Genomic DNA, 57,671 nt, shown 5'->3' with positions numbered 1-57,671 from the left:
AACTGATATTCTTTTTTAAAGATATGCAGCAGAAAATGAATCAGGTTAGAAATGAGTAAAAAGAGGGTTGCACCACCAAAAAATATCAGCATTTGAAAGAGCTGAGAAACATTTTCCACTGACTTTGGTACACTATGAATGCCAATCAAAGAAGTACTCACAATTAAACTGGCAACAAAAAATACAGGAATAAGCCCTAACCACTGTTTTTTGCTATAGTGAAATTGATAATAGACGAGTTTAAACATTCGGTATCTCCTATCAGTGGCTAGTAGCAGTTCCTAGAGCCTTATAGAGTGTATCAGAGGAAGGCGCTTTCAATTCTTGATCAATAGAACCATCCTTTAAAATCAAGGCTCTATCAGTACGTGAAGCCAGTTCAATATCATGGGTAACCATGAGGACACATTTCCCTTCTTTAGCTAAGTCGCTCAGTATATCAAAAACAACTTGCCTTGAAAGACTATCCAATGCCCCCGTGGGTTCATCCGCAAAAATAATCTTACTATTGGCTAGAATCGCTCTTGCAATAGCTACCTTCTGCTGTTCACCACCAGATAGGGTCGCAACAGGAGCATTCCTATCGGCTTGAAAATTTAAACGACGGAGAATTTCTTCGATTTTAGACTGATCAATCTTCTTAGAGGCTAAGCGCAAGGGGAGAACAATATTTTCAATGACTGGTAAGGCAGGCACCAAGTTATAAGACTGAAAAATAAAGGAGATGTCTTCACGTCGTAGCTTGGCTAACTTGCCATCACTTAAGTGGTAAGGATCTAAATGATTAATGTCAACATGACCACTGCTTGGTTCTAATAGACTAGACAGACACTTCAAAAGGGTTGATTTTCCTGAACCACTAATTCCTAGAATAGAGATAAATTCCCCGTAATTGGCTTCCAGACAAACATCTTTTAAAACGGAAATGGTTTTTTCTTGTTCTAATTGAAATGTTTTAAAAATATGGGATCCCTTCACTGCAAGCTTTGCCATATTCTATCTCCTTCATAAGATATTATTGTCATCATACAAGGACATTATAGCACATTCTATGCCTGCAAAAAGAAGGATTTCACAGGATACTAAGAAAACCTAGAGTAGATATTTTTGTCATGTATTAGGAACTCTATTGAGGTTCAGCTAAGCATTTAAAATCAAAATTGCTATTAGGATCTGGTCATAAGTTACAAGGAGGACTTCATCCAGGTTTCCTCATCTGGCAGTAAACCTTTTTTTCTGATTTTGGAGACATGCTTATTGCCTAAAACATAGAAACACAAGGGTTCATCCTTCCAAAGATCACTACAGGTGACCCCAATTCTAGCACGACAACCGATATCCCTTGGCTGAGCTCCTGCTCTTAGGGTCAACTGGCTCTTATCAATAGACTGTCCATCAAAGATTCTAGTGATTTCTGCGAGACGCGTCAATTTCCCTGGACCATTGGCATTTGGAATTTGGCTGTCTGTCTCTAGGGCACGAATTAAAACAGCTTCTGCAACATCCTTGTCTCGGGTCACTAGATTTAACATGTTATGGCCATGAATTTGATAGACATACCAATGCCCTGCTTGCAAATACATGGACTCATTTTTTTTAGTCCTTCTGCCCTGTGCACTATGACAAGCACTATCCAAGGCCCCCAGGTAGGCTTCTGTCTCTACTATTCTCCCGATTCTTGAATCACCCATATAGAGTTCCATGCCTAACAAGGCTTTTGCCGTAGCCTCTGTATCACTTAAAAGCAGCTCTTTAAACGCCTCTTTCATCTATTTCCTCTTTCACTTGGTCAAAATCTTATTACTCTTGCTATTCACTATATCCTATTCATCAGAAGAAATGCAAGTATCTTCTGTCTTTTCTCTAAAAACTGACATCTTTTACTGATAAGCTTCTCCTTAAAGGAGGCTTTCTTTTTAATTTATGCTATGATATTAAAGGGAGGATAGATTTGTGACCAGAAAAATTGGAATTGTGGGAATGGGTGTTAGTGGCTTAGCTGTTTTGTTGGCTCTTGCTCATAAAAAACAAGATCAGCTAGACCATATGGAAATCATTTGTTTTGATGATCCTGACCACCTGGGGCGGGGAATCCCTTTTCAAGAAGATGATGACTCGGCCTTGATTAATTCACCCATTGACGACATCTCCTTTGACTATCGGAACATGTCTGATTTTATGGAATGGATGGCAGAAAACCATTATGACACCAGTCTTAACTACGTTGCCAGATCTCTTTATGGACAATACATGACCGAGAAAGCAGAGCAGCTTATGGCTCAGCTTCCCGTTACCATTGTTAAGCATCAGGTTGAAGCCATAAGCTACCTGCCAGACAAAGAACAATGGCAAGTAAAGGTTGAAGGGAAAAAGGATTTAAGCAGCTTTGATGAGATTCATCTTGCCTGTGGGGATCTGCCTCCAATTGATCCTTATCAGCTAGAGGGGGATGCAGCCTATATCTCTGACCCCTATCCTATAAAGAACTTGTCTAAGGAAGATTTAAGCAGAGCCAATGTTGCTGTTATTGGTACCGGCCTAGCTGCTGTAGATGTCATCAAGTGGTTATTAAGCCATACCAAAGCATCTATTAAGGCCTTTTCACGGTCCAACTACTTTCCGACCGTTCGAATCTTAGATGGTACTCCCCTTCACTGGCAATTTTTCACAGAAGAAAACTTGGAAAAATACCTGGCCCAAGCTAGGAAATCCTTTGACTTGTCAACCTTTGAAGAGCTATTGCTGGGGGAATTGTCAGCCCTTGGATTTGCGGACTGGGAAACCACCACAAATGACTACCTTGCAGCTGGCACTGAGGGTATCAAGCTGTCGCTTGAAAAAGCAGAACAGATCTACCACTTACAACAGTTGGCATCTCGTGTGACCAATTGGTTAACAGATTTGTGGCCCCTCATGACCACATCAGACCGTCAAGCTTATCAGAAAAAGTACGGCAGAGCTATTGTCAATCTACGCAATCCCATGCCTGATGTCTCAGCCAAAATCCTTTTAGAAGCAGCCAAGGAAGATCGCCTGACAACTATAGAAGCTGTCACAGACATCATCACAAAGGATCAGGGGTTTTTGCTAAAAACAAAGGAAGGCTCTGACATAGCAGTCCACTATGTCATCAATGCTACTGGCTACCAATTAACCCCAGACAATCTCCATAAAGCCAAGCCCCTCATTCAGTCCATCATTGATCAGCGACTTTGTCAGATTGATGAACAAGGAGGCCTAACCATTCTCCCAGAAACTGCACAGGTCATCTCACCAAAACATGGCCTCATTCCTAGTTTATATGCCCATGGTGCCCTTATTAATGGTGTTATCTACCAGAACAACTCCACCATCACAATACAAAAAATGGCAGAACGGGCAGTTAAAGATTAAAAGAAACAACCCTAGAAATACAAAAATGACTTTTCCTTCAAACTGAGACAAAGAATCTTACTTGATCTTTGTCTTTTTTATCTTCAAATTCCTCTAAACTCCCCCAAAAGCTCTACTTTAAACAAAACTGGTGGCAAAGAAAAAAGATCCTAGCCCAAGCTAAAATCCCTTTTCTCTTTTAAATTTCTATCTTGAATTTATAAGATAGAAATAATAAGACTAATACAAAAAGAATAGATACCGTCCATATAAGAAACCATTGCATTCTTGTAAAGTTATTCTTTCGGCTTACTTCAACAGCCTTTACAATATCTATTATATAGGTGTTAGCCCAAAAGCCGATAGCGGCTGCGAAAAACACAACTAATAAGATAAGAACTAGCCAAAGCTCTAACATTTATATCACCACCATTCAACCCATCCATTGTTTTTTATTTTATCACCTGCATCTAGCCAGAACAAAGAAGCTGTCAATCCATTATAGCTTTCTATAGAGTTAATTCGAAAATCGTGATAACTTTTAAAAAAATTTGGCAAAAATTGGACATTTCTACTAAAAAACGAGCAAATCCCCTAGGAAGTGCACGTTTTTTCATTTTTTATCATATATAGTCAATTAAAAGTCTAGTAAATCCTAAAACCAAGCCTTTTCCCTAGCAATGCGGACAGCCTCTGTTCGGTTACAGGCTCCCAGCTTGGTAAGAATAGAGGTCATATAATTTCTGATTGTTCCATTGGACAAAAACAGCTTTTGGGCAATTTCCTGATTGGAGGCTCCCATGGCCACTAGTTTCATCATCTCCTACTCACGAGGAGTGAGGGGATTCTGCCAAGTGCTTACTTCTTCAATCAGCTCAGGAGAATATTCCTTTTTCCCAGCAAGAACCGTGTGGATGGTGGCCATCAATTCCGAAATAGACCGATCCTTCAAAACATAACCATTAACATTGGCCTCTAGAGCACGCTGAAAATAACCATGACGCTTGAAGGTTGTCACAATAATGACTTTGACCTCTTGATGTTCCCTTATCCACTCCAAAACATCAAGCCCTGATTTCTCTGGCATTTCGACATCCAAAATGGCAACATCAATAGCTTCTTTGGCTAAGATATCAAGAGCCCTTTGTCCATTCTCAGCTTGAAAAACGATTTGAACTTCTTCTTGATAGGCTAAAAGCTGGCATAAAGCATCTCGGAGCATGGATTAATCATCTGCTACTAATAATTTCATTTCTTACTTTCCTTTAAAGGTATGGTAATGTCAATTTGTGTAGGTTGGTGTAAAGAACTAATCGTCAAGCTAGCTTGAATAGGGACTAGACGCTCTTTAATGCTATGCAATTCCTGCTCGGATAGCCCTGAAAAACCCCTACCATCATCCTGGTAGGTCAGTTGAAACTGCCCTCCATCTACCTTAAAGACGAGCTGACAATTTTTAGCCTGGCTATGTTTGAGCAGATTGTTACTCAGTTCCCTGAGAATCATACTCATTCTATTTTGCAGATCCGCTGTCAATTGATTAGCCAAGTTTTCTCCCTTGACCTCAAAGTTAACACCAGCGGCATCTAACATGTTAGTAATAACCAAGAGCTCGTGGTCAATCCTGTGATCCTTAAGAGTTGTGACCATTTGCCGCACATCATGCATGGCATTTTTTAGAAATGTCCTGTAAATCACCAACTTCTTTTTGAGCTTGTTCAATATCCTTCCTATCTAAAAGGGCCTGAATGAGGTCAGCCTTAACAGTAAACATAACAAAAACATGTCCCAGTGTATCATGCAGATCTTGAGCAATGCGATTGCGTTCATTCTCTGCTAATAAAAGGTTGATAGATTTATTTTTTTCATAGAGAGCCTCTTCTGCTTCCGCTTTTTGTCTATCAAAACTTGAAAAAACAATCATGGAAACATTCATAATGGCTCCAACAACTGCCATAATCTGCATATCTACAGAATAAGTCCTAATAAAAACAAAGAGAATAATGAAAAGAAAGCCCAAGACATAAGAGACAAAACGAAAGGACTTAAAGTCATCCTTAAAACCATAAACCAAAATAGAGTTCATGTAGAAAAAGAACCAAATCATGCCACCATTAACAAATAGCGACATGTAAACAATATAAAATAGCATATACAGCCAAAAGAAATTGCTCCATTTTGAAATCTTTTCATGAACCCAAAAGAGATAAGAATAGGTAAGTAAAGAAAGCCGTTAAAAGAAGAGTCCAAACAGGATAAGCAAAGGAAATAACACCCAATATGGGAAAGGCCAAAAAGATCATAGGGCTATAAAATAAAGGGTGCTGCCATTGCCAGTTTTTGATTATGAAGAAACGTCTTTCCTTTCTTGAATCCACAAGGCTATAATCATTACCATTATGGCATAGCCAGCCACAATAAACAAGGACTGCCACTTAATGTCCCCTTTCCCAGCAAATTCTGTTATGACCTGATTGACATGGTAGGTAGGGGTCAGTTTGGAAATCCTTTGCATCCAAGCAGGAAAAGTAGAAACCGGCATCCAAGAGCCACCGATGATAGCCAAAAGAAGAAAGGCAATGTTCCCTACAATAGACATCATTTGTGGCGAAGGAATCTGTGCTATTAACAAGCCAAAGGCCAGAAAGACCACTCCTGTTACAAGAAGAAGGAGGGCTGAGCCAATCCACCTTTCCATAGATAGATCAACACCCCTAAAATAAGCAGCCACTAAAAAGGTAACTAAGATAGAACAGGCAAAATTAATAAAGACACGAAAGATCTTCGACAGGTAGTAATGAAAGATCCTAATATTAGCATGTTCCAAATAGATCAGCCAGTGATTCTTTTGATCTTCAAAAAGCATGGCAGGAAAGGAAAAGAAGCCAAAACTTGACATGGAAAAGGCCGTCATGGTTAACATATAAGATTGGACAAAGGCTTTTTGAGCCTGAGGATCTTCATACATATCCATTCCTGAGTAGAAGAGGAAAAAACCAAGAGGCATTCCAATAGCTAAGATAAAGACTGGCCACTCACGCCAAAGCTTTATCCATTCAACTTTCATCAAAGCTCTCATTTTCTTTCTCCTTCTGTTTGATCAAATAGCGTATCTAGTAGGGATTTATTTTGAATTTGAATATCAGCTATGGTTAAACCCTGACGGCTTAAATGATCCCAAACAGCCTCAATATCCTTGGTTCTAAATTTCAGACTATCTTTTTTGTAATTCACATTAAAAACAGAAGGACAGTCCTTAAGAGCCATCTTATAGCTGATTGACAGGGTTATTTCCTTTTCTTCACTACCTAAGGCAAAAGGCGTTGTATCACGCAATAACTGCCCCTCATGTAAAATCAAAATGCGATCAGCAGTGTGTTCCACTTCTTCAATATAATGGCTGGTGTAAAGGATGGTTTTGCCTTCCTCTTTAAGATGGTCAATAATCTCCCAAAACCGTTTTCGTGTGGACGTATCCATACCAGCAGTCGGCTCATCTAGCAATAAGAGCTCCGCTTGGCCAATCAAAACAAGGACAAAGGACAAGAGCCGTCTTTGCCCACCAGATAATTTCTCTGCCAGTTGATTTTTTTGCTGATCCGTAAAGCGCAAAAGATCATCTATCTTCTGATCAGAAAGGGGATTATCAGCGATGGCTTTAAAGAAAGCTATTAATTCTGTGACCTTAAGATTACTTGGAATAGTATTATCCTGTTGTAAAAGGGCAAGGCTACTTTTTATCTTTTTCTCCTTTGGATGATGCCCCTGGATCAGAATCTGTCCTCTGGTCACTTTTTTATCCCCCAAAAGACAGGAGATAAGGGTAGACTTACCTGCTCCATTTGGGCCAATCAGTGCCAAACATTCTCCTTTTTGGATGCTGACAGTGATGTCCTTGAGGATTTCCTTACCCTTGATGATTTTTGTTAAGCCTTGAACTTCTATCATATCTTTCCTTTCTGACAAAGCTAATCACTTTGATCTTAGATCAAGTTTACTTCTTTTGAGCAAGGCCCACTAGTACAAAATGTCACTAAAGCAGATGACAAAAGTCATAAAAGCTTAAAAAAGTAAATCTTTACAAGTCAATAAGGTGAACCTGGTAGTCCAAGGACTCAATAAAGGCAAGCAAATCCTTGGTATCTATAAATAGGCTCTTCTCATTAGTGTTGGGATGAAAACTCATGCGTTTTTCAGACATGATGGCCTTATCAATATAAAGAGCAATATCATGATCCTTATTATTCAAAAGACCAAAGGGAGACACAACACCAGGTAGTAGAAGCATCTTGTCATACAAACTCTGTGCAGAAGCCATTCTAATCTTATTAGCCCCGACACTTTCCTTAAAGGCCTCCATATCTAACCTTTTTTGGTCGTCCATGATCAGGAGGTAGAACTGTGTCTTCTTTTTATTAGTCAAAAACATGGTCTTAGTCCGAACACCCTCAATTCCCTCAATAAAGGAATCCGCCTGCTCAGTTGTCAGAGCTGGTTCATGTTCAACAATCTCAAAAGTAATCTGCAGCTCATTCAATTTTTCTTCAACTAGATGATACAAGTCCATAAAAACACTCCTTTTAGCTCTTATTCTGCTAGGAATCCCATCTTACCAACTATTATATAGAATGCCAAAGGTCTTATCAAGGCATACTTGACTCTTCATAGCTCCCTTGAAAAGCAGATCTAGGATTCTGCCGTTTCCATTTTAGAAACTAAGGACAGCAAGTGTTTCCTAATAAGAACTTTAATTTCCTATTGAGATATTCTATAATAAGGACATAGGAGGACAAAGCAGATGAACATAGGACAGAATATCCTTTTAAACCGAACAAGAATCCATTTGACCCAGGAACAATTAAGTGCCTACCTCAACCTAACCAAGGCCACCATTTCCAAGTGGGAAAACAATCAAGCTCTGCCTGATATTAATTATCTAATTTTGATGGCCAAGTTATTTGACATTAGCCTGGAAGAGCTAGTCGGCTACAAGAAATGCCTTTCTGCACAAGAAAGAAAAGGCCTCTACCGTGACTTAGAAACTAATAAAGAAGGCTTGACCCCCAAAGAAACATTTGCTCAGGTGGAAAAGCTTTGTAAAAACTATATCAATGACTATCAGACCCTGTTGATCTTGGTTCAGTTTATGCTCAATGCTTTCTTTGAAGATGAAACACTCAGAAAACAAAGCAGTCAGCTGGGACTTGACCTTCTTAATCGCATCATCAGTCATGCCTCGGCTGAAAGCGAACTCCAAGCAGCCATCATGCTAAAGGTTATCATCCTCTTTCAAGATCAAAAATACGACCAGATCATTGAAATCTATGAAAACCGTCCCTATAAACTGGGAGAAGAATTATTTTTGGCAAATAGCTACGCTTTAAAGGGCAATATCAGCAAGTCCAAGCAAGTCCTACAGGTAGAAATTTACCAACAAGTGCTGCTATTGATGGAATACTTTACACAGTTAATCAGCTATGAAGAAGATCAAAAGAAAAAGCTTGAACTGATTAGTCGAGCCCAAGCCCTCATAGAGACCTTTGACTTAGAACAACTCCACCCCAATACCCTGATCAAATATTATTATGGGCTAGCCCTCTACTATCTCAATAGCCATAAGGAAAAGACCTACTACTATTTGGACCAGCTACTCAAGTGCCTAGACAATCTGCTCAGTCAATTCCAACTGCACGGAGACTCCTTTTTCTACGCCATAGATGATTGGCTGAACTCCTTACCAATAGGGATCCTTCCTCCTATCAATAAGGAGCTTCTCATAACTCGCATAGAAGAGATGTTCCAAGCACCCCCTTTATCAGACCTACAGACAGAAAAAACATTTCAAGCTTACCTGACCCACCTAGAAGATTTAAAAATGGAGATAAAAAATGAATCTAAGCATAGCTCATGACTACCTACCCTTTGTCCTACCACTGATCATCTTACAGATCAGCCTCATTGTCATTGCCCTTCTTAAACTAAAAAAAATGACAAGAACCACCTATCTAAATAAAGCCGCTTGGGTCCTTATCATCCTCTTGGTCAATATTGTTGGACCCATAGCCTTTATCACTATTGAAGGAAAAAAACAATGACTGCTATCAGATTTCATCAGCTCAGCAAATCCTTCGCCGACAAAAAGATCCTAGAAAATCTTTCCCTCTCACTAGAAGAAAATAAGATCTACGGCTTTATTGGCCCAAATGGCGCAGGTAAAACGACAACACTCAAAATGCTGCTGGGGCTGCTTAAAATAGACTCTGGCAACATCCAGATCTTTGAAGAAGAGGTCACCTTTGGAAAAACCCCCACTAATAGACACATCGGCTACCTACCAGATGTTCCAGAATTCTATGACTACATGACAGCTAAGGAATATCTGCAGCTCTGTGCTAAGTTTAATCAGCAGAGCCAAAATGTCCAGGAGCTACTGGAAAAGGTAGGTCTTAAGGACAGCAAACAGTTGATTTCCAGCTTTTCCAGGGGCATGAAACAACGACTGGGCCTCGCCCAAGCTCTGATCCATGACCCTAAGATCCTCATCTGTGATGAACCCACCAGTGCCCTTGATCCCAAGGGAAGACAGGATATCCTAGAGATCATCTCAAACCTTCGTGGTAAAAAAACAGTGATTTTCTCAACCCATGTCTTATCAGATGTGGAGAAGATCTGCGATGACATTTTAGTCTTAAGAAAAAAGACCATCCAAAATATAGATGACCTCAAAGACAGCCTGCCAAGAAAGCAGTCACTAAGAATTTCTCTAAAAGCCCAAGAATCAGACTACCTGCTCTTAAAAGAGCATTTCAAACTTGAAAAAGAAGACAATAGGGTCATTCTTCACTTGCCTATAAAGGAAACACAGACAGAAGAAAAGTCTTTAAAGGACTTCTATCAACGCCTTAATAGCTGCAAGATTTACCCAAGAGCTATTGAAGTCCTAGACCAATCCCTAGAAGACATTTACTTAGAGGTTAACTCATGACATACCTAAAACTTATCTTAGAAAAAGAATGGATAGAAAACCTAAGAAGGCACAAAACCTTAGCCATGCTTATTTGCGGCATTATCTTTGGCATCTTAGGCCCCTTCACTGCTCTGATAATGCCACAGATTATGGCTGGCCTCTTACCTAAGGGGCTAAGTCAGTCCCTTCCTCAACCTAGCTATATAGACTCCTACATACAGTATTTCAAAAATATCAATCAACTTGGCTTTATCATTCTGGTCTTCTTATTTAGTAACAGCCTGACCCAGGAATTAGCACAGGGGACACTGATAAACCTGCTCACAAAGGGGCTGCCCAGATCTACTGTGATTCTGGCTAAATTTTCAATTATTGCAGGGATTTGGACACTCAGCTATAGCCTTGGATCAGCAGTGCATTATGCCTATACCTTGTATTATTTTAATAATCAGGGCTCAAACAAGTTGACTGTCTACTTGGGCACTTGGCTCTTCGGTCTTCTCCTTCTCAGTCTGATCTTCTTATTTTCAACCCTTTTGAAGAAAAATAGTGGGGTACTCCTAGGCATGCTGGCTACTATTGTGCTCTTTTTCCTTCTGTCTTTTTTGAAGGCTTTTAGGGAGTGGAACCCCCTTCTTATCATTCAAAAACAAGCAGCAGTCCTTCAAGGAGACTATTCCCCTCAAAGATACCAGATCTTGCTTGTCATCACTTTAGTTTTAATTATTTTCAATTTAAGCCTCTCCATCATCAGATTTGCTAGGATTGAACTTTAAAAAAGAAAAAAGACCTGTGACCAGGCTCATCAAGAGCTCATCACAGGCTTTCTTTTTTCAATAAAAGTGTAAATTGACTACCCTTGCCATAGTGGCTTTGAACCTTAATATCGCCTCCCATTTGGTGAGCCAATTGTTTAGCAATGTAAAGTCCTAGTCCGTAGCCGCCAGTGCTCATATTGCGGGACCTTTCAACACGGTATAGTCTTTTGAAGATAGCCTCAAGTTCCTCTTCCTTAATACCCTGCCCATGATCAATGATATCAATATGTAAATAATCATCCTGGTAATAACTCTTAATGTCTAGAGCTGTACCTTCTTGTGAATATTTAAAGGCATTGCTGACCAGGTTTAAGATAATCCGAGAAAGCTTATTGTAGTCAGCCTTAATCTTAGAAGCTTCAGGACTAACATCAATATGGATAGGACGTTTCTCCTTTTCAATCATCAACTGAAATTCTGACAAGATTTCAATAAAGAGCTTGTCCAAATAAATAGTTTCTTCTTTCTGAGAATGGCTCGTCTCTGTCACTGAATTCAGTGTTAAAAAATTCAATTCTTCAACTAAATTATTAAGCCGACTGGTCTGTCTTTCAATGGTTTTTAGATAATGCTTGACTTCAACCTCTGGGATAAGACCATCAATAAGCCCTTCCACAGTTGCTTGAATGGAGGTCAGCGGCGTTTTAATATCATGACTGAGCTGAGCAATCATCATCGTCTTTTCCTTTTCACTTTCTGCAAGTGATTTAAAGGTATCTTGCAATTCACTGGACATGTGATTAAAACTGTTTTCCAAGGCTTTAAACTCAAGAGGTGTCTTGATATGTGACTGAGTGTCAAATTGTCTGACGGCTATTTTTTGCATCTTCTGCTTAAGCTTTTTCAAAGATGAAAAGACATTGGTCAACAAAAGCAAACTCACCAGACCACCTACGGTCGCTGCTACAGTTGTAATGATTAAAATAAAGCCAACTTCCTTACTATTAATCAACATCCTACTAACAGCAAGAAAAACACCTGCTACGGTTATAAGTATGGAAACAAGGTAACCAATAATAATATAATACTTTAGTTTCATTCCTTTTCCTCCAACTTATAGCCCAGTCCCCAAACTGTTTTAATTTGTGGGGAATCTTTGGTACTATATTCTGTCATAACATTTCGAAGGCCATGAATATGCACATTTAAGGTGTTGCCATCTTCAAGGTAAGTGTCTCCCCAGATTTTCTCATAGAGCTCTGACTTAGAAAAGACACGATTCTTATGACTGGCCAATATCCAAAGAAGGTCGAAGGCCTTGTTGGTCACATCAAGCAGATGGCCATTTAGCCTAACCTCTCGAGTCATATGGTTAATGACTAGATCCCCAATCTCTAAGGCATCACTGCTCTGCCCATTACCTTGGATCCGTCTCAAGATATTTTTTACTCTTAAAACCAATTCACGGGGACTAAAGGGTTTTGAAATATAATCATCAGCTCCCAAACTCAAGGAAAAAATTTTATCTGGTTCAGACACCTTAGCTGTAATAAAAAGAAAAGGTTGTTCTGGTTTTAAGATCAAAAGCTCAGAAATAAAGTCATAGCCATCCATATGAGGCATCATAATATCTGTAATAATCATAGCAAAAGAAGTTTCCTTAGCCAAAGCCAAGGCCTCAATCCCGTCAGCAGCAATAGTCACCTCATAGCCGGCCTGTTCTAAATAACGCTTGTTAATGTCAATGATCTCTAACTCATCATCAACCAATAAAATCTTATCTTTCATCTGATAACCTCATCGTAAAAAATAGTGCTATACTCCCATAAAGTATAACACTATCACTCACAAAGTACCATATGCCGGCCCCGAATTTCAGAACCAAAAACATCTCATTTCCTTGTGCATTCTAACTGTTTTGAGCTTCTTTTGTTTGATAGATGCTCTTTAAAGCCTGGCTCTGGTCTTACTTAATCATAAAGCTGACCATTTTTTCACCAACCATGTGAGACATATCAGCTTTGCCATTTTTAGAGCCATAAACCTTAACCATGGCTTTATAGGTCTTCATTTTAGACATTTTTAGTTTCTTAAGCAGCGCTTTGTCTTCTAGTTTTCCAAGCTTGCCATCAAGGCGAACCTGATAGAAATAACGTCCATCTTCTAAGTCTTTGACTGGTAAGAGAGCCTTGTTTTTGGCCTTACCATTATCAGACCATGGAGCTCCCTTAGATGATTTCAAGAGGAGGCGGGTTAGCATGCCATCACCACCAAAGTTTTCTAAGGGAATGACCTGGTTAACTCCGGCTGTGAATGGGCCAGGAAAGTCTGCTTTTTTAAGATATTTTGCTGGTACTTCAACCTTATCAAGGAGTTTTGTCATCAAACCTTCTTTAACCTCTTTATCAGTGGTTGGATGGTTGAGTTTGATAGTTACTTTTTTGCTGGCTATTTTATTGTTCATATCTGCCATGCCATCTTTTTTGCCATAAACTTCAACCATGGCTTTGTAGGTCATCTTGCCATTCATTTGTAACTTGTCAAGAAGAGCCTTGTCTTGTAAGTTGCCAAGGTCACCATCAAGCTTGACCTGATAAAAGTACATATCTTTTTCTAGATCCATGAAAGGTAAGAGGGCCTTGTTTTTAGCCATTCCATTATCTGACCACGGAGCTCCTTTTGAAGATTTCAAAAGAAGTCGGGTTAACATACCGTCACCACCGAACATGTCATAAGGAATGACCTGGTTGACACCTGCTGTAAATGGGCCAGGTGCTTGAGCATTTTTCAGATACATACCCGGAACATTAACAGTATCCTTCATCATCATAACAGAGTCTTTAACTGCCATATCTGACTTAGAACCCTTTTCCATAGTGGTCATCATGATTTTAGACTCTTGTTTGCCCATATGATTTTTAGACATGTTTTGCTCAGCTGAAACTGCAGCTGGCAGATTCAAGAGTAAAACTGCTCCACTAGCTAGGATAAGACCTGATATCTTTGAATGTTTTTTCATAACCGTACCTCTTTTCTATTTGATGGTTACAGTATAGCAAGCAGATCTTAAACAAATCTACGCTATTTATTAAGTAATTCTTAAATAGGACTTAGGAATTACTTAAATGAAGAGCTTAGAAAGAAAAAGGTTAAAAGAAAGAGCATCACAAAAGTGATGCTCAGAGTGAAGACAAAGTTCTTGTCTTCACTCTGTAGGATAGATCTTCTCTATCCTTTTAAGCTCCTTTTCAATCTCAGGTAATATCCTTTTCCCATCAAAAACAACTGTCCCATCTAAATCAAAAACCAGATAGGTCTTTTGGGGAATAAGAAGATCAGATAAAAGTTGCTCCTTTATGTTCATATGATGAAATTCCCTCATAAATTACTATGGGCTTCTTTTTCCAGATCAGAAGATCTGAGTCCTAAAAACAGAAATCTAGCCCTCTAAAATCAATCCTACAGCAGAAATTTTAAGAAAAAAATGTCAGGTAGCTAAAAGCCAGTCACAATAGCTTGTCTAGCTTTTTTCAGCCTTGAAACAGTCACATTTTTTCGACAATTCTAGTAAACAAAAGTTTACAAGTTACGTCATTTATGTTACTTTTAATAGATAAGATTAAAAAAATGTCAACATCATTTAGGAAAGGTTATAACTTGAGAAGCTTTATTAAAAACAACAACCCACAAACCATTTCTATTATCCTCTCTATCATACTCACCAGTTTGGCCTACCTTGTTATAGAAGTAAGCTATAGCAGTATGCAGAGTCTCTTACCACTCTTACTTGCTGATAAAGGCGGAATTTTTCCATTTTTCTTTTATTTCTTAAGAAACCTTAGCTTTACCCTTTTAGCTGGCTTGGGCTTTTATGTCCTCTATCAAAAGAAGAGCTCTTCCTTGGTAAAAGCCATGCCAAAATATGGCTGGTGGACTGTTATTGTTGGGGTACTTGTTACCTTTTTCTTATCTATTATTCTCATGCTCATAGGCGATAACTTCTGCCTATCTTATTCTAGTGATAGTGCAGTGGCTGAATTCAAAACAGCTAATGTCTATTGTCTGATTTACCGTTTCTGTACAGACTGGATTCCCTTAGTTGGGAAAGAATTTTTAACGGCTACTATTACACTTGTCATCTACAACTATCTTTCCAAGTGTTTTTCATATCAATTAGCTATTAGAGCGGCAGCTATTTTCAGTGCGATCATCTTTGGTTCCCTCCATTTTTCAGCCTATCAATGGAATCTTTATCAAAGTCTGATTGTGATTGGGCTTGGAAGGCTTCCCTTTACCTATCTTTGGTTCAAAACAGACAGTCTAAGAGGTGGCATCTATGCTCATATCCTTTATAACTATCTGCTCTTTGCCATCATTACTTTTGTTCAGTAAAGAAGGCCACTATTTAAGACTTGATATACACCTTTCCCCCTAAAAACCTAAATCTATTGAAGCACTAAGGGCAATGGAGCGATCCATCCCTTATGAGCAATAGATTTAGGTCTCTTTTTTTATTCAAAAAAAGCCATAGAGGGTATGGCTTTACGTAGGGGTACTGCTTATTTTCTTTTCATCTCTCCAATTAAAGTTGATAGAGCCTTAATAACCCTGTCTTGTTGACCTGAAGAAAGTGCTTTGATTTGCACAATGAGATCAGCCAGTTCTGAGTTTTTCTCAACCAAACTAGTGTCAAAAAATTCTTCAAAGTCTACATCAAGTGCTTTCATCACTTTTTCTAAAGTCTTTACTTTTATATTGGTGGATTGGCTTTCTAATTTGTAAACGTAATTAGTTCCCAGATCAGCTTTTTCCTCAAGTTGTTCTTGAGTCATTCCTTTCTCCAGCCTTAAAAGTCGTATTCTTTTTGATATATATTTTTGTAAAATTTTATTCTTCATAGCATACTAACCTCATAGTGACATTCTACACAGATATGACATGTTTTTTTAGATTTTTAATGTCATTTTTGCTATTTTCCAACTTTTTAAAGTGTAACGATTATTATTATAACATAGTGTTTTTTTAATTCTATTTTTTTTTAGTTTATTTTTCTTTTAATATTCTAAAAAATACTATATCTGGCTGTAGATAGAGGCTATAAGAAGAGTTCATTGATTTCATGTGTTATAATAGCCTTAACAAGGAGGTTTGAGATGACGAAAAATTACAGATTAGCAGAAGTTTCCTACCAACTCTTAGGCGAACGTGGGGTTAGTTTAGAAGATATTGCAGACCTAGTCTTATCCCTACAGAATCACTACATTCCCAATCTTAGCTATGAAGAATGCCTTGACAATGTCTCAGCTGTTTTGAAAAAACGTGAAGTTCAAAACGCCATTATCACCGGAATCGAACTAGATAAACTAGCTGAAAAAGACCAGCTCTCCCAGCCACTACTAGATATTCTAAAAAAAGATGAAGGTCTCTACGGCATTGATGAAATTTTAGCTTTATCTATAGTTAATTTGTATGGTTCTATAGGTTTTACTAATTATGGCTATCTAGATAAGGCTAAACCTGGTATCATAGCAGAGCTCAATCGCAAGGATGGCAATAGCTGCCACACCTTCTTAGATGACATTGTTAGTGCCATTGCTGCAGCTGCGGCTAGTCGCATTGCCCATAATGACCCTGATAAAAGTGCCATTACCAACAAAAATTAAGAAAAAGGCTATAGGAATTGACCTCTACCACTTAGACTTTATGTCTAAGCTGTCAGACTGGTCTTTCCTAGCCTTTTTTATTTTAAGGGAAGATAAACCTGAAAACAAGTCCCCTTGCCCAATTGACTGACGAAGGTAATCTCACCATCTAAGAGCTCAACTATTCTTTTAACAATGGCCAAGCCAAGACCATTTCCTTCTTGAGCATGGGACTGATCACTCTGATAAAATTGTTCAAAAACACGGTCTTGATCTTCCTGGGCAATACCATATCCCTGATCTTCGATGCTAACCCAGACACCCTCGTTTTCTTTTTCAATGCTAATCTTTAAGTCAACCTTTTGAGCTGAATACTTGATGGCATTGTCAATCAGATTGATCCAAATCTGCATGCTTAAATCTGGATCAGTAACTATCCTTATAGGATAACTTTGAAAGTCAATGGCTATGTCTTTTTCTTTCCATTTTTCCGTCAAGAGGATCAGGGCATGCCGCAACTGCTCATCCAGACGAAGTTCTTCTTTTTTGACCTTATTTCCCTTGTCAAGGCGAGAAAGATTCAAAATATCATCACAGAGTCGGCTTAGTCTCAATGTTTCAGACTGCATAATCTCTAAGAGTTCATTCCTATCTCTTTCCTCCAATTGACCAGAAGCCAAAAGATCACTCAACCCCACTAAAGAGGCCACAGGGGTCTTTAATTCATGCGACACATTGGAAATAAAGTCCCGTCTCAATTCGGCTACCTGCTTTAAATCATCAGCCATCTTATTGAAATTTTGTGAGAGCTCATCAATTTCATTATGGTAGGGCGCCTTATCTTTAGGATAACTTTTCCTGACTATCTTTACAGAAAAATGACCTTTAGAGACTTGCTTAACAGCTTCATTAAGCTGTCTAATGGGCTTTGTCAGATGAAGAGAACCCTGCCACATGATAAGACTTCCAATCAGCATAATGACTAGTGTGTAGATACCAATCCAAAAGCCAAGGCCACCTGATAAAGCAAAGACCAATTTTAGAAGAGCCACCAAACAAAGACCGAGAAAACAGGTGATAGCCAAGATAAACACAAAAAGAAGGACAAAGTAAGAGCGAAGTGAAAACTGTAAGTTCTTATCTTTTTTCATTTTTCAGCCTTCCCTTATAACCTAAGCCTCTAATGGTGAGGAGTTCAAAGTCTTTGTTGTCTTTAAACTTGTGTCTTATCCTCTTCACGCAGGCATCTACCAAACGTTCGTCCTTATCATCTTCCATTCCCCAGATATCATCCAGTAGATCCAGACGAGTAAAGATCTTTTCAGGCTTATTCAGCAATTTATAGAGTAAATAGAATTCTTTTGGCGGCACCTGCATAATTTGCTGGCTATCCAAGTCAGTGACCGTCAGTTGCTTGTAATCTAGGCTGGTATGAGCAAAGGTAAGCACCTGTTCAGCCTCTAATTGAGCCCTTCTTAAGAGAGCCTTGACCCGCAGAACCAACTCTGGAAGTCTTAGAGGTTTTACCAGATAATCATCAACACCCAGCTTAAAGGCTGATTCTAAGGATTCTAACTGCGATTTAGCCGTAATCATCAAAACAGGCAAAGTATAGCCTGCTCCTCGCAGAGAATCTAAGAATTCATAGCCATCCATCTGAGGCATCATGATGTCACTGATCACCAGGTCAATATGCTGTTTATCCATAAGATCCAGAGCTTCTTGTCCATTATAAACAGAATAAACACTAAAATGTTCCTGCTTCAACTTGGTTGAAATCACTTTATTGAGAGATTTATCATCTTCAGCTACCAATAGTGTAAACATAAGAACTCCTTTTGCTACCATTATAACACAGAACAGCTCTGCTATTATTGCCTAAGAAGACGCCCCTCTTTCAAGACATAAACCCTATCAACAAATTCTAAGATGTTCCGATCATGGGTGACCATGAGAGCCGCTTTTTTCTTACTTTTAACTTCTTGTCTGATCAATCTGGCAATGTCTTTGCCTCTTTCAGGATCTAAGCTGGCTGTTGGTTCATCTGCTAGGATAAGCTGAGGATCGCCAATAAAGGCACGCGCAATGGCCGCTCTTTGTTTTTGCCCACCGGACATCTTACTAGGGTACTTATTTTGACAATCACTAATATCCAATTCTTTTAAGAGCCGTTGAATGTCCTCGGTCCTTTCTTTCTTATCACTGATTCCCTTCATCTTAGCCACCATATCCAGTTGTTCTTTAATGGTCATATAAGATAAGAGCTGGTGATCTTGAAAGATAAAGCCTAGGAGTTCCTGACGCCTTTTGGTCCATTCTTTTTGTTTAAGATGAGAAAGATCCTGATTGGCAATTTTAATTTGCCCACCATCTGCCGACAACAAGAGCCCTGCTATAGACAAAAGCGTTGACTTGCCAGAACCAGAAGGACCCAAGATAGCCACAAATTCATTTTCGGCTACTTCTAAGTCCATCTGATCCAAAATTGTACGGCGGCCTTCACCGTCTTTAAAGCTTTTTGTGATTTGTTTTAATTCTAATAATGACATCTTATTCTCCATTTCCACCAATAACCTCTACTGGATCCACTTTTCTTATTTTAAGAAGAGACAGAGCTCCGCAGATAATTGAAATGACGACAAAACTTAAGGAAACCGTAAGGACATTCTCAGCTCGCAGGTAAAATGGCATAGCTGCCGGTAAGAATCTAGCAAGTACGCTGGCTAGGATAAGTCCTGTCATGACCCCAAAGATGGCCAATAAGGAAATTTGTGAGAGTTGAATCCTACTGATTTGTCCCATAGACATCCCAATGGCTTTGAGTACGCCAAATTGTTTTAATTTCTGAAGGGTCAAGATATAAAAGAAGACCCCTAAAATAGCTGAAGAAGCTACCAATAAGACCCAAGTAATCATTGTTAAGGTGGTATGCTCTGCCATATAGCCAGGAATCTTTTCTATGATTTCTTTTTGACCATAAAGCTTGACATCAGCCTTTAAGTCCCCTTGCTTGATCTGATCCTTGGTCATCATAGCCTGAGGTGTCCATTTGTAGTTGGGAGTATTTACCCGACGCATCTTGCTGTAGGTCTCTTGACTAATAAAGCCTACTGGACTGTGGCCATACTGAGCATTGGAAGTAAAGGCAACTACAGTTAATTTTTCCTTGGAAGCCTTATCTGTAATCTGATCACCAAGCTTGACCCCCATATCCTTAAAGGAACTATCCAAGATAATGTCCTTAGCTGACTTAGACAAAGCCTTGCCACTGCTTAATTTTGGTTTTAAGAGCTTATGCTCCTCAATAGCAAAATAGGTCATGTCCTTGGTATCGGATTTACCTGGCAGTTGAATTCCTGATCTTTGAATGGCAAAGCCTGCGGCATTTTCTAAATGCATGTCCTTAAGGGCAGTCACATCTTTTTCTTTCAAATTGGAAAAGTTCAGAACCCCTTCTGAATCATCTGATAGGATATAAGAAACATCTCCATAGTTTTCAATCTGTGCAGAGACTGCCCTGCCTAGTCCATTGGTTAAACCTGTTAAAAAGATAACCATAAAGATCATCAAAACAATTAATAATTCTATTAATAAAAACTTTTTAGGTTGGTATTTTAGTTCGCTCCAAGCTACTTTCATAAGAATATCTCCTTTCAATTCTGCCCTAGTATAAAACAGAAATATGACCTGAATATGACCAAATAAATCTTGTTTTTTTCTTTTTTTAATACTCTCCTTAGGTGCTGCCGTCCCCACCACTTAAGAAAAGCATCAAAAAAGAAAGAAAGGAAAAGAAAAAGCCCTCTTCTGGTTGAAGAGAACTTTTGGCAAAAGAAATCACTTATTAAGATTGACCAAGTACATAGGTAAGCTGAGAAGCTTGAGCTGCGGAGAAGGTTCTGTAGGAAATTATTCCTAAACCAACACAATTAGATTCCGAAATAAGAATCGATCCATCATCCTTCACTTCTTCAACAATGGCCACATGGCCATAAATAGGATCAGCACCAGCCTGACCTGGACTAAAGGAAACAGCTGAACCTAGGCTTGGCTTATGACTGGTCTGGTAACCCTTTTTATATTGCCAATCACCACCATTACCCATAAAGGCATCAAAGTGGAAACCTAATTCTTTAGCACGATTATAAACATACCAAGTACACTGACCCCACGGATAAGAGGCTGCACTATAATTAATCATTTGGTTTAACTTAGAAACCCTATAACCCAAAGGTACAACTTCCACACTGGCTGAAGACTGAATCCTCAACTCTGCTGGAATAGCCGGCGTACCACCGTGTTGATCAATCCATCTATCCATTTCTTCCATGATCTGAGCACGTCTTTTGCCGGTACCACTGGTATCAGTGAAATAAACACCACCCTCAAGAGACAGATTTAAAAGACCAGCCGACAGTCTTTGAGCTTTTCTATCTTGAATAGCAAAGCTGGTATTTTGGTTTTGGATGATTGTTTCCTTTGTCATCCTGGTCAGAGCAGCCTCGTCATTAAACTTTTTAGCCATTTGAGGGGCATTATCAAAGGCAGCATAACCAAACATATTAGCACCAGGCTCAGTCGCTACACCCTGTGTTCCTAAAGAACTTTCAGCCATGGCAATAGCTACAATAGCACGTACATCTAAACCACTGACTTTTTCCCATTCAAGCAGTTTTTTACCATTGATGCGCTGGCTATCATAATGAATAGCAGTACTTTGTAAGTAACCATCTATCTGTGCCGCAGTGATACCATAGCGATGTGATAATAAATGATGGGTATAAGCATCAGAGCCAGACCAATGATCAACATATCTGGCACTAGCAATAGCAGATGGCATCTGAAGATCTAATGCGGATGAAGGCGCTGGAGCTTGATAAGCTGGATTTGTTACAGCTACATTGGCCTTATTTGCTGCTAAAACCTTTGGAGAACTTGAAGGCTGTGGACTCGTTTTTGCAGCCTGATCTGAACTAGGAAGACCTGGCTTGGTCTTTGGTGCTGGAGCAGCTTTTTCAGTTTCAGAAGGTTCTGTTGAAGGCCCACTTGAACTTATCTTGGGACTAGAAGCTGTCTCGTCATTTGGTTGAGAGCTAGAGCTGTTTGCTGCTGGCGCTTCAGTAGCAGGTTCACTGACCACTGATGAAGAACTGCTTTCACTAGTTCCTACCCCATCAGTAGAAGCTACTTCACTTTCTGATTTTTTAGACTCTATCTGATTGTCTGAAGCATTGTTAACCACTAGAGGTGTTTCTTCGGCTAAAACACTGACTGTTTGAATACTTTGGCTGGCTAAAATGACCAACATCAGTAAAGCCATCAATTTGTCTTTTTTCAATTTTAATCTCTTTCTAAGTTTTTTCTTCATTATAGCACTTTTTGTTGGGATAGGTAAGACAAATACCAAAATTTCCTTAAAAATAGGACTTTTTCCAATAGTTTTATATTTTTTGATGCTTTTCTTAGGTACTTAGAGCAAAAGCTGTTTTCTTTTAAGGATGTCTTGGTTAAGAAAAGTCGTAAAAAAACACGTTAAAAGCGCCTAATCTCAAGAAGAGGCGCTTTTCAGTTTGAAGAAAAAGTCATTTTTTGATACCTTCCTTAGGTTCTGCCGGAGGTAGGTTAAACAGTCAGGGGAGTGACTGCTTAAGAAAACCAAAGAATTCCATGCCTAACTTTCGAGCCTAAGGTCTGGCAAGTTCCGACTGTCTAAAATATTGATATTAAAGGTATTCTAGACACTTTCAGCACGGCGGAGCTAGCCTTAATAAGCTCGCGCTTGCTCGCAGAAATAGGAAATGTATTGATAGCCTGAAGAAGCTTCTTAGCCTATTGGTCTAGGTAAATAGGGTTTGTCTACAGTCTGAAGTGCCTCATTTTTGAAATTAGGCGCTTTTAAACTTCCCAAAGAGGAGGTGATTATTTTTTCAGTGACTTGACATAAGCATCCACAGCTAGCAGAGCACTGGCTACATCTTCTGCACTGATCTTAAAGGGCATTTGATGGATGGTTTCCCCTTCAATGGTTGCTTGTTTTCCGATCTGCAAGAGCTCTTCAAAACTAGCCTGCTCAAGGTGCATTTCCTTTAAGCTAGTCGGTAGTTGTAAGGCCTGATAGAATCTAATATAACGATCAATCTCTTCCTTAGGTCTATCTTCTAAGAAGAGTTGAGTTAGGGTGCCATAGGCTACCTTTTCACCATGTGTTAAGTGGTGAATATCGCCTTCTAAGGCTGTAAAACCATTGTGAATAGCGTGTGCTGCCGCAAGGCCTGCACTCTCAAAACCTAGGCCACTTAAAAGAGTGTTAGCTTCCACAACATTTTCAAAAGCCTTGGTCACTACTTTTTGTTCACAGCTTGCCATGGCCTGTAAGCCATCAGCAAAAAGTGTTTCTTCACAAGCCTTGGCAATGGCTAGCCCAGCAAGGGTCTGTCCCTTACCTAACATAGTATCTCCATTTTTTTGCAGAACTGCTCTAGCTTCAACCCAGGTAGCTAAACCATCAGCAATACCTGAAGCCAGTAAACGTGGCGGCGCCTGACAAATGACCTCAGTATCCACCAAAACCAAGTCAGGATTCTTAGGATAAAAAATATACTTCTCAAAGGCGCCCTCTTCTGTGTAAATAACAGACAAGGCTGAGGTTGGGGCATCTGTTGAGGCAATAGTTGGTGCAATAATGAGCGGAATCTCTAAAAGACTAGCAATTGCCTTCGCACTATCAATGGTCTTTCCGCCACCCAATCCAATGATCAGATCATTCTCATTTTCTCTTCCTAGCTTGCTGACACGGCTGATTTCCTGATCAGAGGCCTCTCCATTGAAAGAAACACTAGTAACAGCCATATCATTAGCCTTTAAATGGTCAATAAAGCGCTGGCCAACGATACCATAGACCACATCATCACATAGCACAATTGGCTTTTTACCCAGTTGTGCAATCATATCCTGATTATCAAAAAGGGCATTCTTTCCTTGTATATAACGTGAAGGACTTGCAAAAACTCTCATTGTCATCTTCTGTCTCCTTTATTTTTAATTCAACTCAAACAAACTTCCTCAAATAGAAGTCTTATGATAAATAGCTTCCCAATCCTTAGAAAAATCATCTACAGCCTTTTGGATGGACGGCATGGCAAAGCCTGCCTCAAAAACATCTGGACTAGCAGTGATGGCTTGCGCTCCCAAGGCAAAAGCCTTATTGACTTGACCAACATTCTTAAAACTTGCTGCCAGAATCTTACTGTCTGAGCACTCTCTGTCAATAGCCTCCGCTAGCTGACCAATGACCGTCTCAGCATCAATGTTTAAATTTTCCATGCGGTTGTAGTAAGGCGCTAAATAATCTGCCCCTGCTTCTATGGCCAAGAGCCCTTGGAAAAGAGAGTAAATAGCTGTCGCTGTCACATGATAACCATCAGCCTTCAAGCTTTTGATAGCTGCCAAGCCCTCAGTGGTGACTGGAACCTTGATAAAAATCTGATCCCCACAGTGCTTTCTAATCTCAGCAGCATCTCTTAAGATGCCCTCATAATCTTGGGCAATGACTTGAACATGGATAGAAGCCTTGTCACCAATGATTTTTCTAACCTCGGCAATGCGTTCAAAGAAATCAATCTTACCTTCTTTTTTAGCAATGGTAGGATTGGAAGTCACCCCTGCCAAGGGCAAGATGCGCGACCACTTCTTAATCTCCTCCACATTGAGAGTATCTAACATATATTCCATTTTTCTTATCCTCTTTTAAAGTGTGTGTTCTGTTCGTTCGATAATGTCATCCTGAGTGGCTTTTGACAGCACATTGAAGAAAGCAGAATAACCCGCCACGCGCACAATCAAGTCACGATGCTTTTCAGGATTCTTTTGAGCATCAATCAGAGTCTCACGAGATACCACATTATACTGAATATGATAGCCATGAAGCCTGTTAAAGAAGGTTCTCAAAAGGGCAATTAACTTAAGCTTATCCTCTTCCTTGGCCAAGGTTTGTGGATTGACCTTCTGATTAAGAAGAACACCCCCAACAATTTCCTCAGTTCTGAGCTTGGAAACAGACTTCAAGACCGAAGTTGGCCCCTTCTTATCCATACTGTGTTCAGGTGAGCAACCCTCAGCCAGAGGCGTTCCAGCATGACGCCCATCAGGCGTTGCTAAAGTCCCCTTACCCTGCCCCACATTAGCAGAAATAGACGAAGTCCCTGAATAACGAATCCCCCCAATTGGCCCACGACCATAACGAGTATTAGGATACTTAGCGATCTCATCAATGTAAGTGTCGTAAGCTTCCACCACCAAACCATCTGCGTAGTCCTCATCATTACCATATTTTGGTGCATCATTAATGAGCATCTGACGGATCTCTTCGCCGCGGTCACCCGCGAAATCGGTTTCCAGCGCATGCCATAATTCCTGAGTAGACAGGCGTTTTTCTTCGAAGACTAATTTTTTTAGCGCTGCTAAAGAATCAGCAAGGTTGGCAATACCCACTTGCAGACCAGAGATAAAGTCGTAGACTGCTCCGCCTTCCTTCAGAGTTTTACCCCGACCAATACAATCATCTGTAAGAGCTGAACAAAGAATATCAGGTACTTCACGCTCTAGACCAAGGTCTATGGCGTTTTCCACAATGACGCTCATCTGGGTAATTTCACGCAGGGTGGCATCCCAGGCCTCTTTTAGCTCTTCATAGCTACTCATGTTTGTGAAGTGGCCATGTCCCTTAGCAAAACGTTTACCTGAAGCAGGGTCAATGCCGTTGTTCATGGTGATGAGAAGGATTTTAGGGAAGTTGATATAGCTCATGCCGGTACAACGATAGCCCCACTTACCAGGAACTGCGGTCTCCACACAGCCAATAGCTGAGTAGTCATAGGCGTCTTCTTCAAGAACTCCCTTCTTAATGAAGGAAGGGATGATGACTTCGTCATTGTTCATGGCTGGCATGCCAAAACCAAGCTTCATGACTTCGATACAATCATTCATAAAGTCCTTGTCTAAGCCCTTATGGTAGCGGACAGTCAGGTTGGGCTGAGGTAGTTTTGTTTGGGCTACACTGCGTAAGACCAGATAGGACATCTTGTTAACGGCGTCTTTTTTGTCTGGGGTTTGACCACCGATGGTGACATTTTGGTAGAGTGGGCTTCCTGCAGATGAGAAGGTGTGAGATTGGCTGCGAACCTTGTTGATAGTCAAGGTTTTTATCCACAGGTTGGTCAGGCGTTCCACAATAGAATCTTCTGTCTCACGTCCTGCTTCCAAGTCTGCCTTGGCAAAAGGATACATGTATTGGTCAAAGCGGCCATAGGATAGAGAGTGTCCATTGGATTCAATCTGCAAGATACATTGGATAAACCAGACGGATTGGACAGCTTCTGCAAAGCTTGTAGCTGGCTCATAAGGAACTTTTTCACAGATCCGAGCCATTTCTAAAAGTTCAGCTCTGCGATCCTCAGAAGCCTTTTCAGCCAGTTCTCTGGCTAAGTTGGCATAGCGTTTGGCATAGTTTTTGACGGCATCAATGACGATGAAAACAGAGTCATAGAAGTGGTACTTATCGATATTTTCTGGGACGGTCAAGTCAAGGGCTGCCTTGGCGGCGCGGGCTCTTTCTTCAAAGCCCTTAAGGCCATAGTGAAGCAGTTTTTGGTAGTTGACAGCCAGGTGAGCATCGCCAGAGTTCATCTTGCCTTCCATGCCAAAGAAGCCTGTTTCCATGTAAACGTCCACTTCTTTTGGTAGGAGCACACCTGCACGGGCTCTGAGATTATTATTTTCCCAGAAAGGGGCAATGGAGCGCAGTTGCTCCTTGGTTTCTTCAGTGATGTAGAAAACATCGCCATCTCGTTTTTCAAAAAGATCTAGCTCATTGATGACAAACTCCAAGGTGTACTCTGGAAAGATAGGCGCATCCTTGTTGGAAGAAGCTTGGTTCCCTGCAATCAGGCTCTCCTCCTCAATGTAGATGGTCATGTTTTCTAAGATATTGGCAAGCATATAGGCTCTTTTGAGATTAGCTGGCTTATCCATGTGCTTTTTGTAAGTCTCAGTGACCAGCAAGGCTCTTTCGGCATCAATATATGGTTTTTTGGTCAATACAGATTCCCGGTACTGGTTCATCCTCTGGGTCAAGCTTCCAAAGTAAGCTTTACTTTCTGTCATGGCAGATCTCCTTTGTTTTCTTTCGTAATCAATAAAGTTTCTTTCGTAATAATTTTACCATATTTGGCCAGCCCGGACATTGGGCTAATGAAGGATAAAGAAAAAGAGATAAAAACTGCACTATTGTGCAATTCTTATCTCTCAGACTGTAGGCAAAATCCTATTTATCTAGTCCAATAGGCTAAAAAGCTTCTTCAGGCTATCAATACATTTCCTATTTCTGCGAGCAAGCGCAAGCTCTAAACCAAGACTTTTTGCTGTGATAGAAACGCCTGAAACATTATGGTTTCAGGCGTTCGGAAGATTTGAGACCTTAGACTCAAATCTTAGGTATGGAATTCCGAAGGAAATCGCTACCATCTGCTATCACCCAAAGAAAGTCTTAAAAAATATTTTATCTCTTCAACTCTTGAAAGCTGTCATCCTTATCCACAGCTAAGAGGGCCAAAATGGTCTCTTGGTCTGTGACCAGATGGTTGATAAAACCAGCTTTTAGTGCTGCTAAGATGGCTGTCGCCTTTTCTTTTCCCCTGGCCACTGCAATGGTCTTAGGAATCTTAGCCAGCTGATCTAAACTGATACCAATAGTCCTTTCTTGCAAAGCTTGGTAGACACTTTGGCCTTCTTGATTGAAAAAACGGCAACAAACCTCGCCAACAGCTGCTTCTTGCCTTAGAGCTTGATAATCCTGGGCAGACAATAGGTCTCTCCAGACACTCTCTTCTTCCTGATGGGCTTCTCCTCCAATGCCTACAATGGCAAGATCTAATGTTTTCCAGTCCTCTAGGATCTGCTTCAAGTCCTGTGACTGGATCAGCTGCTCAGCGGCTTTCTTATTTTCTTGAACGACCAAAGCATTGATAAAGGAAGTTTCTCCATGGAAGATTTTAGCCAGACGATAAACCAGACTATTAACATGAAACTTAGCATGGATATGGCTAGGCCCGCCAGCGAGGGGTCTGATCTTCACCCCTTTTAGAGACCTTGGCTTAGATTGGTCAATCATGTGACTGAGGGTAGAGCCCCATGCAATGCCAATCTGATCACCATCCTTGACAGTTCTTCTGACCAGTTCAGCTGCTGCCCTGGCAACCTTCATCAGCCTCATATGGTCATCATCTTCTTGCTCCTGGGGGATAATGTCAATCTTTTCTAGACCATATTTGTCTTTCACATAGGCCTCTAAGGCAAATAAACTGACATCAAAATCCTTAATTTCTACCTTCAGAATCCCCTCATCCTTAGCCTTGGCTAACATTCTGCAAATAGTGGTTCTATAAATCCCCATTTCTTTGGCAATCCGTGTCTGACTTTTACCTTCTATGTAGTGCATATAGGCTATCCTAGCCAAAAAACGTCTCTTATCTTCTTTCATTGTTTCTCCATTAAGAAATCCCTGATCAGTTGACAAAGGCCAGCTTAATCCCATGCGAAGTCAGCAAGGCCTCTGTCTGCTCATCAAGTCCCTTATCTGTAACAACTCCTGTAACCCTATTCAAAGACAGGTGATGCACCAGACTAGGCTTTGTAAACTTGGAAGAATCTGTTAAAACAATGGTTTCTTCGGCAATCTCAGACATATAACGGACACCCTCTGAACGCATCATATCCTTACCCATAAAACCAATATCAGCATTAAAGCCATCAGTCCCTACAAAGAGATGCTTAACATGAAAAAGAGCAATCATTTCCTTAAGCAAAGGCCCAACAGTCACTTCTGAATTGGGCTGGTAAGTCCCTCCTAAAAGGATGATCTGACAGGTCGAATAATGACGGATATAATTGGCTATAAAAGCAGAATTAGTGATAATCTTGATGTTACGTTTGGTCTGACAAAGAACCTCTGCAAGCAGAGCACAGGTAGATCCTGATTCAATCAGAACAGTCTCATTATCATCAATCAAAAGAGCTGCTTTTTCTGCAATCTTTCTTTTGATATTGTAGTTATAGGATAATCTGACATTCAGATCATCCCCACTATTTAAAACCGCAAAACCATGTTGCCGATGCAACAAACCCTTGCCTTCAAGCTTATCCAGGTCTTTTCGGATAGTAACCTTAGAAACCCCTAGGATTTCTGATAGCTTGTTAACTTCTATTTTCTTCTCTTGTGATACCAGTTGGATTATTTTTTCTAAACGATTCATTGTTCACCTCACTTCCATTGTAACAATTTTGACCGTAAAAGAAAAGATTATACACCTTACGAACGTAATTGATTTATTTACGTTTATTTGGTATTATGACCTTATTAAGAAAGGAAGAAAAGCGCATGTCTCAAAGAGGAATTGTTTTCAACATTCAACATTTCAGTATCCATGACGGACCTGGCATTAGAACTACAGTATTCCTCAAGGGCTGTCCCTTGCGTTGTCCCTGGTGCGCCAATCCCGAGTCTCAAAAAAAATCACCCGAAACCATGCTCAAGGCTGATGGCAAAGGCTGCCAAACAGTTGGGGAAGAAAAGACAGTTGATCAGATCATTGAAGAAGTTCTCAAAGATTCTGATTTCTACCAAGAATCAGGTGGAGGCCTGACCCTTTCTGGGGGTGAACTCTTTGCCCAGTTTGAATTTGCCAAGGCCATCTTACAAGCAGCCAAAAAAGAAGGCCTGCACACGGCCATTGAAACCACAGCCTACACCAAGCATGAACAGTTTGTAGATCTGATTCAATATGTAGACTTTATCTACACAGACCTCAAGCATTATGACCAAATAAGACACCGCAAGGTGACAGGCGTTTCCAACAACCTTATTATCAAAAATATTCACTATGCCTTTGAAGCAGGCAAGGAGATTGTCCTTAGGATTCCTATTATCCCTGATTTTAATGACTCTTTAGAAGATGCCCAAGCCTTTTCTGAACTCTTTCAGGAATTAGATATCAAAAAAGTCCAGCTCCTTCCCTTTCATCAGTTTGGGGAAAACAAATACAAATTGCTAGGCAGAGACTACCAGATGGCGGGGGTTAAAGCCTATCACCCAGAAGACCTAGAAGTTTACCGCCAAGTCTTTGTCCAACATCAGATTGACTGTTATTTTTAAAACACTCCTAATTCTATTTTACTAGAATTCTACAGGAGTGTTTTTCTTATGTCTCACTTACTGGGTGCAGTGCCAAAATCCTGATTTTTTTGTTTTTTATTTTTCTGGAACTATGATCTTTCCATCAATAATTGCTTTTTTAACTTTTTCAATAGAATCTCTTAAAGCAAAACCAATACCAAAGATAAGATTGTAGCCGCTTGAAGCTGCTGTATCTAAGTTAGTCATGTATTCTGATTCATTTGAAGTTTGGAAATAGTCAAAGCCAGAGCCTTTTTCAATTGTTTAGACTTGCCTCATTTTTGTAAACCTTCCCAGGCAGATTGGTTAAAAAATTTGTCATCAATTCCACCTTGGTCCGTAACCATTGCAACTTTTATATCAGATGCCGTAGATGATTTTTGAACACGGCTGCCGCAGACAGACAAAGCCAAGAGAATAGTTGAGGCAAGACCTAGAGTAAGCAATTTTTTGTTCATCGACAAAGAAACCTTCTGAGTTTTTTAGTATGTAATATATGTTCTCCCTAGTCCTAATTGGTCAGGGAAGATATAATATATCATAAAAATTAAGAAAACAAACATTTTTTCAATTTTATTTCAATTTTTTTAGAAAAAACCGAACTTTTTCGCAAAAACCCCTATTTTTGTCCTATTATCTGTCAATTAGAAAAAGCAGAAATAGCAAAAGAGAGGCCAAGAGAAGCTCTCCAAACAGAGGCTTTCTCCGGTCTCTCCCTTGAGGACAAAGACATCAGTGTCTGATCATCAATCAAGCCGTTTCTGACTTTTATCCCTTAGATTTTCTCTTATTTTTGAAGCTAAGCAAAGCAAGAAGCATAGAAGCTGCCGCCAAGATAAAGCCAAATAGAACTTTAGCATCTTTTTTCTCTGACATTTTTGGTAGGGTCATAGCTGAGCTCTTAGGCATAGCCTTAGGTTGAACTTGGACTAGTAGCCTTTGTTCTGACTTAGGACTTTCCTTAGCTGAGCTAACCTTTTGTTCAGTAGTTTCTACAGCTCTTTCTGGATCTTCTGATGCTGTATTTTCCTCTTCGACACCTTCTTCATCAAGTTCAATACTTCTGTCCTCTGAGAGGGTCGGGAAGTCTGGTTCCACTATAGGCTCAGCTTCAGTGTCTTCTTCTATAGTTAGTAGAGGTTCAGCTGGATACTGGCCACTTTCTTCTTTCACTGTGTCGTAAGTAAATTCCACTAGAGGTGCAGCGTCACTTTCTTCTTCAATAGTTACTAAAGTTTCAGCTGGATACTGACCACTTTCTTCAAAAACAGTGTCATAGCTGATCTCAATTAGAAGGCTAGTTTCAGTATCTTCCTCGATGACAAGGTCAGTTTGAATTGGGTAGGCACCAGTCTCTTCATAGGCTCCTGTATCAAAGGTGATTTCAAAGGATTCACCTTCAATGATAATCTCAAGCTCAGAGAATTCCACTTCTGGCTCAGGCATAGGCTGACCATCTAAGATAGGCTGCTCTAGCACTTCCTCCACTTCGAAATCTATGCTTGGAACCTCTGGGATTTCCTTACCATCTAGGGTAGATGCTTCTGTAATCTCCTCAAGAGAGAAGTCTATAGTTGGAAGCTCTGAAGGCTTCTCATCTTCCAAGATAGGGAGTTCTGGCATTACTTCCACTTCAAGTTCTATAGTCGGAACAGTGACCTCTGGGACTTCTTGACCATCTAGGAGAGGTTGATCCAAGATTTCTTCAACGTCAAAATCTATAGTTGGAGTAGAAACTTCTGGCATTTCCTGACCATCTAGTTCAACTAGAGGAGCTTCTTCCACTTCAGGAATATCTATTATTTCAAAAGTTGGCTCTTCAATAGTTGGAGGTATAAGAACTTCCTCTTCAATCTCAGGAATTTCCACTTCTTCAAAGGCTGGAAGCTCTTCTGGAATTTCTTGACCGTCTAGCTCAACCACAGAACCTTCTTCCACTTCAGGCATATCTATTATTTCAAAAGTTGGCTCTTCAATAGTTGGAGGTATAAGAACTTCCTCTTCAATCTCAGGAATTTCCACTTCTTCAAAGGCTGGAAACTCTTCTGGAATTTCTTGACCGTCTAGCTCAACCACAGGAGCTTCTTCTAGCTCTGGAATAACTACCAAGTCAACATTTGGTTCTTCAGTAAGTGGGTGACCATCAATGCCAACCAAGACTTCGCCTTCAACGTCAGGAATTTCTGGAATAACTAAGTCTGGTAGTTCTTCTAATTCTGGCTCTGGCATAGGAGATCCGTCTATATCTATTACGGGACCACCGTCTAGCTCAGGAACAGGGAAGACAATAGGTTCTTCAATCACTTCAGATCCTTCAAGGGAAGGAGCTGGATAAGGATAGTCTCCTGGTATATAAGGAATGGGTTCATCTGCTATGGGCTGACCCTCCAAAGGTGGCATTTGAGGTTGCACCTGATCTCCGAAACCTGTTCCATCACCATTATAAAGTTTAATATCATTTTCAAATTCTAGTATAGTATTATACCAACCATTGTACCAACTACTGTACTGGCTAGTTGTATCTATCTGTAAGTTTGCGTTAGGATTATAGTCTGATTCTACAATAACAACATAAGGATTAAAAATATATCTATTAAAATCAAGGATATAAGAATTATTAGAATAAGTAGGAGTGAGTTCTACCTTTTCTAGTTTAAGCGCAGAGTTCAACTCATTAATATATAAACTATCGTTTAATTTGTCGTTACTTTTAACCTCATATATCGTTATCTTGGTCTTTTCTTTCGTAAATTTCGTACCGTCGTTAGAAATTGTTCCTTGAAGCTGCTTCAAATAATCGTTATGTCTCAAAGGATTAACATAAATAACTTGCTTAAATGTCTTAGCTGAAGCATCTGCCTCATAAATAGTACTTTTTAAACTTTTTCCTTGATAAATAAGATACTGTTGATAAACACCATTGTTATCGTTTCTACCATATTGTACAGAGATGCTTTTCTTACCCATAACATTATTGATAGAAGTTATTAATTCAATATCGACTTGATCATTAGGAACCCTAATTGGATCAATAAAGACAGGAAAATTAAGCTTTAGACTAATATTTTCTTTATTATTTACTGTGTTTTCAAAAACATATCTCACAGTATCATCCTGACCAGCATAACCCTTAGCGATCACTGTTACACCATCCGCATCTTTAATATCTGGTAAAGGTGCGTCCTTGGAAATCCCGTGAGTATTAACTTGATCTGGTAGTTTAATAATAAAGAAGTCTCCTCCCTGGACTGTTCCATTAACCTTCATATCATATGATAATGTCAACTTGTCAGCATCAAAAGGACGAACAACATCTTGTGAATCAATCTTTATATTCACATCAGTCATTTGACTAGTAACATCTTTGGCTGCTTGTACTTGTGGAGTGGCTGCGGTCTCTACTGGAACTACTACAACTGGGCTTGTTTGAGCTGGGGTTGAAGTTGACTCTACAGCTGGAGCAGGGCTTGGCTCAGCGGAAGTTGGCTCTGCTGGAACTGAAGCTGCTGCTTGACTGTCAGTTGGAGCTGGTTCAGATGGGGCTGGAGCTGCTGTAACTGCTAATGGTGCAGGTTCTGCTGCTGCCAAGGCTGGTGCAGGTTCAACAACTGCTTCTGCAACAGCTTGGACTGGCTCTACAGAATCTTGACTTGTTGCTACTGCTCCTGTCTGTGGAATGACAGCCACTTGTTCAGCTGCGGCATTTTGGGGGTTAGCTAGCAAAAATAGGCCAGCAATGGCTACGGACACAAGGCCAAAGCTAGCCTTGCGCAGGGAAAAACGGAACGTTTTTTCTTGTTTTGTATACATGTTTTCTCTCTCTACTCTCTTCTTCAAAATCAGAACCCTTAAGAGAAGGACTATTTTTATATTTAGGTCTCTCCAAACCTTGAACAATAAAAATAAGAGGCAGGCCTAAACCTGCTTCTTTTTGTCATTCCTTAATCAAACACTTTGTTTACTGTGATCTGACTGCATTTTAGATGATCTCTCAAATCATACTTTGCCCAGTTTAACTTAAATTTTTAGATATGTCAAATATTTTTTATAATTTATTTTATTTTCTAATGTAAGCGTTATAAGATTAATTTACTTACTCATTTAAGACACATAATGAAAACACTTTTCCCACATTTTCAGACATTTTTCATGTAAACACTTACTCAAAAGCTCAGCTATTTCACTTTTGCGCCTTGGCTTTTCTTTCAGCTTTGAAGCCAAGAAGACCAAGAAGTAGAGAACTTAGGGTCAAGATAAAGCCGAGCAAGACCTTAGAGTCTTTTTGGTCTGCTGTTTCTGGCAGGATAATAGCTGCGCTCTTAGACATTGTTTTAGCTTGAACTTGCTTTGGTTGAAGCTGTTCTGACTTAGGACTTTCCTTAGCCGAGCTAGCCTCCTGTTGAGGTGCTTGTGGGCTTGTTTCTGGGACAGAAAGAGGCTCTTCTTCACCTTCCTCTGGAAGGGACGACAAGTCTGGAGCCACTGTAGGAGCAGTCTCAGTGTCCTCTTCAATGATTAGAAGAGTTTCAGCCGGATATTGGCCGCTCTCCTCAACCACTGTGTCATAGGTAAAGTCTACTACTGGAGCAAAGTCACTTTCTTCCTCAGTAGTAAGCACGCTCTCGGCTGGGTATTGACCACTCTCTCCAAAGCTGGTCGCATAGCTGATCTCAATTAGAGGGCTAGTTTCAGTTTCTTCCTCGATGACAAGGTCAGTTTGAATTGGGTAGGCACCAGTCTCCTCATAAGAACCTGTATCAAAGGTGATTTCAAAGGTTTGACCCTCAATGATAATCTCAAGTTCAGAAAATTCCACTTCTGGCTCAGGCACAGGCTGACCATCTAGCATAGGAAATTCTAACATTTCCTCCACTTCAAAATCTATCGTTGGGACAGTGACCTCTGGGACTTCTTGACCATCTAAGATAGGAAGTTCTAGAAATTCTTCAACATAAATATCCAAAATTGGAACCTCCCTTGTTTCTGGAATTTCAACACCATCCAGAATAAGGTCATTGGTCGGTAAAGCTTCAGGAAATTCCTCACCTTCTAAAGAAGGGGTCTCTGGTATTTCTTCACCTTCTAACATAGGAAGTTCTAGAAATTCTTCAACATAAATATCCAAAATTGGAACCTCCCTTGTTTCTGGAATTTCAACACCATCCAAAATAAGGTCATTGGTCGGTAAATCTTGAAGAACTGCCTCACCATCTAAAGAAGGGGTCTCTGGTATTTCTTCACCTTCTAACATAGGAAGTTCTAGAAATTCTTCAACATAAATATCCAAAATTGGAACTTCCCTTATTTCTGGAATTTCAATACCATCCAAAATAAGGTCATTGGTCGGTAAAGCTTCAGGAACTGCCTCACCATCTAAAGAAGGGGTCTCTGGTATTTCTTCACCTTCTAACATAGGAAGTTCTAGAAATTCTTCAACATAAATATCCAAAATTGGAACTTCCCTTGTTTCTGGAATTTCAACACCACCCAAAATAAGGTCATAAGTAGGGAAATCTTCAAGAACTTCTTCACCTTCTAGCATAGGAAGTTCTGGAAATTCTTCAACATAGATATCTAAAGTTGGAACTTCCCTTGTTTCTGGAATTTCAACACCATCCAAAATAAGGTCATTGGTCGGTAAATCTTCAGGAACTGCCTCACCATCCAAGTAGATATTTTCTGGAATAAGAACTTCCTCTTCAATCTCAATAAGAAGTTCTTCAGGAACTTCTGTTCCTTCTAGGAAAGGATGATCTTCTGTACCAATAAGAACTTCTTCTTCAATTTCAGGGACAGGAAAATGAATAGGTTCTATAATAATTTCTATTCCATCTGGCGTAGGTAAAGCTATGTCTTCTGCTACTGGTTGATCCTGAAGCGGAGCCATTTGAGGTGGGACTTGTTCTCCATGTCCCGAACCATCACCATTGTAAAGCTTAATGGTATTTTCAAATTCTAGGTAATGTTTATATTCTTGTGTTGTGGTAAATAATTGTAAATTTTTATTTGGGTTATAATCAGATTCTACAATTATAATATAAGGCTTAGTAATATATTTATTAAAATCAACTACATAGTACCCATCAATAAAATAGGTGAAGAAATGTACCTCAGTAAGATTATTCTTTGAGTCAGGATTTACATACATACTATGATTTAACAGATTCTTATTAGCAACTTCATAAACTTTTATTGTTGTTTTATCCTGTGAATACATTAATCCATCATTCTTTTTTTCACCAAAAACACGGTATAGTTGGTAATTACCACCAGTGGGATTTACATAAATAACTTGTTTAAATCTTCCAGCTGTTACATCTACCTCATAAATGGTACTTTTTAAACTCGCACCTTGATGTTCAAAATACTGTTGATAAACACCTTGCTTATTACGTCTACCATACTCTACAGAGATTACTTTCTCACCTTTAGTTCCATTGATAGAGGTGACTAAATTGATATTTGTTTGATCATTGGGAACTTTAACGGGATCAATAAAAACAGGGAAGTTTACATGTAGTTCAAGATTACTTTTTGTATTTACAATTTCCTGAAAAACATATTTTACAGTACCATCTTTACCATCAGTACCTTTGGCAAGAACTTCTGTGCCACCCTCACTTGTAATATCTGGCAGTGATGTTTCTTTGGAAATTCCGTGTACATTAACTTGATCAGGAATCTTAATGGTGAAGAAGTCTCCTCCTTTCACACCAGACTTTACTTTCATTTCATAATTTAAGTAAAGTTTATCTGCTTCAAAAGGCTTGACCGTCTCATTTGACTTGACCTCGATCTTCACATCTGTCATTTTATTAGACACATCACTACCTGTTACGACACTTGTTGGGAAGGCTTGTGTTTCAGAGGCTGCTTCAGCTGTAGGAGCTGCAGGAGCTGTAACTTCAGCAGCCGGAGCTAGGTCTACAGCTACAGGAGCTACTGAAACAGAACTAGGTTGAGATGCAGCTACTGGGGCTGCGGAAGCCACTGACGGTGCAGTACTAGGTTGAGCTAGGGGGGTAGCTGCAACTGGCTCTGATGCAGGTGCTGCTGCAGCAGGGCTAACCAGCGCTGCCGCAGGCTCTGCTTCTTTTAAAGCTGAGCTTGCCGCTATTTGCGGGTCAACCTCTTCTGCTGCGGCTTTTTGGGGGCTAGCTAGCAAAAATAGGCCAGCAATGGCCACGGACACAAGGCCAAAGCTAGCCTTGCGCAGGGAAAAACGGAACGTTTTTTCTTGTTTTGTATACATGTTTTCTCTCTCTACTCTCTTCTTCAAAATCAGAACCCTTAAGAGAAGGACTATTTTTATATTTAGGTCTCTCCAAACCTTGAACAATAAAAATAAGAGGCAAGCTGCGGCCTGCTTCTTTTTGTCATTCCTTAATCAAACATTTTATTTACTTTCGATCTGACTTCAATTTAGGTTGATCTCTTAAATCACACTTTGCCCAGTTTAACTTAAACTTTTAGACATGTCAAATATTTTTTATAATTTCTTAGTTTTTCTAATGTAAGCGTTATAAGATTAGTTTAATAACTCATTTTAAATACATTTATCATTCATTTTAACCACATTTTCAGACCGTTTTAATCTGAGAAGTCCCTCCAATTTGGCTTTTTTTAACATTTTTTAGCTGCTCACTCCGTTCGCAATAAGCCCTGCCGTCATCAGATTCCTTATGAAAACACCAAAAAAAGAGGGGAATGTTTGTTCTCCTCTTTCTTCTTTTAGATGTTTGCCCAGACTGATTCTAGGATGTTGGTTTGTTCACGTCCTGGTCCTACTGAGAAGGTTGAGATGCGTACGCCAACTAGTTCTCCGACACGGCGAACGTAGTTGCGGGCATTTTCAGGCAGGTCTTCTAAGCTGCGGACAGCTGTGATATCTTCTGACCATCCTGGAAGCTCTTCATAGATTGGTTTACAACGTTTTAATTGTTCTAGGCTTGCTGGGTAGTGATCGATGCGTTCTCCGTCCAAATCATAGGCCACACAGATCTTCACACTATCAAGGCCTGAGAGAACGTCAATAGAGTTAAGTGAAAGGTTGGTAATACCTGACACACGGCGGCTATGACGCATAACGACAGAGTCAAACCAGCCCACACGACGTGGACGACCAGTGGTTGTTCCGTACTCATGACCAACCTCACGGATACGGTCGCCAACTTCATCAAAAAGTTCAGTTGGGAAAGGACCATCCCCTACACGGCTAGTATAGGCCTTGCAGACACCAACAACCTTGTTGATCTTACTTGGCCCAACACCTGAACCAATGGTTACCCCACCAGCTACAGGATTTGAAGACGTAACAAATGGGTAAGTCCCTTGGTCAATATCAAGCATAACCCCTTGCGCCCCTTCAAAAAGAACACGTTTACCAGCATCTAGGGCATCATTTAGGATAACTGAAGTATCAGTCACATATTGTTTGATCTCTTGACCGTAGGCATAGTACTCTTCAAAGATGGCATCAAAGTCTAGAGCTGAGCTGTCATACATTTTTTCAAAGAGACGATTTTTCTCAGCCAGATTAGCCTTCAAACGTTCCGCAAAAATATCCTTATCCAAAAGATCGGCAATGCGGATCCCTACACGGGCAGCCTTATCCATGTAGGCTGGGCCGATCCCTTTAATAGTTGTTCCAATTTTGTTATCACCCTTTGAATCTTCTTGCAACTGATCCAATTGGATATGATAAGGCAAAATAACGTGAGCACGATCTGAAATCCTAAGATTATCAGTTGTCACGCCCTCTTCATGTAAATAAGCTAATTCCTTGACCAATGATTTAGGGTTAACCACTACACCATTACCAATAACAGAAATCTTTTCAGGGAAGAAAATACCTGATGGAATCAAATGCAATTTGAATTTTTTGCCATCAATAACGATAGTATGACCTGCATTATCCCCACCTTGATAACGTGCAATCACTTCTGCATCCGCAGATAAGAAGTCCGTAATTTTACCTTTTCCTTCATCACCCCACTGGGTGCCAACAACTACTACTGATGTCATAATTAGTTACAATATAGGTTTACTCCACGATGTGAGCAGAGGCCTTCACCTTTCTTGAAAACAGGGCAGGAATCTCACCTGCAAGTTTACCTTACACTCCATTATAGCAAAAAGTGAAATTTTTAGCCAACTTTTTTAAGATCATTAAGAAAAAAATCATTAGAAGAAGCCTCAAAAACCTCAAAACAAACAAAAACCGAACATTGCTTGAGAAACAGCCCAGCATTGACCCTTTTTTGATCTTTCTAATTAAGCTCCAAAAGAATACAGAAAATCTCCACTATTGCCTTTTAGAAATGACTTTTTTAGGGTAAAATATGGGTAAGTCAGCATGACAAAAACTGGCTTTAGAAAGTGACCCTATGATAAAAAAATATGATTCTATTATTCAATTCATCCCCAGATTGCCCAAGTGGATCTGGTTTATTGTCTATGTGATCATTCTAAGCACCCTCAAAACCTTTATACCAAACAACTTGTTAGTAATCACAGCCCTACTTTTGGGTATTGGCTTTAGGCGGGTTGGAAAGAGGAGAAAGCAGCTAGAAGCCCAGAAGATCGCAAAGAGGATCCAGGATCTGAAAGACACCATCCATATGGCTGACAAGCAAAGCAAATTACTAGACCAGTATCTGCTTGAGCAGGACTACAATAATTTTAGGCTGCTTGCTGATCAGCTGCTGCCAAAGATCAACTACATCAAAAACGAGACCTATGAACTCAGAGCACAACTGCCCCCAAATGTCTACCAAAGGATCAACAAAAGAGCTGATGATATCAAGGTAGACACCAGATTACAGCTGGAACAGCTACAAGTGAACAGCCAGCTGGGACAGGATCAGATCTATGACAGGATGATTACCGAAGAAGCGCCAGAGCTAACAGAGGTCTATAAGAGCATCCAGAGAGACCACAAGAGTATCCTTGAAAAGATCGACAAGGCTGATAACAAGGCCGAGCTGACCGCTCTGCACGAAAGTAGCATGCAGCATTTCTACCAGATCCTAGAGGGCTACCTGAAGATGAAGGCCTCACCCAAGGACTATTACAATGCCGAAAAACGACTGAGCCAAGCCCTAGAAGCCCTCAAGCAGTTTGACCTAGATCTGGACGAGACGCTAAGAAAACTAAATGAGAGTGACCTCAAGGACTTTGACGTCAGCCTCCGCCTGATGCAAGAGCAATCCAAACAAAGCTACAAGGAAAACCTATAGAGGATAAGGAGACCCCATGTCTGAATTTAACTTTGATATCGACCAAATCGCAAGCAGCACCCTCTCAAGCAAGGATAAGACCACAGAGATTGTGACTGCTGAGGAAAACCCTTCTGTCAAAACCATTTCTTTTTTGGAAAAGCTGAGCCCTGAACAAGAGGCCAAAATCAGAGCAAAAGCGCCAGCCCTGGTTGATTCCTTCTTGTCAGATCAAAATGCCCTACTCGACTTTGGCCAGTCAGCAGTCGAAGCCGTTAACAACACTGTTAACCATATCCTGGCAGAGCAGAAAAAGATCCAAATTCCCCAGGTTGATGACCTTTTGAAAAAGACCAATCAGGAGCTCAATGGCTTTATTGCCAAGTATAAGGATGTCCAGGCCGCTGATCTGGATAAAAAAAAGCCCAACCTGCTACAAAAGCTCTTCAAACAAAGCAAGAACACCCTGCAGGAGTTTTATTTTGATGCTCAGACCATTGAGCAAAAGATGGATGGCATGGCTGCTGCTGTGGTCAAGCAAGAAGACACCTTGGCCCGCAACATTGTTTCTGCAGAGCTACTGATCGAAGACAACACCAAGTCCATAGAAAATCTGGTTGGAGTTATTGCTTTTCTAGAAGCCAGCCAAAAAGAAGCTTCAAAGCGTGCTCTTGACCTTCAAGAAGCCTTGGCAGGCCTTGAGTCTACCAGCCCAGAATACCAAAAGACCAGTAATAAGCTGGCTCGCACCACTGAGGTTATCAATACCCTGGAGCAGCAACACACCGAGTATGTCAGCCGCCTCTATGTGGCCTGGGCTACTACTCCACAAATGCGCAATCTGGTTAAGGTTTCCTCAGACATGCGGCAAAAACTGGGCATGCTCCGCCGTAATACCCTACCAACTATGAAGCTATCCATTGCCCAGCTGGGCATGCTCCAACAGTCTGTCAAGTCTGGGGCTACTACTGATGCCATTATCAAGGCCAACAATGCAGCCTTAGAGATGTTGGCTCAAACCAGCAAGGAGGCCATCCCAGCCATAGAATCTTCTGCCCAGAACCCGACCCTATCCATCAAGTCCGTCACTGCCTTGGCTGAGAGCCTGGTCGCTCAAAACAGCGGCATTATTGCGGCCATTGACCAGGGACGTCAAAAACGAGCAGAGCTTGAGAAAAGCATTATCAAGTCAGCTGAGACCATTAACGACTCCGTCAAGCTAAGAGACGAAAAGATCGTCAAGGCGCTGCTTGACCAAGGACGCGACACCCAAGAGGAAGTTGATCATTAAAAAGAGCTTCGGCTCTTTTTTTCAGATTATTTGTAAGCGCAGTCAATACCTAAAAAAGCTTTCAAAAGCTTTAAGAAATCAGCTAGCGGAAAATTGTTTTTCCGCTCCTAAAATTGTAAACTGGAACAAAGACATGAAAGCTAAGGAGAACACGTATTTTGGTCTTAAATCATTTACTACAAAAGTTGCCAAAAACTAGCCCCATCTTAGAGGCTACCTTTGGCATCGAACGCGAAGGCCTAAGAATCACCCCGCAGGGAAAATTAGCCCAAACAGACCATCCTAAAGAACTGGGGTCACGCAGCTACCACCCCTATATCCAGACCGACTTTAGTGAAGAACAGATGGAACTGATCACCCCCATCTCAAAGTCCACCCGGGAGGCCAGACGACGCCTCAAGGCCATCTCTAATGTTGCCCAAAGAAGCCTAGAAGAAGACCAAATGATCTGGCCTCTTTCCATGCCGCCCTATCTAGAAGAAAAAGACATCCAGATCGCCAAGCTAGAAGACCCAGAGGAAGTGGCCTACCGCAAGCAACTAGCTAGATCCTACGGAAAACTGCGCCAGTCCATCTCTGGTATCCACTATAACTTTGAACTGGGCAAAAAACTTAGCCAACTGCTCTTTGAAGAGAGCTCCCTCAAGGACTACACCAGCTTCAAAAACCAGCTCTACATGAAGGTAGCCAGACAATTCCTTAACTACCAATGGTTTGTGACCTACCTCTATGGCGCTAGCCCCATAGCCGAAAAAAACTTTTACCCCCAACCAGTCCCAAAAACCGTCCGCTCCCTACGTGCCAGCAAAGCTTATGGCTACGCCAATGACGAGCGTGTCCGCATCTCCTTTTCTTCCCTTGAAGCTTATATAGCTGATATGGAGGAGGCCCTAAGAAGCGGCGCCCTCTCCCTAGAAAAAGAGTTCTACTCACCCGTTCGCCTGCGAGGCAGCAAAAAGAGCCGCGACTACCTAGAAAAGGGCATCAGCTACATCGAGTTCCGTAACTTTGACATAGACCCCTTTGATCCCCTAGGCATCTCCCAAGAGACCCTGGACAGCTTCCAACTCTTCATCCTGACTTTGATCTGGCTGGATGACTTGGAAGTAGAAGAGACCAGTCACAGCCTAGAAAAGGCCAAAGAACTGAACGAAAAAATAGCCCTGGCTGACCCCCTAGAGCCCCTACCTAATCAAGCCCAAGCCCAGGCTCAAAAACTGATCCAAGCCATGACAGAGCTGATCCAGCACTTCGCCTTAGAAGACTACTACCAAGAACTCCTTAAGAAAATAAAAGAAGCTCTAAACAAGCCAGAACTGACCCTAGGCGGCCGACTATCCAAGAAAATCACTGACGCTTCCCTGGCTGATTTTGGACTCAAAGTAGCTAGAAAGTACCAAGAAGAGGCTAAAGAGGCTCCCTACGCACTTAAGGGCTATGAAAGCATGGAACTGTCTACGCAGATGCTTATGTTTGATGTCATCCAAAAGGGCGTCCATCTAGAAATCCTAGATGAGGAAGACCAGTTCTTAAAACTCTGGCATGGTGACCATGTAGAGTATGTCAAAAACGGCAACATGACCTCCAAGGACACCTACATCGTCCCCTTGGCCATGGCCAACAAGACCGTCACCAAAAAAATCTTAGACCAGGCAGGCTTCCCCACACCAGGAGGGCGGGAATTTGCCAGCAAGGATCAGGCTCTGCGCTACTACGCTCAAATAGCTGACAAGGCCATAGTGGTTAAGCCCAAGTCAACCAACTTTGGCCTAGGGATCTCCATCTTTCAAAGACCAGCCAGTCAGGAAGACTATGAAAAAGCCCTAGATATTGCTTTTTCTGAAGACAAGGAAGTCCTGGTCGAAGACTTTATCCCAGGAACTGAATATCGTTTCTTTATCCTTGATGGCAAGTGTCAGGCGGTTCTTCTGAGGCTAGCTGCCAATGTGGTTGGCGATGGCAAGCACAGTATCAAAGAACTGATCCAAATCAAAAATCAAGATCCTCTACGTGGTTCTGACCACCGCTCCCCCCTTGAGAAAATCCAGCTGGGTAAGATTGAAAAACTGATGCTGGCTCAAGAAGGCTACAGTGAAGACAGTATCTTAGATCAGGGCGCCAAGGTCAACCTAAGGCGCAATTCCAATATCTCAACCGGTGGTGACTCAGTTGATATGACAGACAGCATGGATCCTTCCTACAAGCTACTAGCCGCTCAGATGGCTGAAGCTATGGGAGCTTGGGTCTGTGGGGTTGACCTTATCATCCCAGATCTGGCAGTCAAGGCCAGTCCTGAAGAGCCTAACTGTCACTGCATTGAGCTTAATTTCAACCCCTCTATGTATATGCATACATACTGTCATCAGGGGCCAGGACAGAGCCTGACTCCTAAAATCCTTGCCAAGCTCTTTCCTGAGTTAGAAATATAAAAGAGATGATTTGAAAAGAGAGCTTGGGCTCTTTTTTCTTATTTGCCAATGACATCAGCCACTCTCTTTAGCTGACATAAGATAGCTCTTAGAATGGTCAGTTAAAAAGATAAAAAGAAATCTATCAAAAAACAGGAAAAGCACAAGCCGGAGTGAAGGCTTGTGCTCTTTGTATTTGTCTATCAAAAGTTGTATAAGTCGAAAAAAGTCGTTGTTTTAAATAATCTTATTTTCATCACCAGCAACAGTCGAAGGAAGAGGAGTTGTCTTATCGGCTTCCTTCACTGGCTGATTTTTTTGGCCATTTTAAAGTGGCCAAAGTCTTAGTCGTTTTCTTTTTTTCTAACTGCCATTCCAAGAGTACCAGCACCTACCATAATAGCAAGAGCAGCTGATGTGAAGAATGGATTTGCTGATGCTTCACCAGTTGCTGGAAGCTGTCCTTTAGCAGCTGCACTACCTGAATGAGAAGGCATAGTTCCCTTAGACATATCTGTCATGCCAGACTTACCATGAAGTTTTTCTGCTAATTCTTTCTTCAAGCGTTCAATTTGAGCTAAGAAATCTGCTTTTTCATGCTCAGATAGGTCTAGTTTATGTTTAAGTTCTTCTAGGTCTTTAAGAAGTTTTTCAATATTTTCAGTTAAAGCTTTCTTGTCTTTTTCTAGTTTTTCAACTTCACGAACAAGTTCTGCTTTTTCTTTTTCTAGTTTTTCAATTTTAGCTTCAAGCTCTTGATTATCAGCTTTTAATTTTTCGATTTCTTCTTTAAGACTTGCAAGTTCTTTTTCTGCTTTTTCTTTCGCTTCTACAGATTCTTGAAGTTCTTTCTTAGAACTTGACAATTCTTTTTCCAGAGCAGCTATATTCTCATCTTTTTTCTTTATTTCAGCTTGTAAGCCTTTATTCACTGAAGCTCCATCCGCTACTTGTTTCTCAAGCTCAGCAATCTTAGCTTCAGCTGCCTTATTAGCTTGGTTAGCTTCTTCTAATTGATTTTGTAATGTTGTAACCTTGGCTTCTTTTTCACTCAATTGAGCTTCAAGAACTGCTTTTTCTTCAAGGGCAATTGTAAGTTTTTGATTTGTTTGATCAAATTCTTCTTTTGCTTGATTCAAGGCGTTGCTTAAAAGAAGAACAGTATTATTAGCTTGTTCCGCTTCTTTAGCTTTTTTGTCATACTCTGCCTTAGCCTGTTCAAAAGCATGAGTTATTATCTTATCTTGATTTTTATAATGCTCAGCTTCCTTACGAGCTCTTTCTAATTCCTTCACCATTCTAGTAGTGGTTCGGATTGTTCCTTGATGTCTTGATTCTTCGTCTTTTAATTGATCTAATAAACCTTGTTTTTCAGCGGTTAATGCATCAATTTTCTTTTGTAATTCAGCTGCTCGTTTACCTTCTCGCTCAGCCATTTTAGAATGACTCTGAATGGACTTCTCAAGTTCTGCTTGTACAGTTTCTATAGCTTTTTCTTTATCCTTTATTGCCTTTCTTTGGAATTTTGCTATTTCTTCCAAAGCCTTTCTATCACTATTTATTTTTTCTATATTCTTATTTTTTTCACTAATTTGGTCATATAGGTCACCCATTTTATCAATGTTTTTGTCATTTTCAACTAATTTTTTTTGAATTGTTTCTATATAATAATGAAGTTAGACTATGAACCTTGTTTCTGTATACTGGATCAGTAAAAGCACCTATACTCTTTTCAATATGTCTCAATATACTATCTCTATAGTTTATATCAGAAGGATTTAGACCGTTCGTTAATCTTAATAAAGTACTAACATCAGAATGATCAAGTACATCTCTTAATTCTGCTAAAATGTCCTTATCTTCCATTTTTTGGTACTTCCGATCACTAATAAGAGTGAAAAGTCTTTCCCGATCAAAATCAGTAATTTGTGGAAGTCGTCTTAATCCACTGGCCTTAACAGTCGTTGCACTTGTCAGTGCCCTCCCTAATGTTCCCATTGCAGTACTCGCTAGAACTGCTGTCGTCACCGCCTTTCTAAGGGCGTGTTTACGGGCTTTACTTTTCGTAGCCATTAATTTTTTCTCCTTTTTCTTCCTATGTAACTATAAGCTCGATAGACTTTAGACTTTTTCTTTTTTTGGGGCAGAAAAAAAAGACAGTCTGCCTTCTTCGAAACTTTAAATAAATTAAACATGAGTTTTTTATGGTATTCAAGTCCAAGATTTTAATCAAGATTAAAATTGTTGAATCGATTACACAATGCTAATGATAGCACTTTCAATAGAAGTTTTCTCATTTTAGATTTTTATGCAAGCCTTTGCTTAACTTGTTAAAAAAATATATTGACATTTTATTATAATTTAGTTATCTTATTATTATAATTTAGTTATCTTATTGAAGCCTTTAATTTTTAAAAGTTTCCCATTTTTTAGAAACTTTATTAAGAGGGTATTAGCTGTTACTAATTTACACACTAGGAGAATATAATGCCTTTTAATACTGGATTTTTCACAAATCAACAGGTTCGCACTCTAAAACTGTTAATGCTGATGAGGGCTAAAAAGCCCTATTTGGATTATAAGAGCATTTGTCAAAGATTAAATTGTTCTTTTTTAACCCTGCAAACAGAAATTGCTAACCTTCGTTCTTTTCCAGAAGTGACCGATGTAGCTTACATTTCTCCACATCTGAAAATTTCTTATAAGGACCAGTATGGCACTAAAAAACTCTATCAGTCAGTTTTACAAGACTCTCCTGCCCTACGGCTTTTAGAGATCCTCTTTTATAAGCCAGCTCGCTCCTTAGACGACTTGGCAGAGCATATGTACATGAGCCTTTCCACCTTAAAAAGACTTTTAAATCGGACTAATCAGTATTTGATGGCCCATTTTCAGATCTGCATTGATAAAAAACATTTGACCTTCACTGGAGAGGAGACGGCCATTAGGCTTTTTTTTCTGAAATATTTTTCTGAATCCTATGATTGTCATATTTGGCCTCTAGAGCAATTTATCCGTGAAGAAGATATGAATCAACTGGTCAGCTATCTTTTAGCTGATAAAAAAGCAGAAGTGGGCTTTGCCCTGCATCGTCATCTTAAGCTGCTGGTGGCCATTAACTTTTATCGCCAGTCTCGTGGTTATTATCTACATAGTCCAGCTTCAGTCAGAGAGACCTTTGAAGTCTTGACCAACCATCCTGAGCTGCGTCCCCTATCAAAGCGCCTATCCCAAAAATATCAGGTTCATCTGTCTGATCAGGCCCTATCTGATATGTTGTCGCCCTACTACAGCCAAAGGATCGTCCTCAATTCTGAACTTATCCCTTATCAGGAGGTATCTCCCTTACACCGTAATGATATGCCCTTTGCTTCCTGGCTAGCAGTTCTAGATCAGCTAGAGGCTCAGCTAAGGATCCCTATGGCTAACAAGGATCAGATTGTGACTGTGCTTAACAACGCCTATATGCTAGGCAAGGCTGATCATCACCATAACTTCTTGATCTATGATCCTCGTCAGGAGTGTATGGACTTCTTCAAGGAGGAGTACCCTTATTTCTTCTCTAAGCTCTGTCAAAGCTTGGAAGAACTCTTTAAGCAAAAACGCCTACCCTGCCCAGAGTCAACCCTTTATGATCTGGTCTATATCCTTGTGGCCTACTGGGACAATCTCTATGTTCACCTCAGTCAGATGATTCAACACCATCGCCTTTTGGTCATTGAAAAGGGAACTTCCAATGTGGGGCAATTCCTCAAGGCCTATGCTGGACAGTTCTTTGATATCGCTATCTTCAAGAGTCCTAGCCTGGATGTAGACTATATTAGAGATAATTTTGATCTGGTTCTAACAGATATCATCCTACCTGAGATCGAAGGAACTGATATCTATTACTTCAACAAGTTGATTCCTTCTATTGCTCTTGAGCGCTTGAACCATTATCTGGTTAAGAAGGTCAAGGAGCAGTTTGCAACGGCTTCAACAAGTAAAAGTATATCTTAGAGGTCAGAATCTCTTCTTTGTGCTATAATAATAGCCATGGATAAATTGATTAAAACAATAGCAAATACTGGCTCTTTTAGAGCCTTTGTTCTTGATAGTTCAGAGACTGTTCGACGTGCTCAGGAAAAACATCAGACCCTAGCTTCATCAACGGTTGCACTGGGACGTACCTTGATTGCTAACCAGATCCTTGCTGCCAATCAAAAGGGTGATAGCAAGGTCACTGTCAAGGTCATTGGTGACTCTTCTTTTGGCCATATCATTTCTGTTGCTGACACTAAGGGGCATGTCAAGGGCTACATCCAAAATCCTGGTGTAGACATTAAAAAGACGGCCACTGGTGAGGTTTTGGTTGGACCTTTTATGGGAAATGGTCACTTTGTCTCTATTGTTGACTATGGTACTGGTAGACCCTACACTTCAACTACTCCCTTGATTTCTGGTGAAATCGGTGAAGATTTCGCCTATTTTTTGGCGGAGTCAGAGCAAACCCCTTCTGCGGTTGGTCTAAATGTTCTCTTGGATGACAAGGATCAGGTCAAGGTAGCTGGTGGCTTTTTGGTTCAGGCTCTGCCTGGAGCTCCAGAGGAGGAGATTGCACGTTTTGAGAAGCGGCTGCAGGAGATGCCTGCCATTTCTGACTTGTTGGCTTCTGAGGATCATGTGGATGCTCTGCTATCTGCCATTTATGGGGATGAGGGCTATAAGCGTCTGTCTGAAGAGCCTCTGTCTTTTTACTGTGATTGTTCACGGGAGCGTTTTGAGGCGGCTTTGATGTCTCTGCCGGTCAGTGATTTGCAAGAGATGTTAGCCCAGGATCAGGGAGCTGAGATTGTCTGTCAGTTCTGTCAGCAGCGCTATGTTTTTAATGCTAAAGATTTGGAGGGGATGATCCATGACAAAGCTTAATTCTTCTTTTAAGATCGGGGATGTGGTCATTCCGCACCGTACGGTGCTAGCGCCCATGGCTGGGGTCACCAACTCTGCTTTTAGAACCATTGCCAAGGAGTTTGGCGCGGGTCTTGTGGTTATGGAGATGATCTCTGAGAAGGGGTTACTTTATAACAACGAGAAGACCCTGCACATGCTGCATATTGATGATAATGAACACCCTGTTTCCATTCAACTTTTTGGCGGCGACGCTGAGGGGTTGAAGCGGGCGGCCGACTTTATTCAGACCAATACCAAGGCTGATATCGTTGATATCAACATGGGTTGTCCGGTCAACAAGGTGGTTAAAAATGAGGCTGGTGCTAAGTGGTTACGGGATCCTGATAAGATTTATCATATCGTTTCTGAGGTGACTTCTGTCCTGGATATTCCTTTGACGGTCAAGATGCGGACTGGTTGGTCTGATAGTTCTCTGGCTGTTGAGAATGCCCTAGCAGCTGAATCTGCCGGGGTTTCTGCTCTAGCCATGCATGGGCGGACCAGGGAGCAGATGTACACGGGCTCTTGTGACCATGAGACTTTGGCCAGGGTTTCTAAGGCCATCAGCAAGATTCCTTTTATTGGGAATGGTGATGTCCGCAGTGTTCAGGATGCCAAGTTCATGATCGAGGAAATTGGTGTGGATGCTGTGATGATTGGTCGCGCAGCTATGAACAATCCCTATCTCTTTACGCAGATTAACCATTTCTTTGAAACGGGGGAGGCCTTACCTGATCTTCCATTTGCCCAAAAATTGGCTATTGCCAAGGATCATTTGAAACGTTTGATTGCCCTCAAGGGCGAGGTTATTGCTGTGCGGGAGTTTCGTGGTTTGGCGCCTCACTATCTGAGGGGAACTGCTGGGGCTGCCAAGGTGCGCAGTGCTGTGTCACGGGCTAGTACTTTAGCCGAAGTGGAAAGTATTTTTGCTCAGGTGGGCTAGGGACAAGCAAAGGAGAAGCATGTTGATAGTTTTAGCTGGTACAATAGGAGCTGGAAAGAGTTCTTTGGCCGCTGCTCTAGGCGAACACTTGGGGACAGAGGTTTTTTATGAGGCTGTGGATAACAACCCTGTGCTGGATCTTTATTATCAGGATCCGCAGAAGTATGCCTTTTTGTTGCAGATTTATTTTTTGAATAAGCGTTTTAAGTCCATTAAGGAGGCCTATAAGGCTGATAATAATGTTCTTGACCGTTCTATCTTTGAAGACGAGCTCTTTTTGATTTTGAATTATCAAAATGGTAATATCACGCAAACAGAGCTTGAGATCTATCAGGAGCTTTTGGCTAATATGCTAGAAGAACTTGAGGGGATGCCTAAGAAGAAGCCTGACCTATTGATTTACATTGACGTTTCCTTTGAGAAAATGTTGGAACGCATTGCCAATCGTGGGCGCAGCTTTGAGCAGATCAAGGACAATCCTGAGTTGGAAGCTTATTACCGTCAGGTGTATAAGGCCTATCCAGACTGGTATGAGAACTATGAGGTCTCACCAAAGATGAAAATCAATGGTAATGTCTTGGACTTTGTCCAAAGTGAAGATGACCTCAAGAAAGTTTTTGCCCTGATTGATGAGAAATTGAAAAGTTTAGATTTACTAGATTAAAAAAAGCAGCCAACGCTGCTTTTTTTGATGACTTTTATGAGCTTGTGGAGATGACAACTCCTGTCAGATTAGGCAGAAATGGAATCATCTACTATAGCTCAGTTAAGAAATGTGATTTTATTTTGGCCAGTGCTTACAACATAATGGTCGAGGTATTAAGCAAAGGAGCGATCCTATCACATGACAAGAAAAAACCTCTAGCTCGACACGTCAAATAAGAAAACGAAGAGATACTTCAACTCACGACACTGACCGACTAAAGTCTGATAGAGGTTACTCAAGTTCTAGACAAGATTCTAGTTATAACTTTCAAGGAGTACGAAAACGTGACGCTGAAATAAAGTCACACATTAAGAGCCAACTAAGGCATCGTGACTATGACGCATTTGAAGACTTCAAAAATGAATTTGAAAACAATCTTGATAGTGAACATATCAAAGTCAGCCTCTACTTACAAAGACATAAAATTCCAGGTTTTATTTTCCGTAAATTGCAAAAGCACATGAAAGACAACCCTGAACATATCTACAGGCTCCATGGGATAAACTATGATGGTACTCTTGCTAATTATTATGTCGAACAACTTGAAAATACCAGCTTCCTAGACGATTTAAAAAACATTATCAAGGAAGCTAAAGACAAAAGAAAAGAGATGGTCTATGTTCACGATCACAAAGCAGAGGCTAAAAAATTCTTAAAAAACACCAAGACAAATATAGAAGCACTTCAAGACGTGTAGAACAAAGTGATTATGAAGAAGCTGAACGACAGATTGATGAAGCTAAGACCGTTCATGATCTAAATCAAGCTATCAAATATATTGAAGATAAAGCTTATAGAGTAACCTACAGATCTTCCTACTACAGATTTTCACAAAATGACTTTACCAAGCTTGAGAAGATCAAGGATTTCGTAGGAAACTAACTCTTGGTCCTTAAAATCTTAGCCTAGGAGTAAGGCGTCAGCTGTTAGTTGATGGCCACTCTTCTTTTGGAAGAGGGTCATTAGCTGGGCTACTGTTAGCTTTTTCTTTTCCTGACCTTCTATATCCACGACAATTTTTCCCTGGTCTAGCATGACCAGGCGGTTGCCATAGTTGATGGCATGTTCCATGTTGTGGGTGATCATGAGAGTGGTCAGCTGGTCTTTTGTCACAATCTTATTGGTCAGGGTCATGACCATCTCACTGGTCTTAGGGTCTAAGGCTGCCGTATGTTCATCTAGGAGCAAGAGTTTTGGTTTTTGCAAGGAGGCCATGAGTAGGGTCAGAGCCTGCCTTTGGCCACCTGATAGAAATTGAGTATCAACTTTTAGGCGGTTTTCTAAGTTTAAGCCTAATTCTTTCAATCTTTCCCTGAAAAGTTGGCGCTCCTTTTCTTTAAGGCCCCAGCTCAGACCTCGCTTTTTGCCGCGACTATAGGCTATGGCCATGTTCTCTTCTATGGTCAGGCGCGAAGCTGTTCCCATCTTGGGATCCTGAAAGACGCGGCTGATGTTTTTGGCTCTTTTGGCTGTGGGATCCTTTTTGATGGATTGGCCTTCTAGTAGGATGTCTCCCTGGTCCACTTTGACAGTGCCTGCCAAGCTATTCATCAGGGTTGATTTTCCAGCTCCATTTCCACCAATGATGGAGATAAAGTCGCCCTCTCTAACTTCCAGGCTCAGGCCTCTTAAGACGTGATTTTCGTTGATTGTCCCTACTTCAAAGGACTTGTGAATCTTTCGTAATGATAATAAACTTTCCATATTGTTTCCTTAATTTAATTTTGGTTTGCGGATTTGCAGTGCTTTTTGCAGTTGGGGCAGGTATAAGACTGAGGCTAGAAGGATGGCTGAGCATAGCTTGACCAAGTCAGCGTCCATACCTGGAATAGAGAGGATGGCTAGGATAATCAGCCTATAGATGATAGATCCTAAAACCAGGGAGGCCAGGCGCCAGCCAATGGTCTTCTTAGGAAGGACCACTTCTGCTATGATGATGGAAGCTAGTCCAATGACAATAGTTCCCACTCCTGAGTTTAAATCAGCATAGCCATTGTTTTGACACAGGAGAGCCCCACAGAGGGCTATGAGAGCGTTGGAAAGCATGTAGGCGATGATTTTCATCTGATCGGTGTAAACGCCGTTAGAAGCGCTCATAGGGAGGTTGTCGCCGCTTGCCCGAAGAGCTAGCCCAATTTGTGTTCGCATAAAGAGGGTTAAGGCAAGAAGAATGACCAGTAAAAAGACCAGTCCCATGATCATGACCGAGGCTGTTTTGGTAAAACCTAAGGCGTAGATTTTACTGACCAAGGTTTCTTGACCTAAGAGAGCCAGATTGGCCTTGCCTAAGACCTTAAGATTGACTGAATATAAGGCTGTCAAAGTGATAATCCCTGTTAATAAAGCAGGGATTTTTAACTTGGTGTGAATGAGACCAGAAACAAGGCCAGCTAAAAGCCCACCAACAAAGGCCAAAAGACTAGCAAGGAGAGGGTGCAAACCTGAGACAATGCCAGTGGCACAGATGGCAGCACCAAGGGGAAAAGAACCCTCCGCTGTCAGATCAGCAATATCCAAGATCCTAAAAGTAATGTAAACACCAATGGCCATGACAGACCAAAGGATCCCTTGAGACAGGCTAGATAAAATAAGTGACATAGGTTCTCCTTTACTTCTTTTCTTCAGATAATTTTGATAGATCAATGCCTAATTTTTTGGCCATTTCCCTGTTAACATGTAAGTCCACCTGCTTTGGATACTGAACTGGCAGTCTGGCTGGGTCTTGACCCTTTAAGATCTTCACTGCCTGCTTAGCAACCTGCTTGCCCAGTTGCTCATAGTTACAGCCATAAGTCAGTAGTCCGCCAGCATCTACCATATCAGTAGAGCCCCCAATGATAGGCACATGTTTTTCCAGGGAAAGCTCTGCCAACATGGGCATGGTTGAGGCCAGGGTGTTATCTGTCGGAACAAAGATGACGTCCGTTTTTGCCATTAAAGATCTGGCTGCATCCTGCACATCATTGGTAGAAGTGACAGTCTTTTTAGTCACTTTGTAGCCTGCTTTTAGCAGCTGCTTTTGAGCCTGTTTGATTTGAATTTCAGAATTTCTTTCACTGCTGCTGTAGAGGAGACCAACCCTTTTGGCATGGGGCACAGCCTGGCCTAACAAGTCAATTTGCTTAGCTATGGGAGCTTGGTCACTAACCCCTGTTACTAGGCCACCAGGATTTTTCAGGGACTTTACCAGGTCTGCCGACAGGGGATCTGTCACAGCTGTAAAAAGGATAGGGGTCTTACTTGTTAGGCTGGCAAGAGACTGGGCAGCTGGAGTGGCTATGGCTAAAATGAGCTTATTTTTTTCAATCAGCTTTTCGGAAATGACCTGAAGATTGGATTGGTCGCCTTGGGCATTTTGATAGCTGATCTTCAGATTATCACCTTCCTTGTAGCCTTCTGTTTTTAATTGCTCTATAAAGCCCCTACGAGCCTCTGTAAGAGAGTTATGCTCCATGTACTGCAAAATACCTATCCTGATCTTATTTGCTCTAAAAGGCTGCTTATTTGCCCTTTTACGACATGCAAGGAGGGAAACTGAGCTAAGGAGGATTAAAAGTAGGGTTAGTAATTTTTTCATGAGGATCCTTTCTTTATTTGGCTAAGCTTTTTAAGTTCTGATAATCTAGACCTAGACTTTTTGCCATGTCAGGGTTGATTTTTATTAGGGCCTTCTGGGGTTTTTCAATAGGAATAGCAGAGGCTTTTTTGCCTTTAAGGATTTGGACAGCCTGTTTGCCAGCTTTTTCACCAAGTTCCCGGTAGTCGACGCCCGCTGTCATTAGGACGGCATCCAGGTAGGCATCATCACCGCCTAGGGCTGGGATCTTGTAGTCCTTTAGGATCTTGCCGATGGTTGAAGCTGTTGAGGCTACGGTGTTGTCTGTTGGTAGGTAGATGGCATCCACTTGGCTGGCTAAGCTTGTCATCACTTGTTGGACATCATTGGTTGTGGTCACTGTTTTGACCAGAACTTTTAGGCCTTTTTCTCTTAGGATTTTTTGGGCGGCCTTGGCCTGGGTTTGGGAGTTGACCTCACTAGAATTATAGAAGATGCCAACGGTCTTAGCCTTTGGAACAAGCTTAGTCAGAAGCTTCATCTGCTGGGCAATGTCTCCTGCATCAATGCTTCCTGTCATATTGCTTCCTGTCATATTGCTTCCTGGCTTTTCTAGGGAATTAACCAAAGCGGCAGATAGGGGGTCTGTCACGGCTGTAAAGACTGATGGGGTGTCGGGATCGGCTGCTTTTAGGGCCTGGGCTGCCGGGGTGGCTATGGCGAAATTCAGGTCGTTTTTGCCAGCTAGTTGTTGGGCCATGGTTTGTAGGTTGGATTGGTCACTTTGGGCGTTTTTTCTGTTGATGGTCAGGTTTTTCCCCTCCTTGTAGCCTGCCTGGTTGAGGGCCTTGATAAAGCCTTTTTGGGCGGCGTCCAAGGCATTGTGTTTGGCATATTGGATGATCCCTATTTTGACGGTGCCATTCTTGGGCTGCGAGCTTTTGCGGCAAGCTCCTAGGTTTATGAGGGCAAGTGCCATCAGGGTAAATAGTAGGATTCTTTTTCTTCTCATTTTTAACCTCTTTCATTTTTTATAAAAAAATAAGACCACCTAGATCTGTTCTAAGTGGTCTTATACATGTACAAGAGTATGAGAAAATACACTGGTATGGCATCCACTTAGATATCATGATCTATGTGGACGAGCAACTCAAATAGTCCTTAGCCTCATAGATACAAACATAACGTTCAACGTGTTTGTATCCATGTCTGCCATGACTACAAACACTATCTAAAGAAGCTAAAGTAATAAAGCTTAGTAGTGGTTTGAGCTGTGCTATTCTTTACCATACCAGCACCTCCTCTTTTCTTTCTTTAATTTTTTATAAATTATAAGTTATTTTATGGGGGCTGTCAAGAATGGAAATAAGATTTTTGAGGAATTTATTTTTTTAGGTTTCAGAGGCTTGAATAGTTGAAATAAAGGGATTTTCAACTGCTTATATCAGGTGCAAGATGACAAAAAGAAAAAAATTTAAAAAATAATTTGTTTTTTCCTAACTTTTTTTCGAATAGTAAGTTAGGAGGATTCAAAATGTACAATAAAGTTATGATGATCGGCCGTTTAGTGGCTGATCCAGAATTAATCAGAACTGCCAAAGAAAAATCCCTTTGTAGGCTGTCCCTTGCTGTCAACAGACGCTTCAAAAACGCCGAAGGAGAAAGGAAGGTTGATTATTTAAATGTCGTTTTATGGGGCAAATTGGCAGAGACTTTGGTCACCTACGGTAGCAAGGGCAGTCTTCTCTCACTAAATGGTGAGCTCCGCACCAGAAACTATGATAAGGAGGGAAAAACAATCTACATCACTGAAATCTTAGGACAAAGCTTTCAACTACTAGAAAGCCGAGCCCAAAGAGCCATGCGTGAGAACAACTTTGCCAACGACCTAGCAGATCTGATTCTAGAAGAGGAGGAACTGCCCTTTTAGACTATCCCCCTGCACTTTAGCTAAAAAATTTACTTTTGTGATACTTTTTTAGCTGCTGACCTTTTAAGATTTTCCTTCCTGAGTTTTCAGTCTTCTCCCCCTGTGGCTGAGACCGTGCTGGATCATCTTTAAGGGCTCACTGTCTTACTCTGTCTCAAGAAATCTTGAGACAGAGTAAGATAAAAAGTGATGACCAAAAGATCATCACTTTGTCTACCTTCTAACTTGGTTTAAGCCTTCCAGTGTTTAGCTGGGTCAAAGGCTTGACCAATGACTGCTGCTTCTTCTAACTCAATAATGCCACGCTTTTGTGGGGCATTAGGCAGAGCTAATTCTCGGGGTGAGCACATCATGCCATAACTGTCTTCTCCGCGAAGTTTACCAGGGAAAATAAGGTTTCCGCTCGGCATCATTGCGCCTGGTAAGGCGACAATAGTTTTTAAGCCCAGGGCTGCATTAGGTGCTCCTGCGACGATTTGGACGCTTTTGTCATCTGCAATTTGGACTTGGCAGATGTTGAGATGGTCGCTGTCTGGATGAGGCTTCATTTTTGTAATTTGACCAACGACGAACACTGGGTTTACTGGTGGCTCTAGTTCTTCTGTAAAGCCTTCTTTAGCCAGTTCTTGATTGAGGACTTGGATGTCTTCTTGGCTAGGGAAGACCTGACCATTGCCAGTTACTTGGATCAGGCTTGAAGCTTCAAATATGTTCCAAGCTAGTGTTTTTCCACTGTCTTTGGCATAGACACGGGCTACTTTTCCTCGGCGTTCGACCTGTCTTTTGGTCGCTTTTGTGTCTTCCAAAATGACCATCAAAACATCACCGACTTGTTCTTTATTATATGCAAAAATCATTGAGTTTTCCTTTTCTCTTTACTTATAGTCTGCTAAAAACTGGTTAATTTCAGCCTTTGTTTTGCGCAATTTGTTAACCAAACGTCCCCGTTCTTGACCTTTTTCAAGAACTAGAAAACTTGGGATGCCAAAGATGTTACACTTTTGGGCTAAATCCATAAAGTCGTCCCTATCCACACGGACAAAGGTCATTGAAGGGTTTTGAGCTTCAATTTCGTCTAGGGCTGGGTAAATAAATTGACAGTCTGGGCACCAGTCAGCTGTGAAGAAAAGGACACATTTGTCCTTGCTATCAATGAGTGCTGTTAATTCGTCATAGTCTTTTGGAATAATCATTCTTTTTCCTCCTCATAGGCAATCTCCCCCTGCTTATAGGTAAAAGTAAAACTTCTCCCATCAGACATGACTAGGCCGCCTCGCAGCTCTGGAGCATGAGATTCAGCCAGATTAAAATAGACCACCTCAATCTCTCCCATTTTTGAGAAGAATTGGCGCACTTCTTGACTTATTTTTTGACGGCGTTTCTCCTGGTATTTTACTTTAATAAGCAAAGCAGCTACTGCTAGTGCTGAAAGACTAACAAGACCAGAAATGCCTAGACTTTTTTTACTATTCATGCCTATCATTTTATCATAAAAGGAGGATAGCTGACAATGGCATGATTTTTTTAGGCTCGATACTATTTCAGGACATTCTTGTCATGGCAAATAAGTCCGAAAAATGATAGAATGGTTTTGATTTACAAAGCTCAATTGGCTAACTAAGCTAAAAAAAAGGGAGTAAAGGATGACAGAATTATTTTCAAAAATTAAAGAAGTAACTGAATTGGACGGAATTGCTGGGTATGAAGGCCAGGTTCGTGATTTT

At 40.8% G+C, this 57,671-nt stretch carries 52 protein-coding genes and 3 pseudogenes (2 of these 55 cut by a window edge); 18 read left to right on the top strand and 37 right to left on the bottom strand.

Going from position 1 to position 57,671, the window contains the following annotated elements:
• The 3 genes from HBN42_RS08030 to HBN42_RS08020 form a co-directional block, all read right to left on the bottom strand.
• A protein-coding gene (locus HBN42_RS08030; RefSeq protein ID WP_165994538.1) for an FtsX-like permease family protein crosses the window boundary here: on the bottom strand, positions 1-248 show its start. 1,075 nt of this gene lie to the left of the window's left edge; 248 of the gene's 1,323 nt are visible here — the first part of the coding sequence; it begins with the start codon at positions 246-248; its stop codon lies off the left edge, out of view.
• Between the two features lie 13 nt (positions 249-261).
• Positions 262-993: an ABC transporter ATP-binding protein gene (locus tag HBN42_RS08025; protein ID WP_165994537.1), complete on the bottom strand. Its 732-nt coding sequence runs from the start codon at positions 991-993 to the stop codon at positions 262-264.
• A 191-nt stretch (positions 994-1,184) separates the two neighbouring features.
• Positions 1,185-1,769: a DNA-3-methyladenine glycosylase gene (locus HBN42_RS08020; RefSeq protein WP_165994536.1), complete on the bottom strand. Its 585-nt coding sequence runs from the start codon at positions 1,767-1,769 to the stop codon at positions 1,185-1,187.
• 184 nt (positions 1,770-1,953) lie between these two features.
• Between HBN42_RS08020 and HBN42_RS08015 the strand changes: the two genes are divergently transcribed.
• Positions 1,954-3,393 carry an FAD/NAD(P)-binding protein gene (locus HBN42_RS08015; RefSeq protein ID WP_165994535.1) on the top strand — a complete coding sequence of 480 codons (1,440 nt, stop codon included), beginning with the start codon at positions 1,954-1,956 and terminating at the stop codon, positions 3,391-3,393.
• Positions 3,394-4,027: 634 nt separating this feature from the next.
• Here HBN42_RS08015 and HBN42_RS08010 read toward each other — a convergent pair.
• The 6 genes and pseudogenes from HBN42_RS08010 to HBN42_RS07990 form a co-directional block, all read right to left on the bottom strand.
• Positions 4,028-4,594, bottom strand: a pseudogene (locus HBN42_RS08010) (response regulator transcription factor).
• Positions 4,595-4,620: 26 nt separating this feature from the next.
• Positions 4,621-5,094 (bottom strand): sensor histidine kinase, encoded by a 474-nt coding sequence (locus tag HBN42_RS10145; protein WP_235934681.1) that lies wholly within the window; start codon positions 5,092-5,094, stop codon positions 4,621-4,623.
• Positions 5,033-5,503, bottom strand: a complete 471-nt coding sequence (locus HBN42_RS10140; protein WP_235925353.1) for a histidine kinase — start codon at positions 5,501-5,503, stop codon at positions 5,033-5,035. The genes HBN42_RS10145 and HBN42_RS10140 overlap by 62 nt, the downstream gene beginning before the upstream one ends.
• Before the next feature lie 213 nt (positions 5,504-5,716).
• Positions 5,717-6,451, bottom strand: coding sequence for an ABC transporter permease (locus HBN42_RS08000; protein ID WP_165994534.1), 735 nt, complete (start codon positions 6,449-6,451; stop codon positions 5,717-5,719).
• Positions 6,448-7,320: an ABC transporter ATP-binding protein gene (locus HBN42_RS07995; protein WP_165994533.1), complete on the bottom strand. Its 873-nt coding sequence runs from the start codon at positions 7,318-7,320 to the stop codon at positions 6,448-6,450. Before HBN42_RS07995 ends, HBN42_RS08000 begins: the two co-directional genes overlap by 4 nt.
• A 130-nt stretch (positions 7,321-7,450) precedes the next feature.
• Positions 7,451-7,939 (bottom strand): prolyl-tRNA synthetase associated domain-containing protein, encoded by a 489-nt coding sequence (locus HBN42_RS07990; protein WP_165994532.1) that lies wholly within the window; start codon positions 7,937-7,939, stop codon positions 7,451-7,453.
• Positions 7,940-8,170: 231 nt separating this feature from the next.
• Between HBN42_RS07990 and HBN42_RS07985 the strand changes: the two genes are divergently transcribed.
• The 4 genes from HBN42_RS07985 to HBN42_RS07970 are packed head-to-tail and all read left to right on the top strand — an operon-like array spanning position 8,171 to position 11,115.
• Positions 8,171-9,283, top strand: a complete 1,113-nt coding sequence (locus tag HBN42_RS07985) for a helix-turn-helix domain-containing protein (RefSeq protein ID WP_165994531.1) — start codon at positions 8,171-8,173, stop codon at positions 9,281-9,283.
• A complete protein-coding gene (locus tag HBN42_RS07980) occupies positions 9,261-9,467 on the top strand; it encodes a PLDc N-terminal domain-containing protein (protein ID WP_165994530.1) in 207 nt (68 codons plus the stop codon). The genes HBN42_RS07985 and HBN42_RS07980 overlap by 23 nt, the downstream gene beginning before the upstream one ends.
• Positions 9,464-10,357, top strand: coding sequence for an ABC transporter ATP-binding protein (locus tag HBN42_RS07975; protein WP_165994529.1), 894 nt, complete (start codon positions 9,464-9,466; stop codon positions 10,355-10,357). The genes HBN42_RS07980 and HBN42_RS07975 overlap by 4 nt, the downstream gene beginning before the upstream one ends.
• Positions 10,354-11,115 (top strand): ABC transporter permease subunit, encoded by a 762-nt coding sequence (locus HBN42_RS07970; RefSeq protein WP_165994528.1) that lies wholly within the window; start codon positions 10,354-10,356, stop codon positions 11,113-11,115. The genes HBN42_RS07975 and HBN42_RS07970 overlap by 4 nt, the downstream gene beginning before the upstream one ends.
• A 40-nt stretch (positions 11,116-11,155) precedes the next feature.
• On the opposite strand, the gene HBN42_RS07965 is transcribed toward HBN42_RS07970, so the two are convergent.
• The 4 genes and pseudogenes from HBN42_RS07965 to HBN42_RS07950 all read right to left on the bottom strand — a co-directional run bounded on the left by HBN42_RS07965 (position 11,156) and on the right by HBN42_RS07950 (position 14,461).
• Positions 11,156-12,196 (bottom strand): sensor histidine kinase, encoded by a 1,041-nt coding sequence (locus tag HBN42_RS07965; protein ID WP_165994527.1) that lies wholly within the window; start codon positions 12,194-12,196, stop codon positions 11,156-11,158.
• Positions 12,193-12,885 carry a response regulator transcription factor gene (locus tag HBN42_RS07960; protein ID WP_165994526.1) on the bottom strand — a complete coding sequence of 231 codons (693 nt, stop codon included), beginning with the start codon at positions 12,883-12,885 and terminating at the stop codon, positions 12,193-12,195. The genes HBN42_RS07965 and HBN42_RS07960 overlap by 4 nt, the downstream gene beginning before the upstream one ends.
• 181 nt (positions 12,886-13,066) lie before the next feature.
• A pseudogene (locus tag HBN42_RS07955) lies at positions 13,067-13,960 on the bottom strand (SSURE domain-containing protein); the annotation flags it as partial.
• A gap of 342 nt (positions 13,961-14,302) precedes the next feature.
• Positions 14,303-14,461, bottom strand: a complete 159-nt coding sequence (locus HBN42_RS07950; protein ID WP_165994524.1) for a hypothetical protein — start codon at positions 14,459-14,461, stop codon at positions 14,303-14,305.
• A gap of 293 nt (positions 14,462-14,754) precedes the next feature.
• Between HBN42_RS07950 and HBN42_RS07945 the strand changes: the two genes are divergently transcribed.
• A complete protein-coding gene (locus tag HBN42_RS07945) occupies positions 14,755-15,489 on the top strand; it encodes a CPBP family intramembrane glutamic endopeptidase (protein WP_165994523.1) in 735 nt (244 codons plus the stop codon).
• Between the two features lie 167 nt (positions 15,490-15,656).
• Here HBN42_RS07945 and HBN42_RS07940 read toward each other — a convergent pair whose 3' ends face one another.
• Positions 15,657-15,995: a helix-turn-helix domain-containing protein gene (locus tag HBN42_RS07940; RefSeq protein ID WP_165994522.1), complete on the bottom strand. Its 339-nt coding sequence runs from the start codon at positions 15,993-15,995 to the stop codon at positions 15,657-15,659.
• A gap of 255 nt (positions 15,996-16,250) precedes the next feature.
• Between HBN42_RS07940 and HBN42_RS07935 the strand changes: the two genes are divergently transcribed.
• Positions 16,251-16,760, top strand: coding sequence for a phosphatidylglycerophosphatase A family protein (locus HBN42_RS07935; RefSeq protein WP_165994521.1), 510 nt, complete (start codon positions 16,251-16,253; stop codon positions 16,758-16,760).
• Between the two features lie 77 nt (positions 16,761-16,837).
• Here HBN42_RS07935 and HBN42_RS07930 read toward each other — a convergent pair whose 3' ends face one another.
• The 10 genes from HBN42_RS07930 to HBN42_RS07885 form a co-directional block, all read right to left on the bottom strand.
• Positions 16,838-17,890 (bottom strand): HAMP domain-containing sensor histidine kinase, encoded by a 1,053-nt coding sequence (locus HBN42_RS07930; protein WP_165994520.1) that lies wholly within the window; start codon positions 17,888-17,890, stop codon positions 16,838-16,840.
• On the bottom strand, positions 17,877-18,566 hold the full coding sequence (locus HBN42_RS07925; protein WP_165994519.1) for a response regulator transcription factor: 690 nt from the start codon (positions 18,564-18,566) through the stop codon (positions 17,877-17,879). Before HBN42_RS07925 ends, HBN42_RS07930 begins: the two co-directional genes overlap by 14 nt.
• A gap of 44 nt (positions 18,567-18,610) precedes the next feature.
• Positions 18,611-19,288 carry an ABC transporter ATP-binding protein gene (locus HBN42_RS07920; protein ID WP_165994518.1) on the bottom strand — a complete coding sequence of 226 codons (678 nt, stop codon included), beginning with the start codon at positions 19,286-19,288 and terminating at the stop codon, positions 18,611-18,613.
• A gap of 1 nt (position 19,289) precedes the next feature.
• A complete protein-coding gene (locus tag HBN42_RS07915; RefSeq protein ID WP_165994517.1) occupies positions 19,290-20,378 on the bottom strand; it encodes an ABC transporter permease in 1,089 nt (362 codons plus the stop codon).
• A 205-nt stretch (positions 20,379-20,583) separates the two neighbouring features.
• Complete coding sequence (locus HBN42_RS07910) at positions 20,584-22,077, bottom strand: CHAP domain-containing protein (RefSeq protein ID WP_165994516.1); 1,494 nt, start codon at positions 22,075-22,077, stop codon at positions 20,584-20,586.
• Between the two features lie 581 nt (positions 22,078-22,658).
• Positions 22,659-23,753, bottom strand: a complete 1,095-nt coding sequence (locus tag HBN42_RS07905; protein ID WP_165994629.1) for a glycerol dehydrogenase — start codon at positions 23,751-23,753, stop codon at positions 22,659-22,661.
• Positions 23,754-23,801: 48 nt separating this feature from the next.
• Complete coding sequence (locus HBN42_RS07900) at positions 23,802-24,470, bottom strand: fructose-6-phosphate aldolase (RefSeq protein WP_165994515.1); 669 nt, start codon at positions 24,468-24,470, stop codon at positions 23,802-23,804.
• A 15-nt stretch (positions 24,471-24,485) separates the two neighbouring features.
• Complete coding sequence (locus tag HBN42_RS07895; protein ID WP_165994514.1) at positions 24,486-26,900, bottom strand: glycyl radical protein; 2,415 nt, start codon at positions 26,898-26,900, stop codon at positions 24,486-24,488.
• Between the two features lie 394 nt (positions 26,901-27,294).
• A complete protein-coding gene (locus HBN42_RS07890) occupies positions 27,295-28,275 on the bottom strand; it encodes a sugar-binding transcriptional regulator (protein ID WP_165994513.1) in 981 nt (326 codons plus the stop codon).
• Between the two features lie 25 nt (positions 28,276-28,300).
• Positions 28,301-29,047, bottom strand: coding sequence for a DeoR/GlpR family DNA-binding transcription regulator (locus HBN42_RS07885; RefSeq protein WP_165994512.1), 747 nt, complete (start codon positions 29,045-29,047; stop codon positions 28,301-28,303).
• Positions 29,048-29,172: 125 nt separating this feature from the next.
• Between HBN42_RS07885 and HBN42_RS07880 the strand changes: the two genes are divergently transcribed.
• On the top strand, positions 29,173-29,946 hold the full coding sequence (locus HBN42_RS07880; protein ID WP_165994511.1) for a glycyl-radical enzyme activating protein: 774 nt from the start codon (positions 29,173-29,175) through the stop codon (positions 29,944-29,946).
• A gap of 144 nt (positions 29,947-30,090) precedes the next feature.
• Here the strand turns inward: HBN42_RS07880 and HBN42_RS10135 are convergent.
• From HBN42_RS10135 to HBN42_RS07860, 4 genes and pseudogenes are all read right to left on the bottom strand, one after another.
• Positions 30,091-30,425 (bottom strand): annotated as a pseudogene (locus HBN42_RS10135) (BMP family lipoprotein); the annotation flags it as partial.
• A gap of 310 nt (positions 30,426-30,735) precedes the next feature.
• Positions 30,736-33,777 carry an Ig-like domain-containing protein gene (locus tag HBN42_RS07870; RefSeq protein WP_165994510.1) on the bottom strand — a complete coding sequence of 1,014 codons (3,042 nt, stop codon included), beginning with the start codon at positions 33,775-33,777 and terminating at the stop codon, positions 30,736-30,738.
• A 370-nt stretch (positions 33,778-34,147) separates the two neighbouring features.
• On the bottom strand, positions 34,148-37,219 hold the full coding sequence (locus tag HBN42_RS07865) for an Ig-like domain-containing protein (protein WP_165994509.1): 3,072 nt from the start codon (positions 37,217-37,219) through the stop codon (positions 34,148-34,150).
• A 479-nt stretch (positions 37,220-37,698) separates the two neighbouring features.
• A complete protein-coding gene (locus tag HBN42_RS07860) occupies positions 37,699-38,991 on the bottom strand; it encodes an adenylosuccinate synthase (RefSeq protein ID WP_165994508.1) in 1,293 nt (430 codons plus the stop codon).
• A gap of 362 nt (positions 38,992-39,353) precedes the next feature.
• On the opposite strand from HBN42_RS07860, the gene HBN42_RS07855 reads away from it, so the two are divergent.
• The 3 genes from HBN42_RS07855 to gshAB all read left to right on the top strand — a co-directional run bounded on the left by HBN42_RS07855 (position 39,354) and on the right by gshAB (position 43,904).
• Complete coding sequence (locus tag HBN42_RS07855) at positions 39,354-40,205, top strand: hypothetical protein (RefSeq protein WP_165994507.1); 852 nt, start codon at positions 39,354-39,356, stop codon at positions 40,203-40,205.
• A gap of 16 nt (positions 40,206-40,221) precedes the next feature.
• Complete coding sequence (locus HBN42_RS07850; protein WP_165994506.1) at positions 40,222-41,475, top strand: toxic anion resistance protein; 1,254 nt, start codon at positions 40,222-40,224, stop codon at positions 41,473-41,475.
• A 158-nt stretch (positions 41,476-41,633) separates the two neighbouring features.
• Positions 41,634-43,904 carry a bifunctional glutamate--cysteine ligase GshA/glutathione synthetase GshB gene (gene gshAB, locus HBN42_RS07845; RefSeq protein WP_165994505.1) on the top strand — a complete coding sequence of 757 codons (2,271 nt, stop codon included), beginning with the start codon at positions 41,634-41,636 and terminating at the stop codon, positions 43,902-43,904.
• A 323-nt stretch (positions 43,905-44,227) separates the two neighbouring features.
• Here gshAB and HBN42_RS10230 read toward each other — a convergent pair whose 3' ends face one another.
• Positions 44,228-45,424: an LPXTG cell wall anchor domain-containing protein gene (locus tag HBN42_RS10230; RefSeq protein WP_165994504.1), complete on the bottom strand. Its 1,197-nt coding sequence runs from the start codon at positions 45,422-45,424 to the stop codon at positions 44,228-44,230.
• 94 nt (positions 45,425-45,518) lie between these two features.
• A complete protein-coding gene (locus HBN42_RS07835; RefSeq protein WP_165994503.1) occupies positions 45,519-45,956 on the bottom strand; it encodes a hypothetical protein in 438 nt (145 codons plus the stop codon).
• Positions 45,957-46,370: 414 nt separating this feature from the next.
• Between HBN42_RS07835 and HBN42_RS07830 the strand changes: the two genes are divergently transcribed.
• From HBN42_RS07830 to HBN42_RS07810, 5 genes are all read left to right on the top strand, one after another.
• Positions 46,371-47,882, top strand: a complete 1,512-nt coding sequence (locus HBN42_RS07830; RefSeq protein WP_165994502.1) for an AcpB/EbpR/MafR family transcriptional regulator — start codon at positions 46,371-46,373, stop codon at positions 47,880-47,882.
• Positions 47,883-47,918: 36 nt separating this feature from the next.
• Entirely contained in the window at positions 47,919-48,791 is an 873-nt protein-coding gene (gene hslO / locus HBN42_RS07825) for an Hsp33 family molecular chaperone HslO (RefSeq protein WP_165994501.1), read from the top strand.
• Positions 48,778-49,755, top strand: coding sequence for a tRNA dihydrouridine synthase DusB (gene dusB, locus HBN42_RS07820; protein ID WP_165994500.1), 978 nt, complete (start codon positions 48,778-48,780; stop codon positions 49,753-49,755). The genes hslO and dusB overlap by 14 nt, the downstream gene beginning before the upstream one ends.
• 19 nt (positions 49,756-49,774) lie before the next feature.
• Positions 49,775-50,419: a deoxynucleoside kinase gene (locus tag HBN42_RS07815; RefSeq protein WP_165994499.1), complete on the top strand. Its 645-nt coding sequence runs from the start codon at positions 49,775-49,777 to the stop codon at positions 50,417-50,419.
• Positions 50,420-50,921: 502 nt separating this feature from the next.
• Positions 50,922-51,158, top strand: coding sequence for a hypothetical protein (locus HBN42_RS07810; protein WP_165994498.1), 237 nt, complete (start codon positions 50,922-50,924; stop codon positions 51,156-51,158).
• Between the two features lie 203 nt (positions 51,159-51,361).
• Here HBN42_RS07810 and HBN42_RS07805 read toward each other — a convergent pair whose 3' ends face one another.
• The 4 genes from HBN42_RS07805 to HBN42_RS07790 are packed head-to-tail and all read right to left on the bottom strand — an operon-like array spanning position 51,362 to position 55,029.
• Positions 51,362-52,165, bottom strand: coding sequence for an ABC transporter ATP-binding protein (locus HBN42_RS07805; RefSeq protein ID WP_165994497.1), 804 nt, complete (start codon positions 52,163-52,165; stop codon positions 51,362-51,364).
• A 9-nt stretch (positions 52,166-52,174) separates the two neighbouring features.
• Positions 52,175-53,059, bottom strand: a complete 885-nt coding sequence (locus HBN42_RS07800) for an ABC transporter permease (RefSeq protein ID WP_165994496.1) — start codon at positions 53,057-53,059, stop codon at positions 52,175-52,177.
• Positions 53,060-53,069: 10 nt separating this feature from the next.
• Complete coding sequence (locus tag HBN42_RS07795; RefSeq protein WP_165994495.1) at positions 53,070-54,038, bottom strand: ABC transporter substrate-binding protein; 969 nt, start codon at positions 54,036-54,038, stop codon at positions 53,070-53,072.
• A 13-nt stretch (positions 54,039-54,051) separates the two neighbouring features.
• Complete coding sequence (locus HBN42_RS07790) at positions 54,052-55,029, bottom strand: ABC transporter substrate-binding protein (RefSeq protein ID WP_165994494.1); 978 nt, start codon at positions 55,027-55,029, stop codon at positions 54,052-54,054.
• Positions 55,030-55,551: 522 nt separating this feature from the next.
• Here HBN42_RS07790 and HBN42_RS07785 point away from each other — a divergent pair.
• Positions 55,552-55,947 carry a single-stranded DNA-binding protein gene (locus HBN42_RS07785; RefSeq protein ID WP_165994493.1) on the top strand — a complete coding sequence of 132 codons (396 nt, stop codon included), beginning with the start codon at positions 55,552-55,554 and terminating at the stop codon, positions 55,945-55,947.
• A gap of 230 nt (positions 55,948-56,177) precedes the next feature.
• On the opposite strand, the gene ytpR is transcribed toward HBN42_RS07785, so the two are convergent.
• From ytpR to HBN42_RS07770, 3 genes are read right to left on the bottom strand one after another with little or no spacing between them, the layout of a single operon-like run.
• Positions 56,178-56,804 (bottom strand): YtpR family tRNA-binding protein, encoded by a 627-nt coding sequence (ytpR, locus tag HBN42_RS07780; protein WP_165994492.1) that lies wholly within the window; start codon positions 56,802-56,804, stop codon positions 56,178-56,180.
• An 18-nt stretch (positions 56,805-56,822) separates the two neighbouring features.
• Positions 56,823-57,140 carry a thioredoxin family protein gene (locus tag HBN42_RS07775; protein ID WP_165994491.1) on the bottom strand — a complete coding sequence of 106 codons (318 nt, stop codon included), beginning with the start codon at positions 57,138-57,140 and terminating at the stop codon, positions 56,823-56,825.
• Positions 57,137-57,421 (bottom strand): DUF4651 domain-containing protein, encoded by a 285-nt coding sequence (locus tag HBN42_RS07770; RefSeq protein WP_165994490.1) that lies wholly within the window; start codon positions 57,419-57,421, stop codon positions 57,137-57,139. Before HBN42_RS07770 ends, HBN42_RS07775 begins: the two co-directional genes overlap by 4 nt.
• A 169-nt stretch (positions 57,422-57,590) precedes the next feature.
• Between HBN42_RS07770 and pepA the strand changes: the two genes are divergently transcribed.
• On the top strand, positions 57,591-57,671 hold the 5' end (the start) of the coding sequence (pepA, locus tag HBN42_RS07765) for a glutamyl aminopeptidase (protein WP_165994489.1). It continues 987 nt past the right edge of the window; 81 of the gene's 1,068 nt are visible here — the first part of the coding sequence; its start codon is at positions 57,591-57,593; its stop codon lies beyond the right edge, outside the window.

It is taken from the genome of Streptococcus catagoni (assembly GCF_011421425.1).
GTDB lineage: Bacteria > Bacillota > Bacilli > Lactobacillales > Streptococcaceae > Streptococcus > Streptococcus catagoni.
This window is presented reverse-complemented; position numbering and strand designations above follow the sequence as displayed.

Excerpts from the sequence above, each read along its gene's own strand:
- HBN42_RS08025 (WP_165994537.1), bottom strand. The coding sequence starts at position 993 with ATGGCAAAGCTTGCAGTGAAGGGATCCCATATTTTTAAAACATTTCAA.
- HBN42_RS08020 (WP_165994536.1), bottom strand. The coding sequence starts at position 1,769 with ATGAAAGAGGCGTTTAAAGAGCTGCTTTTAAGTGATACAGAGGCTACG.
- HBN42_RS10140 (WP_235925353.1), bottom strand. The coding sequence starts at position 5,503 with ATGTCGCTATTTGTTAATGGTGGCATGATTTGGTTCTTTTTCTACATG.
- HBN42_RS08000 (WP_165994534.1), bottom strand. The coding sequence starts at position 6,451 with ATGAGAGCTTTGATGAAAGTTGAATGGATAAAGCTTTGGCGTGAGTGG.
- HBN42_RS07995 (WP_165994533.1), bottom strand. The coding sequence starts at position 7,320 with ATGATAGAAGTTCAAGGCTTAACAAAAATCATCAAGGGTAAGGAAATC.
- HBN42_RS07990 (WP_165994532.1), bottom strand. The coding sequence starts at position 7,939 with ATGGACTTGTATCATCTAGTTGAAGAAAAATTGAATGAGCTGCAGATT.
- HBN42_RS07985 (WP_165994531.1), top strand. The coding sequence starts at position 8,171 with ATGAACATAGGACAGAATATCCTTTTAAACCGAACAAGAATCCATTTG.
- HBN42_RS07980 (WP_165994530.1), top strand. The coding sequence starts at position 9,261 with ATGAATCTAAGCATAGCTCATGACTACCTACCCTTTGTCCTACCACTG.
- HBN42_RS07975 (WP_165994529.1), top strand. The coding sequence starts at position 9,464 with ATGACTGCTATCAGATTTCATCAGCTCAGCAAATCCTTCGCCGACAAA.
- HBN42_RS07970 (WP_165994528.1), top strand. The coding sequence starts at position 10,354 with ATGACATACCTAAAACTTATCTTAGAAAAAGAATGGATAGAAAACCTA.
- HBN42_RS07965 (WP_165994527.1), bottom strand. The coding sequence starts at position 12,196 with ATGAAACTAAAGTATTATATTATTATTGGTTACCTTGTTTCCATACTT.
- HBN42_RS07960 (WP_165994526.1), bottom strand. The coding sequence starts at position 12,885 with ATGAAAGATAAGATTTTATTGGTTGATGATGAGTTAGAGATCATTGAC.
- HBN42_RS07950 (WP_165994524.1), bottom strand. The coding sequence starts at position 14,461 with ATGAACATAAAGGAGCAACTTTTATCTGATCTTCTTATTCCCCAAAAG.
- HBN42_RS07940 (WP_165994522.1), bottom strand. The coding sequence starts at position 15,995 with ATGAAGAATAAAATTTTACAAAAATATATATCAAAAAGAATACGACTT.
- HBN42_RS07935 (WP_165994521.1), top strand. The coding sequence starts at position 16,251 with ATGACGAAAAATTACAGATTAGCAGAAGTTTCCTACCAACTCTTAGGC.
- HBN42_RS07930 (WP_165994520.1), bottom strand. The coding sequence starts at position 17,890 with ATGAAAAAAGATAAGAACTTACAGTTTTCACTTCGCTCTTACTTTGTC.
- HBN42_RS07925 (WP_165994519.1), bottom strand. The coding sequence starts at position 18,566 with ATGTTTACACTATTGGTAGCTGAAGATGATAAATCTCTCAATAAAGTG.
- HBN42_RS07920 (WP_165994518.1), bottom strand. The coding sequence starts at position 19,288 with ATGTCATTATTAGAATTAAAACAAATCACAAAAAGCTTTAAAGACGGT.
- HBN42_RS07915 (WP_165994517.1), bottom strand. The coding sequence starts at position 20,378 with ATGAAAGTAGCTTGGAGCGAACTAAAATACCAACCTAAAAAGTTTTTA.
- HBN42_RS07905 (WP_165994629.1), bottom strand. The coding sequence starts at position 23,753 with ATGAGAGTTTTTGCAAGTCCTTCACGTTATATACAAGGAAAGAATGCC.
- HBN42_RS07900 (WP_165994515.1), bottom strand. The coding sequence starts at position 24,470 with ATGGAATATATGTTAGATACTCTCAATGTGGAGGAGATTAAGAAGTGG.
- HBN42_RS07895 (WP_165994514.1), bottom strand. The coding sequence starts at position 26,900 with ATGACAGAAAGTAAAGCTTACTTTGGAAGCTTGACCCAGAGGATGAAC.
- HBN42_RS07890 (WP_165994513.1), bottom strand. The coding sequence starts at position 28,275 with ATGAAAGAAGATAAGAGACGTTTTTTGGCTAGGATAGCCTATATGCAC.
- HBN42_RS07885 (WP_165994512.1), bottom strand. The coding sequence starts at position 29,047 with ATGAATCGTTTAGAAAAAATAATCCAACTGGTATCACAAGAGAAGAAA.
- HBN42_RS07880 (WP_165994511.1), top strand. The coding sequence starts at position 29,173 with ATGTCTCAAAGAGGAATTGTTTTCAACATTCAACATTTCAGTATCCAT.
- HBN42_RS07870 (WP_165994510.1), bottom strand. The coding sequence starts at position 33,777 with ATGTATACAAAACAAGAAAAAACGTTCCGTTTTTCCCTGCGCAAGGCT.
- HBN42_RS07865 (WP_165994509.1), bottom strand. The coding sequence starts at position 37,219 with ATGTATACAAAACAAGAAAAAACGTTCCGTTTTTCCCTGCGCAAGGCT.
- HBN42_RS07860 (WP_165994508.1), bottom strand. The coding sequence starts at position 38,991 with ATGACATCAGTAGTAGTTGTTGGCACCCAGTGGGGTGATGAAGGAAAA.
- HBN42_RS07855 (WP_165994507.1), top strand. The coding sequence starts at position 39,354 with ATGATAAAAAAATATGATTCTATTATTCAATTCATCCCCAGATTGCCC.
- HBN42_RS07850 (WP_165994506.1), top strand. The coding sequence starts at position 40,222 with ATGTCTGAATTTAACTTTGATATCGACCAAATCGCAAGCAGCACCCTC.
- HBN42_RS07835 (WP_165994503.1), bottom strand. The coding sequence starts at position 45,956 with ATGGCTACGAAAAGTAAAGCCCGTAAACACGCCCTTAGAAAGGCGGTG.
- HBN42_RS07830 (WP_165994502.1), top strand. The coding sequence starts at position 46,371 with ATGCCTTTTAATACTGGATTTTTCACAAATCAACAGGTTCGCACTCTA.
- hslO (WP_165994501.1), top strand. The coding sequence starts at position 47,919 with ATGGATAAATTGATTAAAACAATAGCAAATACTGGCTCTTTTAGAGCC.
- dusB (WP_165994500.1), top strand. The coding sequence starts at position 48,778 with ATGACAAAGCTTAATTCTTCTTTTAAGATCGGGGATGTGGTCATTCCG.
- HBN42_RS07815 (WP_165994499.1), top strand. The coding sequence starts at position 49,775 with ATGTTGATAGTTTTAGCTGGTACAATAGGAGCTGGAAAGAGTTCTTTG.
- HBN42_RS07810 (WP_165994498.1), top strand. The coding sequence starts at position 50,922 with ATGAAAGACAACCCTGAACATATCTACAGGCTCCATGGGATAAACTAT.
- HBN42_RS07805 (WP_165994497.1), bottom strand. The coding sequence starts at position 52,165 with ATGGAAAGTTTATTATCATTACGAAAGATTCACAAGTCCTTTGAAGTA.
- HBN42_RS07800 (WP_165994496.1), bottom strand. The coding sequence starts at position 53,059 with ATGTCACTTATTTTATCTAGCCTGTCTCAAGGGATCCTTTGGTCTGTC.
- HBN42_RS07795 (WP_165994495.1), bottom strand. The coding sequence starts at position 54,038 with ATGAAAAAATTACTAACCCTACTTTTAATCCTCCTTAGCTCAGTTTCC.
- HBN42_RS07790 (WP_165994494.1), bottom strand. The coding sequence starts at position 55,029 with ATGAGAAGAAAAAGAATCCTACTATTTACCCTGATGGCACTTGCCCTC.
- HBN42_RS07785 (WP_165994493.1), top strand. The coding sequence starts at position 55,552 with ATGTACAATAAAGTTATGATGATCGGCCGTTTAGTGGCTGATCCAGAA.
- ytpR (WP_165994492.1), bottom strand. The coding sequence starts at position 56,804 with ATGATTTTTGCATATAATAAAGAACAAGTCGGTGATGTTTTGATGGTC.
- HBN42_RS07775 (WP_165994491.1), bottom strand. The coding sequence starts at position 57,140 with ATGATTATTCCAAAAGACTATGACGAATTAACAGCACTCATTGATAGC.
- HBN42_RS07770 (WP_165994490.1), bottom strand. The coding sequence starts at position 57,421 with ATGAATAGTAAAAAAAGTCTAGGCATTTCTGGTCTTGTTAGTCTTTCA.